Below are 56,951 nucleotides of genomic sequence, written 5' to 3'. Positions count from 1 at the left end.
AGGAAAATAATAGTCGGGTAAAACTTCCAGCCAACCTCTTTTATATGTTTTAGCAGCGCGGTAATATCTACCAGGACAGTCTGGTTAATTGTACATTGAGCAAATGACTGAAACACTTCGAAATGCTCCTTCCGTGCCCAACGAGATAAGTCAACAGGTGTATATTCTGGGGTTGTTTTTTTCATTTGTTAACCTTTGCTTAGCAAACATATATTTGATAATAGAAAATTGAAGAGTCTTCGACGCTCAGGCTACCGTCTTTCTTAATACTTCCGGTGATCAACAGCTTAACCATCACGTCTCCAGTATAAACACCTTACAGCCAGCCACACGTTGCTCAAAAAATGGTTTTGGGCCAGACACCATTTCAACCGCCTCGAATCTTTCTGTCAATCTCAGACTGTGGTTTTCCGAACAGGTATCCCTGTACGAGATCGCAGCCAAGCGCCTGAAGACGTTCAAGCTGTTCCTGGGTTTCAACACCTTCTGCAATAACCCTCATATTGAGGCTCTTTGCCATGCCGGTAATCAATTTAACGATATTAAGTGCATCATCTTTCGTGGATATAGGATTCACAAAGGATTTGTCTATTTTAATTTTATCAAAATTAAGTTCACTCAGCCTTGAGAGCGACGAATACCCCGTTCCGAAATCATCAATGGAAATTTTTACACCCAGCGATCTTAGCTTTTTGAGAATATTGATCGGTATGTTGCTATCACTGAAGAGAGAAGACTCTGTAACCTCTAACTCAAGACGGCTAGCCGGTAGTCCTGTCTCTTTCAGGATGGACTGCACCATCGTAGTAAACGATTTAGTGCCCAGCTGAACAGGTGAGACATTCACAGAGATCCTTGCCGGAACCGCCCAGGAAACCGCTTCCCTGCAGGCAAGTTCAAGCACTGTTTTGCCAATCCCATTGATCATCCCTGTTTTTTCAGCAACAGAAATAAAGTAATCCGGGGACAATATCCCCTTCACAGGGTGTACCCAGCGGATAAGCGCTTCGTAGCCGTAAACTTCATTGCTGAATGAATCGACAATAGGCTGGTAATAAACAACGAATTCATTGTTATCGATCGCCAGTGCCATATCATGTTCAAGGGTTCTGCTTTCCTGCAACCTTTGCAGCATCCACTGACGGAAGACTTTTATCTGTTGCGAACCTTCTTTTTTGGCTTCGTAGAGGGCCAGATCGGCAAATTTATAAAGATAATCAGAACGTCGTTCATTATCGGATAAAACAATACCCACACAGGTGGCAATTTTTATCAGTTGGTTATTAATCGTATAGGGTTGACTGATATAGTTACTGATTTCTTTGGCGTGTGAAACAGCCGCATTTTCGGTCAAGCCACTGGACAGAAGTGCAAACTCGTCGCCGCCCAAGCGGTAAAATGTATCTGAAACGCTGCTCATTGAGGTGAGTCGCCTGGATACCTGATTCAACAGTAAATCTCCGGTATCATGGCCATAGGTGTCGTTAACCTCTTTGAACCGGTCTAAATCAAATAACATCACGGTGACAGGAATGTGGTTTTTATCTGCCTGAAGAATAATTTCATTGAGGTCATCCCAGAAGTAAAGGCGGTTTTTCATGCCAGTGAGGGAATCATGATAAACATCATATTCCAGCTTCGAATTCTGAATCTGCAGTGTTTCTTTTGATAACTGAAGTTCGTCAGCAAGGCTTTTAACCTGCAGATGTGCTTTGAGAATATTTTTGTTCTGATAAATCATTAAAAAGCCCAGAATGAAGCTTAATATCACCAGGAGTAACGAAAGTGCAGAATAAATATAATAAAGAATTTGTGTTTTATTGTTGGCTTCATTAATCGTGTTAATGTTTTTCATTAACGCATTTGCAGAAAGTTGACTTAGCGGCGCATCGAGCATATGCATACTTTTAAGGTATGCTTGTAGCTCTGAATGGCTCATTTTTTCAAGATTACCATCCAGATAAGCAAGCATTTTCTCCAGACGTGCAGCGAGCACTTGATGCATTTTATCGTTTTCAATATAGCGACCTAAATCTCCCCCCTTCATTAAATCGCTCTGGCTTAGCATAATGTCGAGACGCATGCGGGCCTGGTCTATCGTAACGTTATCGGTATCGGTTGCGTATAGACCAAGCCATGATTCAAATCGGTAATACTCTGATACCAGTTGAGCCACGGACCAGGACTCAGTGTAGTGAGTCAGTTTTTGCAACTCTTGCTGTTGAGCATAAACAAGAAATGCAATATATCCTGTCGTGAGAAAAAGAGAAAAAATGATACCAACCAGTATCCTGTTCATTATGTTCTCCTGAACTGCTATTCAATTTTCATTTTGCTAACCTGCCATGCTGAACGCGAGTAATAAATCTGATTATTCAACTCAGGAAGACTGTCATAGGGGTATACAATGAATGATGGACCTTTATCGCGGATGCTCATATATTCGCCATTGATCTTTAAGGCAAGTATGGCGTTGTATTTTCTGAAATCACTGAAAGGTATGACGGTAGAGTAATCATTGAGCGCAATAACATTAACGACAGAACCCTTTGCACCAACATAATCCATGAGTTTGCTCATTGGAACACCCTCAAACTTAGTAAGTCCATTATACCAGGGGGACGTCGTCTGGAAACTCACCAGGCCTAGTTTTTCAAGGCTGGCGAGATCAAACACTGCTTTTCCATCTTCATTCGTGTTTTGTATATTACCGTAAATCGTTAAAATGGGTTTACCGACGGGTTTCGGCAGTTCGCCAGCCCAGGCTAAACTCTGTACCAGACAGCATAACAGCATTAGGGTTAATCTCATTTTAGCCTCCACTTTTTACCAGAAGTATAAGAATTATAATTTAGATATCACACTAGTTTATGTATTTTGTTGGATAGTATGAGTTTTATAGCTTTCTTTTCATTAAATAATAGTATAATCAAGCAATTAGGTGTTAGTGATGATAGGGTGTTTGATAGTCGAATGATGCTTCATTTTTTGAGACAAGCTAAAGTTGCCTGAATAATCTCTGTTACGTTTAAAAAATGATCGCCTTGATTGATATTGCCTCATGTAGGCATACCCGTTTTAGTTCCACGCACCTTTTGAGATTTCCGGGGCATTGTCGATAACATTACTACTCCAGATGAGGATGAAGCTGATATCCATCACAACCTCAAAATGGGTGCCGTCTGGCAACGACATGGTCAATAAAGATGCCTTGTTACTGCGCCTAACGTTTAACAACCGCAGTATGCGTAGCGTGTCGGCTACATACTGTTGTCAGGCGCAATACCTGGCCTTATACCGGTTTGATGTTCTGATTCATCCGGAAGAGGTTCGTTGGGTCGTACTGAGTCTTGAGCTCCACGAGTCGATGGTAGGTCGCACCGTAAGCGAAGGCAATACGATCAGCCTCCTCCTGAGTGAGGAAGTTGATGTATGCACCGCTGCTGGCAAATGGTTGTGATTTAGCGAAGAATTCACGCGCCCAGGCAATACAGTGTTCATCCTCGGCGGCCGACTCCCAGCGACCATGCACATTCATCACGTAATTAGCATCCCGGCTTGAGTAGGCCATTGCCTCAGGCGCGACCCTGGCCGTCTGGCCTCCAATTGTCCCGATGAATATCTCACACTGAGGTGACGGCAATCTGGCGGCGTACTCAATGATGGTATCAATAACGCCGTCACTGAGTTGCGAGAAGTTGTGCGACTTCCAGTAGTTACGTGCCCCTTTTGACAACAGGGGATCGAATGCCTGCTGCCAGGCGGTGTAGGGCTGAACGCCGATATGCTCGCCGAGCACCGTGCCAAACCCACGCAGTGGCTCGATAAGCTTCTCGCCCTCTTTAGGGTCACCCACATAACACAAAGCGAGCGCGACCATCTCTTTCCCGTGAGCATCCTCTGGCAGGAAAGGTAGCGGAGGTGCTTTGCGCGTGACCATCCAGACATTCAGCTCTTCCGGCATCGTCTCGGTAAATCGGGCAAACTGCGTGATCACGAGCTTTGCCTGATCAAACGGAAAAACAATGAGCCCACTCAGTACGTTCGGCCCGACGGGATGGAGTTGGAATTCGAAACGAGTAACAACACCGAAGTTGCCACCCCCTCCCCGCAGCCCCCAAAACAGATCCGAATTTTCTGATTCGCTGGTGTGCAGCTGCCTGCCATCTGCCGTGACGACCTCCGCGGAGAGCAGGTTATCTATCGTCATACCGTACTTGCGACTCAGCCAGCCGAACCCGCCGCCGAGTGTCAGACCGGCCACACCGGTGGTCGAGTTGATGCCCAAGGGCGTGGCAAGGCCGTATGCCTGCACCACTTCATCAAAATCGCCAAGGGTGCAGCCAGGTTCAACGCTGGCCCTACCGGTTGCCAGGTCCACTTCCACTCTCTTCATCAGTGAGAGGTCGATCATCAAACCGCCGTCGCACACGGCATTGCCCGCGATATTGTGTCCACCCCCGCGGATCGAAATGAGGAGATTTTGCGTTCGCCCGAATTCGATGGCCTGAACGACATCATCAGGTGACGTGCAGCGGGCGATCAGCGCGGGCTTGCGGTCGATCATTGCGTTCCAGATCTGGCGTACCTCGTCGTAGCCTGCCTCGTCTGGAAGAATCACTTCCCCCTGGAAGTGCGTTTTGAACTCGTCGATATGTACCTTGAGTAACTCCTTCATGATTATCCCCTACCATTGAATACCCCTATTAATTATGATGGATTTCACAAATTTTGATGGTTTGAAGGGTATTTAATGGAAAGTTTGTTGGCTGTGGCCACAAGCAGGTTCAACGGTTCAGTAATATCAATGGTATTACAGTGGCTGATGATCCGAACTCATCGTTAATCTTGAGATTAACGATGTCTGTTTAGGGCGAGGAGTAGCGCTGGCACTGTAGCGTGGGGGAATGATGAGAAGGTCACAATCCCCGGGTTCTTAAATTTCTTTTTCATCGCTTAAAGGAAACCACCCTGTTCCTTTAGATGCCAGAATAACATTCCAGAGTTTGTCGGGTATGGTCAGTTCTTTCACGGCTCTGGGATTAAGCGATGTCTGGATTTCATTTATACGACCAGCTTTCGCTAAAGCAACCCATTCAGGGTTAATGACCAGCCCTTTACCTATTGCTACAAGTGGAAGTCCACGTGAAAGTGCTTCCTGTGCCTGTTCAGGTGTGCGTAGTTTTCCCGCAGCAATCACCGGTATTCTTTCAGCAATATGATTTAAAATTAAATCAATAGTTTCTGGCCCATTTGGGGACTCGACAGGGTAGCTGTTGTTAACACTTACCAGAGAAGTATGTATATACGAAATACCCGATGATATCAGTCGGTCCAACAGCTTATAGGTATCCTCAATCCTCAACCCCCCTTCTGCAGACTCTTCTGGCGAGATCCTGTAGCCGATAACAAAGGGTTTCGTTGCACATTCATACACTGCATTTTTAACTTCCTGCAATACGGCGAGGGGAAAACGCATACGGTTTTCGAGATCCCCACCCCACCGATCAACACGTTTATTAAACAGCGGAGAAAAGAAATTCTGTAGCAGGAAACCATGCGCACCATGAAGTTCCACACCATCAAAACCCGCTTTAATTGCTCTTCTTGTGACAGCACCAAATGCCCGAATTGTTGTCTGTATTTCGCTCTCAGTCATTGCCCTGCTTTGTATCGCTTCACTATTAATATCACCGGCCTTAGCATATGACATACTGGCGCTGACGACATCACCATTGGGTATACGCTCAGGAAGGGCCTTATTACCCGCATGGAAAATCTGAAGTATGGCGGTAGCACCGCCACTCTTTGCCGCAGATGCCAGTTTTTCAAGACTGTTTATAAAGCGATCGTCATAAGCAGCGAACTCATCTGTGAATCCAATGCCTTCAGGCGTTACGAAGGTGCACCCCGTAATTACCAGACCGACATCCCGAGCCCGGCGTTGATAAAATGCCAGTTCTTGATCTGATATAGTGCCATCCGGGTTAGCTGACCAGGTCGTCATTGGAGCCATGACAATACGATTACGTAACGCTATATCTCTGGTAAGCATATAGGGTGAAAAGAGTGAAGAAAATTTATTTTGCATAATATGGTTCCGGCAAATTTTATAACGCAATGTATTTACGACTTCAGCGAATTAATGTCATCGTCATTTCAAAAAAACATTACATAAAGGCAGGTTTAGGACCGTCGGTGTCTGGTTTATTTAAACCAATATTTTTATTAACCATCTCTGATGGATTATTTATGATTTTGACTACCTGTGCCGCTACACTTTTTCTTGAAACTTCAGTGCCTTTAAATGGTTCATCCTTTTGAGTGACTTCATAATCCACTTCATCATAATCCGTCAACCAGGCTGCTCTGATGATAGTGTATCAAGCCCAGAACATTCAAGGATATCTGCACATTTTCTGTAAGGTGGGAAATACTCACCAATGGTTTGGTTATTCCACTCGCCGAATTCACCCGGTACTTCATTGTATATACCCAGGGTATTAATACTGACAATTCGTTGAACGTTATTCTTTTTCATTGCCGAAATGATGACTTTCATCTGCTCATCAACCTCTCCGGCAAGATTTGCATAAACAATATCTTTTCCTGCCATAAGTTGATCCATGAATGCCTGATCCGATGCATCACCAATAACAATCTCTGAATTTACGGGCTCTTCACCATTAAGTTTGCTGGGGTTACGAACCAGAAGCGTCATTTTTACATCAGTCTGACAGGCAAGCATATGTATAGCCCAGGAAGCAATTTGCCCACTGGCACCTAATATCAGTACATTTTTCACTTTTTTTCCCGAGAAATTAAGAAAAGGACAGTGGGGAAACCTTTTGTTCTCCCCACGGTAATTTAATTACAGATGCGTTTTGTAGAAAGGGATAAGTTTATCAAGAGCTTGTTTTACAGGCTCGGGCTTATCGTATAGATCGTAATGTGACCAGCCTTCAACGACGACCAGTTCTTTGTCTTTGGACGCCGCCCGGCCAATAATTTCACATCCATCGCGGTATGCACCAAATGCCCCGACTTTATCACCCACCACGACCATTAACGGCTGTGTTAAGAGCACCTCTGCAAGATGAAATGCATCCCAACCCACGGCAACACTCTGGTGAGAAAACAGTGCCCGGTTAACCCCATTTGGAGCATATCCGCGTGGTGAACGATAATATTCCGTCGCCCCAAACAGGTCGGTTTCCGTCAGCCCTGCCGCGATAGCCGCTTCTGGAGACGGTGGCAATAAATCATCAACACGAAGCCCGGTACCGCGGGCTTCAGCCGTTCTCTGTTGTGCCATTGCTTCAAGTGCGCCAACAGGATCGAAAGCTGTAAATCCTTCACGCATCAGGCGACCATAGTTTGCACCAGTGATTGTGCCAATCGCTTTAATTCGACGCTCTGTCATTGCCGCATTAATTGAGTAGCCACCACCGCCACAAATACCCAGCACACCAATGCGCGCTTCATCGACATATGGCAGGGTTACAAGGTAATCCACGACCACACTGAAGTCTTTAACGCGCATGGTTGGATCCTCCAGGTAGCGAGGCTCTCCACCACTCGCCCCCTGAAAACTTGCGTCAAAAGCGATCACGACGAAACCCGCTTTTGCCAGTGCGGCACCATAAACACTCCCGGAGGTTTGCTCTTTACAGCTTCCAATCGGATGGGCACTGATAATTGCCGGATATTTTTTTGTCTCATCAAAATCGTCCGGGAAATACAGGTCAGCAGCTATGTTCCAGTAGGTATGTTTTATCGCAACAGTCTTCATATGGGCCTCCGGGGAATGTAACCCTGGTCAGTAAAAAGTTTATGCCGTTTTTCCGCGCTTCACTCGTGGCTGCACTGCGGATTGCGTTAATAGTAGAACTTGCATTGGTTATCATCAATAACCTAATATCTATCACAGTGTTAAGCATGAGTTTACAATAAATGAAACTAGAACCTTCTGTTCTGCCTTCGCTTGCCTGGTTTGCGTTGATTGCACGCTCCGGCAGCTTTGCCAAAGCCGCTTCTGAAATGGGGATCACACGTGCGGCACTCTCCCAAAACCTGAAGACACTTGAAGAGCGTTTGAATACGAAGCTTATCTATCGAACCACACGTAATATGTCCTTAACCGAGGAGGGTTTGCGCCTGTATGAGGTTCTGGAGGTGGCTTTAGGTCAGATAGATGATGCGCTAAAAGATGTGGGTGATACCCAGCTTGAACCCACCGGATTACTGAGGATAAATTCATCGCGGGTGGCAGCCAGAATGCTCATTGAACCTGTCATCAGTGAATTCCTGAACCGGTATCCAAAAATTCAGATAGAGCTCATTATGGATGATGGTTTGTCTAACATCATTGCCGAAGGTTGCGATGCAGGTATTCGCCTTGGACAGAGCCTGGCAGAGCATATGACGGCTGTTCCTGTCTCACCCCGTATCAAACTGATTACCGTTGCCTCACCAGACTATTTAAGCAGGCACGGAATTCCGGAGTCACCTGAGGAATTACGCAATCATAATTGTGTGCGGCTGCGACACAGAAGTAGCGGTGCTCTCCCGCCGTGGGAGTTTTATCGTGTCGGGAGTAAGAATGAAGAGTTCGAACTTGAAGTCTCGGGTGGGTATATTACAAATGATGATGAGAGCATGATTCGTGTGGCAGTTAATGGTACAGGGATCATTCAGCACCTGGACTTTGCGATATCCGATTTCATCAATAAAGGGCTTTTACAACCTATTCTCCAGGACTGGAGTATTTCATTTCCCGGGTTTTATCTCTATGTATCATCAAGAGTAAGAATGCCATCTAAAGTTCGTGCTTTCATAGACTTTATGGTAGAGAAGCGCCTGAACACGACGGGATAACCGGGACAACAAACTGAAGATTTATTGTCCTCTACTGGCTGTGAGTTCAACGGGTCTGCTGCGATCGAGGAGTAATGCCGGCGCTATTTCAAACCAGTCCGGCCGACTGGCTTGAAATTACCCCAGGTTAGATCCAGATATCGTTTTCTGCTGTGCGTTCCCCACCTTCATGACCAGTGTTCAGGACACCACAGGGTTCTATCATCATCATTTTTACCACCGTCTCAGCGGACGTTTTATGCTCAATGCCTTTTGGTACAACATACATTTCCCCCGGATTGACGAGAACATGCCCGTCGCGAAAATCAACACGTAATACGCCCTCGACCACGATAAAGGCTTCGTCGGTTTCAGGATGAGAGTGCCAGATAAAATCACCCGCTATTTTCACGATTTTAAACTGGTAGTCGTTCATCTGCGCGATGACTTTGGGCTGCCAGTGAGCGTCGAAGAGAGAGAATTTTTGTTCCAGATTTACAGGGAAATACATGGTGACATTCCTTTAATGGCTAAGAAACGTCGAGGATAAATAATGTCGCTACATCAGTCTTGAACGATCGTGCAACTCAGGCACGGTGACGTTGAATAAATTTTTGCCAACGGCCCGGTGAAATGCCGAATGTTTTTATAAACTGGCGCGCCATATGACTCTGATCTGAAAACCCCGCCTCTACAGCAGACTCTGCAAGCGACAGGCCCGTCTGAATCAGATGGCGACAGTAGGCGAGACGACGCATCGTTACATAGCGATAAGGACTCGTTCCGTAAAGTGCACGAAAATCCCGGCTCAGGCTCCAGCGATCTTTACCACTTACGGCGGATAACGTATCCAGCGTAATATTCTGGCTGAATTCTGTTTGTATATATTCCCGCGCTCTCTCTGCAGACTGATAATCCACCAGGCATCGGCGAAAACGTTGCCCGCCGACGACGGCCAGAGTCCTGGCCAGATCGTAGATCGCATCCTCCTCTTCCAGCATATCGATAGCATCTTCTGGCGCTTTCAACAACGACCCGGCGGCGGCAAAAAGTCGGGGATCAGATGAGATCCCGCCAGGAATAAATGGCAACGGCTTTCCGCCCAATATTTTCTGGATTAACGCAGGTTCGATATAGACCATTCGATACTGAAATCCCTCAGTCGTTCCCGCCTCTCCATCATGAATTTCATCCGGGTGTAAGACCATCGTCCCACCGGGTAAGCTGTGTTGTTTACTGTCACGATAACGAAAAGATTGCACACCTGATAATGTCCTGCCGATCGCATAGGTATCATGACGATGAGGTTCATAACCATGCCCGCTGAAATACGCCTCCAGGCGTTCTATTTTCCCCGGCGTGTGTGCAAGTTTGACCCAGTCTTTGTTCTCTTGTGCACTCGACATGTGTAACACCTGTTTCCCGTTGTAGGAGGATCCTCACTCTGCCTGGAGCGCAGAATGGATGGTTATCATCTCCCGGAGATGAATTTTTCGTAAGCGCTCTAAAGTGAATAGTTCCAACTACCGAAACACTTAGATTTCCAGTGCAGCAAGAATTGCTGCTTCTATTTTCTCGGGGGTGGTCATCGGTGCAAAACGCTTAAGTGGTTTACCGTTGCGTCCGATCAGGAACTTAGTAAAGTTCCACTTAATCCGCCCCCCCAGCACGCCGGGCAATTCTTTTTTCAGATAACGGAATACCGGGTGCGCTGCGGCTCCATTTACCTCTACTTTCTCGAACATCGGGAAACTTACACCGTAGTTAATGTAACAGGTTCTGGAAATTTCGTCGGCTCCGCCGGGTTCCTGTTTACCAAACTGGTTACAGGGGAAGCCAAGCACCACTAATCCCCGAGCGGCATATTTCTTGTAAAGCGCTTCAAGGCCACCGTATTGTGGTGTGAAGCCACATTGGCTGGCAGTATTAACGACCAAAACCACCTTACCAGCGTAGTCGACCATAGAGATAAGCTGCCCATCCAGGCTGGTGGCAGTCAGTTGGTAAAAGCGAGTCATACTGGTGCGCTCACGTAAAATCTGTCCGACGTAGCACCTGTTCTGCTAAGTTCGATGAGTGGATACTCTAATGATAGTATTGCCAAATGGCTTTTTCATTAGCGAAAAACATCATATGATCAGTTTTAGTTATTTGTCACGCATACAACTGACACGTATTGCATCGCGGAAAAACAATGATGTTATTATTAATAATAAATAGCCCTGGTGATAAATTCAGCGCATACGTAGATAGTATTTAAAATCAATCTTAGATTACTTTTAAATACGGGAACGTCTGCATCGTCCGCTAATACAAAAAACATTCGCAATCCAGTTCCAATTCATCCGACAATCTATGATCTCAAAATCAGTAAAATGCATTTCCGACCACAGGAGATCTGCACGGAGCCAGGGATAGTGGTGAAAGGTATCCATCGCAATGCTAAATCTGTCTCCTTCGATAACATCGAAATCGCTGCGTTACCGCTTTGTTTTCCCAAACCCAAACTTTCTGCGCGTGCCAGGGTTCAGTCGTAGTGATATTCACCGCCGGTATTCCTGGCAAGAAGTATGCCGGATAAATCACGGTGACACCAACATGGCGACCAAAACGTATAAATATTGCGTTTAAGCAGGCTAAGTGTGATACATTCCTGGCGCGCCAATGACCACCACACATGACGGATATGCAGAACATCACTCAACAATTTCGCTGGCTTCTGCTTGTTATCCCGTCACTCAGCGGTTGCGGCACGCTCTCGCAAATGTCCTCCCCGGCAGGTACTCAGGAACTCCTCACCCATGAATCGCTGGATGGCGACGTTGATAGCGTGGTGCGTCACTATATGGCACAAAAATCCGTCCCCGGGATGACGGTCGCGGTGATCCATAATCGCAGCTCACCGCAGTTTTACACCTGGGGTGTAACCGATGCAGTCCATCGCTACCCGGTGAGACCCGATACCCTGTTTGCCCTCGGTTCGCTCAGCAAAGGGATTACGGCGGAAGTAGTGGCTTGTCTGGTGAAGGAAGGGCGACTGAGCTGGGACGATAACCTGGCGACATTGCTACCACCGGGTACGCCGCTTAGCGCGGATGCACAAAAAATTACCCTACTGGAACTGGTGACCCACAGCTCCGGCCTGCCACGGCAGAATATGGATGTTCCAATGCTGGGGAAATTCATCAGCTATTTAAGCAGTGGTGATAATTTTTATGGCGAGCTGGACAGCGATAACGTGCTGCGTTATCTCGCCAACTGGCGCGCGCCGAAGCATAAAATACCGCAATATTCCAATACCGGCTACGCCCTGATCGGCTATATCCTGAAACATAAAACCGGCGAAGATATTCAGAGTTTAGCCTCGCGCTATATTTTTCGACCGCTGCAAATGTCAAACAGTAGCTTTACTCCCCAGAAGTTAAATGGTTACCCACAGCGTGCGCTTGGCCACGCTGGCGATCAGCCTAAATTTATCCCGCGCGGGCAGTTAACTCCGGACTGGCATTTTTCCAACAACATGGTGGCGGCAGCGAGTTTATACAGTAACGCCGAAGATCTGGCCGCCTATGCCCGTTATCACGTGTCGACGACCAACAATAGCTTACTGGATAGCGTCTTTGCCGAAGTCCGTAATACCAATATTCAACGCCCCGACGGTGTACAGGGTATTGCCTGGACCACCGACTTTATCGGTCTGGAAAAAATTACTTATCAGGTAGGTTATATTGGCGGTTACTCCAGCTTTATCGGTTTTGATAAAGAAAGAGGCAATGCCGTGGTGGTGCTACAAAATACGTTTAACTGGAGCAATTATATTGGCATCGCGCTATTGATGGATATGGCGAAAAACGACAGCCTTATCCCTGGCAACCGTTTCGCGAAAAATTAGACGTCTTTAACTCTTTTAGCGGCAATATCTCACACTGGCGGCCCCTCTGCGCGCTGATGTTCCGTCTTTCCTGCACCGTTCATTCCAGATTTTCTGCAAATCACATGCATTTTTGAATCAGAATGAATATATTATTCCTGTTGTATCCTTCTCTTTCAGGAGCCTTTATGCCGGATTACTGTTTTTTCCAAAAAGATAAGCAAATCATTGTGCTAGAGAGAACAGACGTCAACAATGCCTCTCAGTTGCTGGAGCAGGGTTTTGAAAAGCAATTTGAGGAGGTTAGCGCCATGAATGAAGAAAGTGCGCTTACCCGTTTTGCAGATATTCGTAAAAATAATCAAATAGATCGCAGCAACTTTCTGGCAGGTGCCGGAACGATGCCACTAATAGGCGTGCTGAGGGCTGCAGCAACCGCTCTGTTTCAGAAAAAATAGCACACGATAATCTCTGCCATGCCACCGGCAAATACGCCGGTGGCAACATCTCACTCAGGTTAATCCACCAGCACATTCAGTTCATCAATCGCCTCTGGCGGTAATTCCAGATCTGCCGCTGCCAGATTTTGCCGCAGATGCGCCACGGAAGATGTCCCTGGGATCAGCAGGATATTGGGCGAACGTTGCAGTAACCACGCCAGCGCGACCTGCATCGCCGTTGCGCCCAGCGAATCGGCGACCACCTGTAACCCGGAAGATTGCAATGGCGTAAAACCGCCCAGCGGGAAGAACGGTACATACGCAATACCCTGCCGTGCCAGCGTATCCACCAGCGCATCGTCACCACGGTTCACAATGTTGTACATGTTTTGCACGCACACCACGGGCACCATCTTTTGCGCTTCCTCAACCTGGGTGGCCGTGACGTTACTCAACCCAATATGGCGAATCAGCCCCTGTTGCTGTAGCTCCGCAAGCGTGGTCAGGGGTTCGGTAATCGATCCCTCCGCTGGCCCGTGAGCACTAAACATAATGCGCAGGTTAACCACGTCCAGCACATCCAGCTTCAGGTTACGCAGGTTGTCATGCACCGCCTGCGTCAGCTCCTGCGCGGAAAATGCAGGCAGCCATGAGGCATCCTCACCACGGCGGGCACCAATTTTAGTCACGATAGTCAGATCGTCCCGGTATGGATGGAGCGCCTCACGGATAAGCTGGTTGGTAACATGAGGGCCGTAAAAATCGCTGGTATCAATGTGATTCACCCCGGCAGCCACCACCTCGCGGAGCACCTCCAGTGCGGTATGTTTGTCCTTTGGCGGGCCAAACACTCCCGGTCCGGCGAGCTGCATCGCACCATAGCCTACTCGTTTAACCGTTCGCGTCCCAAGCGTATACGCGCCGCTTTTATCAATGCTGCTCATGTTGACCTTCCTCATAAAAATGATCCGGATTTACAACAGGTTCCGCTATGGAACCATTAGTTAAGCAATAGTTAAATTAAAGTTTAATTTCTCTACGACGATAGTAGTTATGTAACCCTGCATCTCTAACGGACGACTGCTATGCTGAAAAATCTGCACGTGATTACCGGTATTATCTTTGCCCTCACCATATTCTGTCTGCTGCAAGTTGTCACGGGAGGGTTGTTCTACTCCGCCGTCAGCAACGATCGTCATAACTTCCAGAACTCCGGGATACTTAATGCCCAGCAGGAAAGCCTGAGCGACAGCGTGAACACGCTGGTGAAAACACGCGTCACCGTCACGCGCGTGGCGATCCGCTACCTGAAAAACCAGCGTGACCCGGCTTCCCTTGCGGCGATCAACAAACTGCTGGGTACCGCGAGTGATTCACTGGGCAAAGCTGAAGCGTATTACAACACCTGGCAAAAAATGCCGCAGGTTAACGGTCAAAACGCAGCGTTAACGGAAGAGATGCAAAAATCCTGGAGCCAGATGCACGAAGTGATGCGCCTGTCGATTGAGTATCTGCGTGCCGACAACTATCAGGCCTATGGCGATCTGGATGCCCAACAGGCACAGGACGATATGGAAGCGGTCTACAACCGCTGGCGCGCGGAGAACAACACGTTGCTCAAGGCTGCGACAGAAGAGAACCAGAGTAGCTTTACCCATATGCAATGGACACTGGCAGGCATTTTCCTGGCCGTGATTGTCGTGCTGGTGGTGATCTGGCAGGGCCTGCAACACCTGCTGTTAAAACCGCTGAAAGTCATTATGAACCATATTCGTACCATTGCAGGCGGTGATCTGACACATGACATTGCCCTGGGGAGCCGTAACGAAATGGGCCAGTTGGCTGTCGGCCTGCATGAAATGCAGCAATCGCTGGTGAGCACGGTCAGCGCCGTACGTGGCAGCACCGATTCCATCTACACTGGTGCAGGTGAAATTGCCGCCGGGAGCAATGACCTCTCCGCCCGCACCGAACAGCAGGCCGCTTCGCTGGAAGAGACTGCCGCCAGCATGGAAGAGTTAACCGCCACGGTCAAACAGAACTCCGACAACGCCCGTCAGGCCACGTTGCTGGCGAAAAATGCATCGGAAACCGCTGCCCGCGGTGGTCACGTGGTGGATAACGTTGTCCGTACCATGACCGAGATTGCCGACAGCTCGCAGCAAATCGCGCACATTACCGGCGTGATTGACAGTATTGCCTTCCAGACCAACATTCTGGCCCTCAACGCTGCGGTAGAAGCGGCCCGCGCAGGGGAACAGGGGCGTGGGTTTGCGGTGGTTGCAGGTGAAGTACGCACGCTGGCCAGCCGCAGCGCGCAGGCGGCAAAAGAGATCAAAGGGCTTATTGATAACTCCGTCAGCCGGGTCAATACCGGTTCTGACCAGGTCAGTGAAGCGGGCGCAACCATGAAAGAGATTGTCGCAGCCGTTACCCGTGTGACCGATATTATGGGTGAGATTTCATCCGCATCCGATGAGCAGAGTCGCGGTATTGAACAGGTGAGTCTTGCGGTTTCGCAGATGGACAGCGTCACACAGCAAAACGCCGCGCTGGTACAAGAGTCCGCTACGGCGGCAGCGGCGCTGGAAGATCAGTCCGAGCAGCTTCGCCTGGCTGTGGCAGCATTTCGTCTGAACGGAAAAGAAAAAGCTGCCGCACCTCGCCCGACAAATGTAAAAACGCCACAGCTATTGCGCCCGGCAACGGCAAGTACACATTCCACCGACAGCAACTGGGAAACCTTCTGAGTCTGACGCGGGCGATCGCATCGCCCGCAATCATCATTCATTAGCGGCTGCGCTTGGCGTGACGTTCCCAGTTATCTTGTTTTGCTTCATCAGATTTTCGTAGTGAGACATAACATGCCCCGCTACCACCGTGGTGGGGCTGCGCCACACAAAAAGCGAGAACATCGTCGAACTCGGGTAACCAGCGTGCCAGATAGCTGCGTACCACATTGGGGTGTGAGTTCTGCTCGCGCCCCTTTCCATGAATGATAACCAGATTGCGTAATCCGTCACGTCCGGCCTGGCGGATAAAAGCAAACAGCATCTGACGGCAGCGCTCTGCAGGCTGATGTAACAGGTTTAAGCTGGCCTGGCGGGAGTATTTACCTGAGCGTAGTTTATCAATAACGCCCTGCTGAACCCCTTCCCGCTGAAACGCCAGCGGCTCCTCAAGCGGCAGAAGTTCCAGAAACCCCAGCGTTAAGAAGTTATCGAGTTGCTCGGTATCCACCTCCTGACGCACCCGCGTGTTACGGCTCTGTTGCCAGTGAATATCCGTGCAGCGCTTCAGAGGCTGGACATCCTCTACGGCATCAAGAAAAAGTGATTTGTCGTCAGGGCTCATGGAAATCCTCCGGCTACATCTGAGCCTGTACTATACCTGTGCCGGACGTGGGCCTCAATAACAGGTACCTCTGCAGAGGGGTTGCACAAATATTAACCTGATGAATATATAAAATAATCAGGATTAATATTTAAACCAAACTTAACTAAAATTTCAGCAGGCATTAAATGGGAGAATTTAAGTTAAAATTTCGTGAAATCAATCACTCTGCGCCCTTTCATTTTGAAGAAAAGCTGTTATAACTTATTAAACCTACCTCAGGAATAAAACATGTGGGACCCGTAAAGGACGTACTGCTGTGTGTACTATAGAGTCTGCCTGATGTCGGGCAGACTCCGTTTTTTTATTATTTAAATCTTACGCTAATATTATTTTTCTGCCCTCTCTTCTGAACCGTGTTATTAACAATTCAGTGAGCGATGGCTAAACATCTCTTCTGGCTGCTTATAATAACTGCCCCGCGGAGCAGAGTGAGATCACGCGTGCTTTTTAACCAAAAGAACGCTTCGTAACACGTTAGAAAACGCATAAGAAGGTTATGAAACAGAGGGAGATACATGGCCTGGCTGTCGACAGGCCGAATGACTTAACGGTAGTATATTTCAAACGTCGCCACCGCGTTGACATCACCACCTTTCACGGTGCCTGTCTGTATATAGCGTGCTTTTAGCGGAATAGAAACCGACTGATTTTTTGTCGTTTGCGCCGCCGCCTCATATTCAGTGTCAAATTGCACCACCGTGTTGTTACTATCCAGAATCTGAATCCCTACGCCTTCTGCCGCGCCGGATCCGCTCGCAATGCTCAGGATATTGTTATTGCTGACGCCGGTAGAGCCTGAAGTGGTAAATTTATAATCCACTTTAATCCCGGCTTCGCATTTATCTAACTGAATACGAAAACTATCATCCGAAACCACCGCCGAAAGCTTATTGTCAAAATCATCCGTCGAAATGGGCATTAATGGTACGGTGATATTCTTTTCGGCCAATGTACACGTATTCGCCTGCACATTAACACTGGACGCGCTAAAACGTAATTTGCCAACAACCAGATTGTCGTATTTCCAGTCGGCTACCAGTCGGGAAGTATCTAATGTGCCAGAAGATACTGGGCCAGTCACCACAACCTGTATCGCCGCATTGAGTGTAAAGTTATACCCCATAGCACCCACCGTCGAAGTGCCTTTATGCCAGGGCGTCAGCAGGTTGCCGGGATCGAGAGCACCTCCGTCATTTGCCCACCCCGAACGGATACCTATTCCGGGGACATTCGTCGCATAAGTATTTGCCGCTGGCGCATTCGTCACATGATCGGCATCAGTTAACACCGTATACCCTTGATAAATATCACCAATTGCATTGCAGCGCAAATAAACGTTAGGCATCGTTATATCTTGCGAATACAGGATTGTGCCAATCGCTGCATCGCTATTCACGACTAACGGGGGAATAGAAAAATCAGCGTCAGAAATTACCCCTGTGTAGACTTCACAGATAGCCCACGCCGATTGACTAAACCAGGCACCTATTACCCACACTATATGATAAAGATAAAATGCCGATTTTCTCTTTTTCATGATTCATCCCTGAATGATTGACACGTCGTCGCAATAAGCAGGATTCGAGCGCTAGCCTCTTCAGGTACCTGCACCTGTCCTTCACATTGCGTATCTGGTGAGTTTCCCCACAGCACGGAAAACGACTGTGCCCCTTTCAAACCGGTAACATACACTTCGCCATCGTCCCCGACGATGGACGTCGTCCCCGCCATGCTTAATATCGCGCCAAACGGCACAAAACCCTGACCACGTTTAAGCGTCAGCAACACCCGTTTGCCGCTCCGTGCGGTGAAATTGGCCGCCACTGCCGCGCCTTTGGTCGGCACGACATCCAGAGAAGGCTCCTGAATATCCAGATCGCTACGCTCCTGCGTGTTGACCACCACCGAATTATGGCGATAGTTGGTTAATGTCGGCACTATTGCATTGCCCCAGCGGTCGGTATAAATCCCTTGCCCACCCTGAATTTTGACATTCGCGCCATCGTTAATATGCACCACAGCAAAGGCATCCTGCAGTGAGCGCCCCAGCGTGATCCCGTTAGGATGAGCGACAATTGACCCTTGCGCGCTGTAGTTCCACTGACGGTTATCCCCCTGATAGCTATAACCAGAACTGAACTCCCCGACAGAGGCACGGTAACGACCTGAAAGATAGCCGCCATAGCCAATATTATTATCGGTATAGCTCTGCTGCAGGTTATAGCTCAGATTATTGTCCGCCAGCGCCGTCCCGTTGATCCCTACCTGATGCGATGTATTGCTATTCTTCGAGCTGTTCAGGTTATAGGTTGCCCAGGCATCGGGTAGCCAACGAGAAAGAGGAATATTCAACGTTAAAGAGAGCTGATGGTCGTCATCCGTTGAGGGCGTTTTCGTCAGGCTATAGTTGATTGACCAGTTGGTGCCTGCCCAGGTCGTGCTATATCCCATGCTTACACTCCGCTCATGCCCCTCCATATACCAGTAATCTTGTTGGTAGGCATTCATATACACGGACCCCCACTCCCCAACCGACTGTGATAAATTCACCTGCAAACGACTGCGACGGTTATTGGTGTTCCGATAGCTGTAAATGCTGTCATCATCGTCATACTGTTTGTTGTCGCGTCGGTCGATCGCCTCCTGGAAGGTGTAGAACCCGGAAGTTGAATAGCGGTAGCTCGCCAGTGTCACCGTGGTGTTGGTAATGGGGAAATCCTTTGCATACTGCGCACGCCATGATAGCCCTTGCGAGTCGCCCTCATCGCCTAATGACGCTTTCGCCGCAGTCACATCCATTGAGACAGAGCCTAAGTTGTGTAAATCCGCACCGATCCCCACAAGGCCCGAGCGATACATTGATGCGCCGAGTAAACCACTGTAGACGGTAATGCCGTAAGGCAGGCCGTAAATCACCGTCACCTGTGCAAAGTCCGGCTCCTCGCCACCATCGACATCGCGGTAACGTCCCGCCGCGATGCTGTATTTCAGCGCCCCTTCACGCTGCAGTACCGGTACGGACGAACTGGCCTGAATAAAACTATGCTCTGAACCATCGGCTTCCTGAACGGTAACCTCCAGATCCGCGCCAGCGGTTACCTGACTTAAATCACGGATCTCAAAAGGCCCGGAGGAAACATAGGTCTGGTAAATAGTGTAACCATTTTGCTTGATCGTCACCTTCGCGTCGCTGTTCGCAATACCGCGCACCACAGGCGCAAAACCCTGCTGACTACTGGGCAACATACTGATGTCGGTTTCTATCTTCGCGCCTGTCATCTGCACGCTGTCGAACAACTCGCCGTCGGTATAAGTCTGGCCCAACTCAAACTGGCTTTTCAGCGCTTTAATATCGCGCTGTAACACGGTGCTGATTGACTCCCAGCCATTGCTATTTTCCCAGGTACTGTTGTTACGCAGCCGCCACGGCCCTATATTCAGACCAGAGTTCGCACTCATCCATTGCGAATTATCCGTATTACTGCCGTTTTTTTGGCGAGAACCGGAAATATAGTAACTCGACCATAGCACCGGCATACCCTCATCCCACTCTTGCGGGTCCACTTCACCCACTGCGGCGACATTACGATAAATTTGCGGAATGCGTAAATGCAGGGTTTGCGTATCAGGACTAAAATCATAGCTGGCTTCGGGAAGATAATCGGCGATATCCCCGATGACGTCATTATCCGCGAACGAAGCGAATGTTTTGACCGTATCGACTTTCACACCAAACTGGCGCAATTCACCTTTGGTGAGTTGTGGAATTAATTTCTTTTTATCCGGCGATAAAACATACGTCAGATTTTTTTTGGCAATCTTATCTTGATCCCAGATAATACTTGTCAGATAACGCCCTGGCGTCAGACCATTATTTTTCAAATAGGATTCAATGGCACCAGTATTTTCAAGCGGAGAATCGGTTTCCAGAACGCTAAGATTGAAATAGTCCTCAGCGAATACTGAGCTACAGACTGAATATAAACTGAATACAATAGCATTCAGGACCCATGTTCGAACTGGTCGCGATGCAGGCATGATAAAATTCTCTTATTAAATTCCATTTATTTCATCCAATTACAATGACTGCTTATGAGATACTGTTTCTGTGCCAAAATCGTTGATGGCAGTCCACTCAGCATTGCCGGTACTACCCGCTAATAAAGTAAAATGCTGTTCACTTAATGGTGCCACCATCATACTGATAGCCGATGGTGTGTTTTTTTCATCCGACGGAACAACGGCTTTGCCACCTACAGTCAACTGACCAAACGTGATATAATAAGGTGTTGGGTTTTTCGCTATCAGTTGATTACCCTGGCGGTGAAACTGGATTTTTTCCCAGGCGGTTTTCGCATCGTAACCATTTAATTTTCCTGGACGCCAAAACAGCTTAACGCGTGTTTTTATGGCAAACTGTAATGTGTTTTTATTTTTCAGTGATTCTGGAATAGCCGATACTGATTTCACATTTACCAGGAAGATCGATTCGCGATCCTGTGGTAACGCGCTGCCGTTACCGGTATAGACCACATGTAATAATGTTTGACGCCCCTCTTCTAGCTTATAAATCGGAGGTGTAATAACGAAGGGGGCTTTGCTGTCATCAACATTGCTCACCCAACTTTGAACTAAATAGCGTTCATCGTTATCTTTATTTTTTAAAGATATCTGGACTTCTGCCTGATCGGCAGGATAGATAACCCGGGTGCCACCGAGCACAACACCAGCCTGGGCCGAACTGGCGAATAAAATAACACCAGCAATGGCTGCAATATTCCACTTCATAAATGGTTCCCGGTCATCAGGAATATCTGACTGGATATCAGCCAGATACTTACAATACTTTAACGATAAAGCAGCGTATAAGTTGCCTGCGCGGTATAATCACCGGCAGTCGGTTTAACCGACCCTACCTGTACGACCTTCGCCGTATAAGTGAAGGTCGCCGCTCCGGTGCCTTTCACGGTTTTATCCGATGTTGATGCAGGCTCTGAATTGTCAAACAGAACATCGGCCCCCGCCCAGTTAACCAGACGGACCCCCACATTAGTGGCGACTCCTGTTGTTTTCAGCACGCTCGTCTTACTGGTGACGGTTGTACCATTAAACTTCAGATTGATTTTGTCGATATTGGTATCACAACCCGTCAACGCAATATCGAATGTTTGGGAATCGCCAACAGAATCATCAGCAGTAAATGCCGAAGGATAGACGTCTTTAAACGTAACGGTACCGTTAGCGTCCGTACTGTTTACGGTGACATCACAAGTATCGTCAATAATCTTCCCGTTAAAAGTGACTGTCCCCGTATCTGTTGCGAAAGCGGATGACATGCCCCCCGCGAGCAGACCGCCAATAAACAACGCGCAAAGCGACTTTTTACACATAATGCATTCCTTATTTATGTTTATTCATCACCAGATAAATGTTTTTATTAACGAAAGGGAAGTAAAGAAAAACAGCAAGCAACCACGCAGATAAAATTTTCCGAGCCCTATACTCACCATAGAAAATCAGACTGTTTTCTCATGCCTCATTCGATTTATTAATATTAAATTAATATGCCACCACTCATGATGCGGCACAATTTAAATATAATTAAACGTCAATTAAATTATATTAAATTTAAAAAAATTAATATAAAAATAAAATACGCAAAGTATCTGAACAGAGCAAGATTGATCAGGGACATGGCCGCATTGAAGTCCATCAATCGTACGTGCTTGACAGTTCAGAACTGGAAGGTGATTTTCCACGCTGGAAAAGCCTGAAAGGTGTTGTCCTGATTGAAGATTTTCGTCCTGAAAAAGGTCAGATTGCGTTCCTGTTGCCGGGTACCCTTCCCGATAATTTTTAGTTTAGGTTTCCTGCAACACGATAAACCCGAAGCAAAACGGGGTACCTACTATTCGCTGCTCTTGCCCTATCCGCTTATCTTTTTAGGGGTATGGCTGATAATGCAGGTGACATGGTATCTTGTCGGCCTGCCGACTGGACCGGGGATATACCCGGGGCTGCACTAAAGGAACATTGATGCTGAGATTACTCGAAGACAAAATTGCGACGCCGCTTGGGCCGCTGTGGGTTATCGCGGACGAGCAGTTCAGCCTGCGCGCTGTCGAATGGGAAGAGCACAGCAACCGCATGGAAGAGCTGCTCGATATTCATTATCGTACTCAGGGCTATGAGCGCATCAGCGCCACCAATCCGGGTGGACTGAGCGATAAGCTCACGGCGTATTTTGAGGGCGACCTCAGCATCATCGACACCCTGCCAACCGCCACGGCGGGAACCCCCTTCCAGCGTGAGGTATGGCAGGCACTGCGCAGCATTCCCTGCGGGCATGTCATGCACTATGGCCAGCTCGCCGAGCAGTTAGGTCGCGCAGGTGCGGCGCGCGCGGTGGGTGCCGCGAATGGTTCCAACCCCGTCAGTATCGTCGTGCCCTGCCATCGCGTTATTGGCCGTAACGGCACCATGACGGGCTATGCCGGTGGCGTGCAGCGGAAAGAGTGGTTGCTGCGCCACGAAGGGTATCTTCTGCTGTAGACTCCAGGCTTTTTGTGCTTAATTTTCTTCCAGTTAGGCTAAAAATCCATAATCAAGCTGTGGAATTTCAAGAAGATGGCAACACGTTGTCGTCTCTTGTTCTTATTGGTGGTTTGTCAGGCTTACGTACTTACCAAAAAGATGTTAAAATTGACTAATATCAATTAAGGCTTGAGCAAACCTATGATCCCAGAAAAGCGAATTATACGACGCATTCAGTCTGGCGGTTGTGCTATCCATTGTCAGGATTGCAGCATCAGCCAGCTCTGTATCCCGTTTACCCTGAATGAGCATGAACTCGATCAGCTTGATAATATCATCGAGCGCAAAAAGCCTATTCAGAAAGGGCAGACGCTGTTTAAAGCGGGAGACGAACTGAAATCGCTCTATGCTATCCGTTCTGGCACCATTAAAAGCTACACCATCACTGAACAAGGTGATGAGCAAATCACCGGCTTCCATCTGGCGGGCGACCTGGTCGGCTTTGACGCCATCGGTACTGGCCATCACCCGAGCTTTGCTCAGGCGCTGGAAACCTCAATGGTTTGCGAGATCCCGTTTGAAACGCTGGATGACCTGTCCGGAAAAATGCCTAACCTGCGCCAGCAGATGATGCGTTTGATGAGCGGTGAGATCAAAGGCGATCAGGACATGATCCTGCTGCTTTCCAAAAAGAATGCAGAAGAGCGACTGGCTGCGTTTATCTATAACCTCTCCCGCCGTTTCGCCGAGCGTGGTTTCTCCCCGCGTGAGTTCCGCCTGACCATGACGCGTGGCGATATTGGTAACTACCTGGGCCTGACCGTTGAAACCATCAGCCGTCTGCTGGGTCGTTTCCAGAAAAGCGGCATGCTGGCCGTTAAAGGTAAATACATCACCATCGAAAACGGTGAAGCGCTGGCGGTACTCGCCGGAAACTCCCGCAACGTGGCATAAAACCACCGCATGACTGATGCCAGATTGATAAATTTCAGTAATTTATTGATCTGGCTTTTTTATCCATCAATATTCAATAAATTATTGTAATATCAACGACATGATAAATCCATTACCAGACAATAGCGGAGTATATCAGTTCATTTAACACCCCTAAAACCACGCCCATTTTTCGTAGCTCCCCCGCCTCTCTCCAGTTTCACAATTCCCGGATTCGTCGCAGCAATTAAGCACGACATAATCGTAAAACTCACCTGCCAGCGCATCGTTGAAGACATTGTTCAGGTGTTTCTTAGCCTGGCTGATGCCCTTCACTTTAATGCCCATGGTTATCTCCAGGCAATAAAAAAACCCCGCTGGAGCGAGGTTGGGTATCATTTAAAAGCTGAATCAAAAAGGGAGCATTGCGCGGATTTCAGTGTGCCAATGATGAAAGGCAGGTAGGTCATCTAAAAACCAGAAGCCTAATCCAGACACTGCAGCGCTCATCATCATTTGAGCAATAACGTTGAACCAGTATTCACCAGGTTTAGTGTCTTTGCGGATATATTCCTTTCGCATCGTCCCCTTGAAGGTTTTGGTGTAGACACCTCGTCGCAAAAAGATAATCGATTGAACAAACATAAAGGGGCAGGTCAGAAAAATTGCACATACCGTGAACCAATATTGAAATCCCATCACCTGTCATTCCCGTTAATTTTTGGGTCATTATTACACAGGTTTGTCAGATTCCCGTCAGAATGGCGTAATGATCAGCCGCCGAGCACCATGAACAGGCCGACACTATTACCGGCGCTGATCGGCAGGATCATCTTCGCGATGCACTCGTCATACCCAACACCATCGGGGCATGGGATAGCGTTCCACTGCTCGGGGCTGTAGGCAGCACCAGTGGTTATTTTTTCCATGCGATGTATGCTCTCACCTCGCTGAGCACGGGTGCTGTGTTGAGAAATAAAAAAGGTCGCCAATTGGCAACCCTAAGAAAAAACCTGCAGAGCGAGTCCATAAAAAAATTTGATTAAATCTCCTGCTAAACAGGCCGATAAGATCGCTATCTAAACTATCACGAGGAAATTTTATGGCTATTAAACATGCAGGCATTTGCGGTCATTGCCGTGAGACTGTTAGCCCATTCATCATCGAAGAAAACACTTTCCAGCGTGATAAATGTGAGTGCCCGGAATGTCATGGGATTCTTTATGCTTGCCGGACACCTGGCTGCGATGATTATGCTAAAGGCGGAAAAGCATACGATGAAGAATTATGTCCTGGATGCACAAAGGCAATAGCTGAAAACGCTGGAACAATTGTAAAATCTATTGCTGGTGTGGCTCTTACGATCGGCACAACAGTTGCTACAAACCACTTCACTGACAAGAAGAAATAATAATATCAAGCGATCGTAAAACTAATCCATAAATGAAAAGCCCAAGGCGTTGACCTCGGGCTTGAATTCTTTGTGTCGACAATCAAAGCTATGGACGACGATATTATATTTACATGAAATGTATGCTGTTTAATTGACCTTTGCAATGCCCTGCTGCAAAAAGGTCGCCTTTTGTTGTGATCGTGTTCTCATAGTGCAGGAAAGTGGGTTACTTTTCCAAAAACGCTATATCCTATGGATGGAAGCAGGGTTTACGCCGAGCGGGAATTCGCGAACGTCACCCATACCAGTCCAGGCATACTTATGCATGCTGGTCTCTTTCGGCAGGGGCCAACCCTTCCTTTATTGCTACTCAAATGGGTCATGAGGATTTCAGGAGGGTTTACGTAGTTTATGCCAAATGGATCGGCGATATGGACAAGGACCAGGTGACTATCATAACCAACAGAATTACGACCGGTTTGCCCCCATCACGCCCCCAGAGCGTTACGAACACGAAGAAATGCCTTTGAAATCAGTGCAACTCAAGAATTACCAATAAATTTTAGTGATTTATTGATCTGGCAAAAACTTCCCCCCTGTTTGATTCAAGATATATAGGTTACTCTTTTACTTACAGACTGTGGTGACAGTTGTAAGGAGACCTGTATGGCAAAGTATCAAAATATGCTGGTGGCCATCGATCCTAACCAGGACGATCAACCCGCGTTACGGCGTGCTGTGTATTTACATCAACGGATTGGTGGCAAAATCAAAGCGTTTTTGCCGATCTATGACTTCTCATACGAGATGACCACCCTTCTGTCGCCTGACGAGCGTACGGCTATGCGTCAGGGAGTGATCAGTCAACGTACTGCGTGGATCCGCGAGCAGGCGAAATACTACCTCGAAGCGGGTGTCCCTATCGATATTAAAGTGGTCTGGCACAACCGACCTTTCGAAGCCATTATTCAGGAAATTATTGCCGATGGGCACGACCTGCTGCTGAAAATGGCGCACCAGCACGACAAACTGGAATCCGTAATTTTCACGCCTACCGACTGGCACCTGTTGCGTAAATGCCCATGCCCGGTCTGGATGGTGAAAGACCAGCCGTGGCCTGAAGGGGGTAAAGCCGTCGTGGCTGTAAACCTGGCGAGCGAAGAGGATTATCATAATTCACTGAACGAAAAGCTGGTGAAAGAGACACTGCAGCTTGCCGAACAGGTTAACCACACTGAAGTGCATCTGGTGGGGGCTTATCCGGTCACCCCGATCAATATTGCGATTGAACTGCCTGAATTTGATCCGAGCGTCTATAACGATGCGATCCGTGGTCAGCACCTGCTGGCGATGAAAGCGTTGCGCCAGAAATTCGGTATTGATGAAAAAATGACGCACGTGGAAAAAGGGTTGCCTGAAGAAGTGATCCCGGATTTAGCAGAACACCTGCAGGCCGGGATTGTGGTACTGGGTACCATTGGCCGCACCGGTATTTCCGCCGCCTTCCTGGGGAATACTGCCGAACAGGTAATCGACCATCTGCGCTGCGACCTGCTTGTCATCAAGCCGGATCAGTACCAGACTCCGGTTGAACTGGACGATCCAGAGGACGATTGAGCCATAACGTCCGGCAGCCGCCAGTAAAAAAAGCCGCCAAATCTGGCGGCTTTTTCACATCGACACAACTTACAGCGCTTTCAGAATCGCATCCACGCTGGCTTTGGCATCGCCAAACAGCATGTGAGTGTTCTCTTTGAAGAACAGCGGGTTCTGAACCCCTGCATAACCGGTGTTCATGGAGCGTTTGAAGACAATCACGTTCTGCGCCTTCCACACTTCCAGAACCGGCATACCAGCGATTGGGCTGCGCGGATCGTCCTGTGCCGCCGGGTTAACGGTGTCGTTGGCACCAATAACCAGTACGGTGTCGGTCTCGGTGAAATCATCGTTGATTTCATCCATCTCCAGCACGATGTCGTAAGGCACTTTCGCTTCAGCCAGCAGTACGTTCATGTGGCCAGGCAGACGACCTGCTACCGGGTGAATACCAAAGCGAACCTTGATACCCCGCGCACGCAGTTTCTCGGTGATTTCCGCTACCGGGTACTGAGCCTGCGCCACCGCCATGCCGTAGCCTGGGGTGATGATGACGGTGTGTGAGTTTTTCAGCATATCCGCAGTATCTTCGGCGTTGATCTCACGGTGTTCGCCCACTTCGTCATCAGAACCAGTAGAAGAACCATCAGAACCGAAACCGCCGGCAATAACGCTGATAAACGAACGGTTCATCGCTTTACACATGATGTAAGACAGGATCGCACCGGAAGAACCCACCAGCGCACCGGTGACGATCAGCAGGTCGTTGCTCAGCATAAAACCTGCCGCTGCTGCCGCCCAACCGGAGTAGGAGTTCAGCATTGAGACCACCACTGGCATATCTGCACCACCAATGGAAGCCACCAGGTGCCAGCCAAACGCCAGCGCAATAATGGTCATCACCAGCAATGCCAGCACCTGAGTACCTACGCTTTCGGTACGCACGAAGATCACCAGCAGTACAAATGATACGACCAGCGCCGCCAGGTTCAGCTTATGACGGTTTGGCAGCATCAGCGGTTTAGACGAGATTTTCCCGCGCAGTTTGCCGAATGCAACAATCGAACCGGTGAAGGTCACGGCACCGATAAAGATGCCGAGGAACACTTCGGTCAGATGAATGTTGACCAGAATCTGCTCCATGCCCGCTTCGTGATACAGATAGCTGTTGAAGCCCACCAGTACCGCCGCCAGACCCACGAAGCTGTGCAGGATCGCCACCAGCTCCGGCATCTCGGTCATCTCAACACGTTTCGCCAGACGAATACCAATTGCGCCACCGATGATCATCGCCACCAGGATCCACGCAACGTTGCCGGTGTCCGGCCCGAAGATAGTGGCAATCAGCGCAATCGCCATCCCGGCGATACCAAAGTTATTACCCTGCTGAGACGTTTCGTGTTTGGAAAGTCCCGCCAGACTGAAAATAAACAGGATTGCAGCAACAATGTATGCGGCTGTGACTAATCCTCCAGACATATGCTACCCCTTAGCCTTTACGAAACATTTTCAGCATGCGCTGAGTCACGGTGAAACCACCGAAAATATTGATACTGGCGATCAGCACCGCGACAAAACTCAGGAAGCTAATCCAGCCGCCGTGCCCAATTTGCAGCAACGCACCCACCACGATAATCCCCGAGATGGCGTTGGTGACCGACATCAGCGGCGTATGCAGCGCATGGGACACGTTCCACACGACGTAGTAACCCACCACGCAGGAGAGCGCGAAGACGGTAAAGTGACCGAGGAACTCTTTCGGCGCGACATTGGCCAGCCAGCCAAACAGAATAATCACCAGCGCCATGATTGCGTATTTACGCCACGGAGAAGCTGGCTTGGCGGGCTCTTTTGGCTCTGGAGCCGCTTTTGGTGCAGCCTGAGGCTGAGCTGAAACCTGAATAGGTGGTGCAGGCCAGGTAATTTCACCTTCGCGCACAACCGTGACGCCACGCACCACGACATCGTCAAAATCAACAACGACATTACCGTCTTTCTCTTTGCAGAGCAGTTTCAGCAGGTTAACGAGGTTGGTACCGTACAGCTGAGAAGACTGCGTTGGCAGACGGCCAGGCAGGTCGGTATAACCGATCACCTTGACACCGTTGGCGGTGGTGGTCACCTGGTTCGGTACGGTGTATTCACAGTTACCACCGTTTTGCGCCGCCAGATCAACAATCACGCTTCCCGGGTTCATGGAGCCAACCATTTCACGAGTGATCAGCTTCGGTGCCGGTTTACCTGGGATAAGCGCCGTGGTGACAATAATGTCGACCTCTTTTGCCTGTGCGGCAAAGAGTTCCATTTCCGCTTTGATAAAGGCTTCGGACATCACCTTCGCGTAGCCATCACCGCTACCCGCTTCTTCCTTGAAGTCCAGTTCAAGGAACTCAGCACCCATACTTTGCACTTGTTCCTTCACTTCCGGACGGGTATCAAATGCACGAACAATAGCGCCCAGGCTGTTTGCCGCGCCAATCGCTGCAAGACCTGCCACGCCCGCACCAATCACCATCACTTTCGCCGGAGGTACTTTACCCGCAGCGGTGATTTGGCCGGTAAAGAAGCGGCCAAACTCATGTGCCGCCTCAACAATAGCGCGGTAACCCGCGATGTTTGCCATTGAGCTCAGGGCATCCAGAGACTGTGCGCGCGAAATACGCGGTACAGAGTCCATCGCCATCACGGTCACACCGCGTGCCGCCAGCTTCTCCATCAGCTCAGGATTTTGCGCAGGCCAGATGAAACTCACAAGCGTCGTGCCTGGATTCAGCAGTTCAATCTCACTCTCTTCCGGTGCATTCACCTTCAGAATGACGGGAGACAGCCAGACTTCAGCACCGTCCACCACTTCCGCACCCGCCTGAATAAAGGCCTCGTCGTCAAAACTCGCCAGTTTGCCCGCGCCGCTTTCAACTGCGACGGTAAAACCCAGTTTAAGCAGTTGCTCCACCGTTTTCGGTGTTGCCGCTACGCGGGTTTCATTGGCAAACCGTTCTTTTGGTACCCCAATACGCATAGTTTTCCCTTCCATCGGTTTTTGATGATGGTTTGTCGATAAACGCCCGTGGTTTGTATCAATTTTCGCCAGCATGAGAGCGACGACACATGATTAACCCCGGAAAATAAAACAGTAACAAACTTTCTATAACCTACTGAAAATAGCGCCCGTGATCTACCGCCAGAAAACACTATTTCTTACTTTATCTGTGAAAAATAAGTGATCGGCGTCGCTGACAGAGATATTTACCTTAAATTCAGCGCTGGAACCGATAAAACGTGCAAGCGAAGCGGTAAAAACATGATATAGCGCCATAAGAGATCAACTTATTAACATTAAATTAACTTGTAAAAGTCATAAGCTTTATCAGTTTTACTTGTCAAACGTCTGTTTTTTCAACATATCACCAAATGTTATCGAATCTTGTCATCCGGTAAGCACTGGCTGTGAAAAATGGCGCAGACAGCGACGGGTTTTAAATGCCATAATCGGGACCGTCTCAAATAAACAACAATACCAGTACATGGTTTGCGCAAGGCGAAGGATTATTTTTATGAAGCTTAAGAACACACTCCTGGCGTCCGCACTTCTTTCTGCGACCGCCCTGTCTGCGAATGCCGCGACAGAGTTAACGCCGGAGCAAGCGGCAGCGTTAAAACCTTTTGACCATACGGTCATTGTGGGTCGTTATAACTCCATTGGCGATGCCGTCGCCGCCGCATCAAAAGCCGCCGATAAAAATGGTGCGGCCTCGTTTTACGTCGTTGACCAGTCTGATTATGGCAACAGCGGTAACCAGCGTGTCACCATCGCGCTGTTTAAAGACAATGCGCCAAAAGCTGATGCGCCGAAAAATCGTGTGATTAACGGCATCGTTGAGCTGCCAAAAGATCAGGCGATTGAACTGGAACCATACGATACCGTTACCGTTCAGGGTTTCTATCGCAGCCAGCCTGAAGTGAACGATGCCATCACCAAAGCCGCGAAAGAGAAAGGGGCTTACTCTTTCTACATCGTGCGCCAGGTCGATGCTAACCAGGGCGGCAACCAGCGTATTACCGCGTTCGTCTATAAAGAAGATGCGAAAAAACGCGTTCTGCAAAGCCCGGATGCCATCCCGGCTGACTCTGATGCAGGCCGCGCGGCAATAGCGAAAGGCGGCGAAGAAGCGAAGAAAGTTGAAATTCCTGGCGTAGCAACCTCTGCAGCACCAAGTGCTGAAGTGGGCCGTTTCTTTGAAACACAATCCACTAAAGGTGGTCGCTACTCTGTTACCCTGCCAGACGGTACCAAAATTGAAGAGCTGAACAAAACCACAGCGGCTCAGATGGTACCATTCGACAGCATCAAGTTTACCGGCAACTACGGTAACATGACGGAAGTCTCTTACCAGGTGGCGAAGCGTGCTGCGAAGAAAGGGGCTAAATATTACCACATCACCCGCCAATGGCAGGAACGTGGTAACAACGTCACCATCAGTGCCGATCTGTACAAGTAATAAAACCATTTAACGAAGGCGGCGCAATGCCGCCTTTTTTTGTAACTTTTCTTTGAATTTCTGCCGCACGTCATTGCATGCTTTCGTGACACTCCGTAAAATCCCGCGCCTTAGTGTGATCCACCATTTTTATGCGCCTGTGCGAAATAATTATTCTGGATTTGGACTTTTCATAACAGGAAGCCAATGGAAAAGAAACTTGGCCTGAGTGCTTTAACTGCACTCGTTTTAAGCTCAATGCTGGGTGCTGGTGTATTCAGTTTGCCGCAGAATATGGCGGCAGTCGCAAGCCCTGCTGCGTTACTCATTGGCTGGGGCATCACGGGGGCCGGAATATTGCTGCTGGCATTCGCCATGCTGCTGCTCACCCGCATTCGCCCGGATCTGGATGGCGGTATTTTCACCTATGCCCGTGAAGGCTTCGGGGAACTGATTGGCTTCTGTTCCGCATGGGGTTACTGGCTATGCGCGGTGATCGCTAACGTCTCCTACCTGGTGATCGTTTTCTCGGCGCTCAGTTTCTTTACCGATACCCCTGAACTGCGTTTCTTCGGTGATGGTAATACCTGGCAGTCCATTGTGGGTGCCTCGGTACTCCTGTGGGTCGTTCACTGGCTGGTTTTACGCGGTGTCCAGACGGCCGCCAGCATCAACCTGGTGGCAACACTGGCTAAGCTGGTTCCGCTCGGTCTGTTTATCGTGCTGGCGTTTATTGCGTTCCGTCTTGACGTGTTTAAGCTTGATTTCACCGGTATCGCGCTGGGTGTACCCGTCTGGGAGCAGGTGAAAAACACGATGCTGATTACCCTGTGGGTGTTCATCGGCGTTGAAGGTGCGGTCGTGGTTTCCGCGCGCGCACGCAACAAGCGCGATGTGGGTCGTGCCACCCTGCTGGCCGTACTGGCGGCACTGGGCGTTTATCTGCTGGTGACGCTGCTGTCGCTGGGTGTGGTTGCACGTCCTGAGCTGGCAGAAATGCGTAACCCGTCGATGGCTGGATTGATGGTGAAAATGCTCGGCTCCTGGGGCGATGTGGTGATTGCTGCCGGGCTGATTGTTTCCGTCAGCGGAGCATATCTGAGCTGGACAATTATGGCCGCAGAAGTGCCATACCTTGCCGCCACGCATAAAGCGTTTCCGCGCTTATTTGCGCGTCAGAATAAAAACAGTGCGCCATCTGCGTCACTCTGGCTGACCAACATCAGCGTTCAGGTCTGTCTGGTGCTGATCTGGCTCACAGGTTCAGACTATAACACCCTGCTGACCATCGCCTCTGAGATGATTCTGGTACCCTATTTCCTGGTGGGTGCGTATTTGTTAAAAATCGCCACGCGCCCTGAGCACTATGCCGTTGGTGTCGGAGCCTGTATTTACGGGCTATGGTTGTTGTATGCTTCCGGCCCTATGCACCTGCTGCTGTCGGTGGTGCTGTACGCGCCGGGTCTGCTGGTGTTTATCTATGCACGCCGCACACATCAGTTGGAGAACGCGCTCAAGCGCCGTGAAATGGCTTTTATCGGACTGTTGCTGGCTGCTGCCGTACCGGCCACGTGGATGTTAATGGGATAGCACTGTCTTTCCCATTGTTGAACTGAAAAAGGAGAATACGATGGGAAACGATAAGCAACGCCCAGTACTGATTACGGGTGCAGGCCGTCGCATCGGCCTCGCCCTCGCCCATCACTTTCTTAACCTTCGCCATCCGGTAATCATCAGTTACCGCCGGGAATATCCTTCTATTAAAGGGCTACGAAAAGCCGGCGCTGTCTGCATTCAGGCTGATTTTTCAACCGATGAAGGCATTCTGGCCTTCGCCGAAAAGGTGAAATCCACGACCGATGGTCTGCGGGCAATCATCCATAACGCCAGCGCATGGCAGGCGGAACAGCCCGGTATACCGCTCAGCGAAACGCTCTCCAGCATGCTGCAGATCCACGTTAACGCCCCGTATCTGCTGAACCATGCCCTGCAGGATCTGCTGCGCGGCCACGGCCATGCCGCTGGTGATATTATCCATTTCACCGATTATGTCGTAGAGCGAGGAAGCGACAAGCACATCGCCTATGCAGCCAGTAAAGCCGCGCTGGATAATATGACGCGCTCATTTGCCCGCAAGCTGGCACCCGAGGTCAAAGTGAACGCCATCGCCCCGGCGATGATTTTATTCAACGAGAATGATGACGCTGAGTATCGCCAGCAGGCGCTGAACAAATCGCTGATGAAAATCGCTCCCGGCGAAAAAGAGGTGATCGATCTTGTCGATTACCTGCTCACCAGCTGCTACGTCACCGGCAGAACATTCGCGGTGGACGGTGGACGCCCACTGCGCTAGTGGAAACGGCTCCAGAAAAAGATCAACACCCAGGCGCTGAGGCTCCAGCACACGACCGCCCCGCCCAGCGCCAGAGGGAGACGCAGAAACCCGGTGAAATACCACAGCGACAGCAGATAGAGAAAGTAAGGGATGATTGACCACATGCCGAATACAATGGTGGCACGCAGCGCTTCCGTTCCCCGTTCAGAAGCCACAATATAGTGCGCAATCAGCGCAAAGGTCGGGAACAGGGGGATCAGCCCGGCAATATAGTAGTTTTTCGTTTTTGCCAGAACACCAATCAGTAACACCACCAGCGCCCCCAGCGCGGCTTTAATCACCAGTCCCATGCTTTTTCCCATAACAATCAAATAACAATATGAACCCAGAATAGCGGAATTGACGTTAATTTTGAAAGATTAATGGAAGGTTAAGGTTGTGCGGTGTATGTTGGATTTTTTCGCGATAACAGATGCTGTATGAATAAGATTGTTTATGTTGAAGATGAACCCGAAGTCGGGCAATTGATCGCCGCCTATCTGGGTAAGCATGATATGGACGTTATCGTTGAGCCTCGCGGCGATCGCGCTGAAGAGGTGGTGGTACGAGAAAACCCGGATCTGGTGCTGCTGGATATCATGCTGCCCGGTAAAGATGGTATGACGCTTTGCCGCGACCTGCGCAGCCAGTGGGATGGCCCGATTGTGTTGCTGACCTCTCTGGACAGCGATATGAACCATATCCTGTCTCTGGAAATGGGTGCCAGCGACTACATTTTGAAAACCACGCCTCCTGCCGTGCTGCTTGCTCGTTTGCGTCTTCATTTGCGTCAACGTGCCAGCATTGAGCGTGAAGCGCCTGCTCCGTCTCTGACACCGCATAAAGCCATGCGTTTTGGTACGTTGTCCATCGATCCAATCAACCGTCAGGTACTGCTTTCCGGAGAACTTATTGCCCTCTCCACGGCTGATTTTGACCTGCTATGGGAGCTGGCGACCCATGCCGGGCAAATTATGGACAGGGATGCTCTGCTGAAGAACCTGCGTGGAGTCAGTTACGACGGGATGGATCGCAGCGTTGACGTCGCTATTTCGCGCCTGCGCAAGAAGCTGCTGGATAACGCCACGGAGCCGTACCGCATTAAAACCGTGCGTAACAAGGGTTATCTGTTCGCCCCCCACGCCTGGGAAACCTGATTACGTTGTTATCCGAAACCGTTTAAGCGTACGGCGTCTTCCTGACGCCATCAAAACTGGGGGTTCCCCTGGTTTCAAAGGGTTAGCATTGGATGATCACCGGACACAGAAGCGCGGGTACGCACTTTTTCGTGCCCCTGATCCAATGATATTTAGCGCACTTTTCATGCTGACGTTTTTCCCGGTTATGTGTTTTGCCGCTTCTTTCAGGGCCATGTTCATGGCTGTTGCGGTCACGGGTTTTACATTCCCCTTAACTCGATTTGATTTGCTTTGAAACACATAAATATCATCAGGATAGCGTTCTTTTCTACGCTGAATTAAATTGCAAACAACATCATTCAGTTTAACGATCCTTTTCGCAAATTTTGGGGTTGCGGACAAATGTAAAAGGTTATTCTCAATATCACTGTACTTTATACATATGACTCTTTTACATTCTGCCTTCAACATAAAGAGTGCAATCCATAAATCAGCCCACGTTGTTGAGCTTTCGTTTAGTTTATTGTGTATCCACATGAATTCTAAAAGAGTAACGTGATCAGCTTTAGCCATTAGTACAATACCAATCCACTAATTGACAGTGTTTATTATTACATCAGATCATTTCGTTTTCATCAACACCACTTGCGACAAAAGCTAAATCGTTTATTTTTTAACTCAAACTCAGGGAACTTTTTCAATGAAATACAGTCTGGCAACGAACGAATATATAGCATGCTAAGTTTTTGTTTGCATCGACTCTTAAACACATTATAAACAACCCTCATTTGTTGATTTACTTGTCACACCATTTATCAGAGTATAAATACATCTTTCTCAGGGTAACATTTGGATAAGACAGTGAGACGCTACATTTTTGGATGGGAAGAGTGTGACCTTAATACTTACAGCCATGCTTACTCTATATATGGAGGGAGTGTATGCACACATCCAGACGTACTGACTTATCTGGCCGCTAAACAAGAAAAAAAGATTAAGTTTTTCTGCAAAAGAAAAAATGGCGCAGTGGTTTCGTCAACTTACTCTGTTAACGATTCCCTGAGTCTCTACTCAAAATCACATCCGTTTGTTTTTGAAGACATTATATTGCCAAGCGCACCAGGTTGTAAATTAGCCTTGCCATTTAAAACAAAAAAGCTATCCCCATTGCAGAAAAATTCGTTCATTAACTCCTTTGGCAACAAAATATTAAATGATGAAATATGTCATATGAAGCCAGAGTTCTCCAAAAAAACCATCAGGAAAAGAAATAGTGAACGAAACCGTTTTCTGAAACTTGGCGGAGAAATAATAGACATACAAAGTCTTTCATCAGAGATGATCAGCGACGCATATATAAAGTTATTTAATGCACGCTGGAGTGGAAAAATCCGACCATTCCCCAGGAAAAATTTGCTTGATGCCATTGAAAAATTCAGACCTATGATTTTTGGCTCCGCCCTTTCCATCAATAAAGAAATTATAGCAATTGACTTAATTCTTAAGTCTGAATGCCCCGAGTGGATTTATTTCGATGACATAAACGGAGGGTATGACCCTCAATACAATGAAATAGGGGCAGGAAGTATTTTGCTCTGGGAGAACTACACCCGAGCCAAAGAGATCTGTCAGAGCGAAAATAAAAAAATCATATTCTCCCTTGGGAAGTTATTTAAGGGCATGGAGTATAAAAGACAATGGTGCGACGTTCTGCCATTAAGACGCGTATTTTAAACATATAAATACCCGCTCGAAGAGTTAGCTGAAGTGATGTCATGCTGCACGGCATCACTAAAACGTTCATTGATTGCAAATCACCGTGCTATGCCCCCGGAATACTCAACTGCGTCACTCCTCATGGTCATATCTTCGTGATCACTCATTTACCTCTCCAGATAACGTGTAAAATATTCATTCGCTTCTTTCTTCCTGCGCGATTTATGTCATACGCCCGCGTGCTGAATGTTGTCACCCGGAGTAAACCCTGTTTTCATAGCGACATGGAAACGCCGGGGTAGTTTTCACGTATACTCAGCCTGGATAATGCCCTGGATGGCGATCAGGTCTCGTTCCTGAGCCTGCGCGCTGGTGGAGATGTCAATCCACCATCGTGCCCCTTAAGGTAAGAGCCATGTAGTTAACAAATTGATTGTTCGGTGGTTTTTAATGAAAAAGCTGTTTATCCAGTTTTATCTTTTGCTGTTTGTCTGCTTCCTGGTGATGACGATGCTGGTTGGGCTGGTCTATAAATTCACCGCCGAACGAGCGGGCAGACAGTCGCTGGATGATTTGATGAAAAGCTCGCTTTACCTGATGCGAAGCGAACTACGTGAAATTCCGCCGCACGAATGGGCCAAAACCTTAAAAGAACTGGATCTCAATCTGTCCTTTGATTTGCGCATTGAGCCGATGAAGGATTTCGATTTAGCGCCGCGAGCCATGCAGCGTCTGAGTGACGGCGACATTGTGGCGCTGGACGAGAAATATACCTTCATCCAGCGCATTCCGCGCAGCCACTACGTGCTGGCCGTGGGGCCGGTGCCCTATCTTTATTATCTGCACCAGATGCGCCTGCTGGACATGGCGTTGATGGCATTTATTGCCATTTCGCTGGCTTTCCCGGTCTTTATCTGGATGAGACCGCACTGGCAGGACATGCTGAAACTGGAATCGGCTGCACAGCGTTTCGGTGAGGGGCATCTTACCGAACGCATTCACTTCGACAGCGGTTCCAGCTTTGACCGGCTTGGGGTGGCCTTTAACCAGATGGCCGATAACATTAATGCGTTGATTGCCAGTAAGAAGCAACTGATCGACGGCATTGCCCACGAGCTACGCACCCCGCTGGTACGCCTGCGCTACCGCCTGGAAATGAGCGAGAACCTGACTGAGGCAGAGTCTCAGGCGCTGAACCGCGATATCGGCCAGCTTGAAGCACTGATTGAAGAACTGCTGACCTATGCCCGCCTCGATCGGCCGCAAAACGAGCTGAATCTCAGCACACCGGATTTGCCCGTCTGGCTGCAAACCCATATTGATGATGTACAAAGCGTGAACCCGCAACGCGCGCTGATGACGACGATCACGCCTGGCGATTATGGCGCGCTGGATATGCGTCTGATGGAGCGCGTGCTGGATAACCTGATGAACAACGCCATGCGCTATAGCGAAAGCACGCTGCATATTGGTCTGGATTTGCAGGGGAATCAGGCCAGCCTGACGGTTGATGATGACGGCCCTGGTATCGCTCCGGAAGAACGTGAAACTATTTTCGAGCCGTTTGTACGCCTTGATCCCAGCCGCGATCGCGCGACGGGAGGATGTGGCCTGGGGCTGGCAATCGTCTACTCAATCGCTCAGGCGATGGGCGGCACGGTTCACTGTGAAGCAAGCGAACTCGGCGGTGCGCGCTTCTGTTTTAGCTGGCCGGTGTACCATAACATTACGCTTCCCGTTCCTGCCTGACCTTAACCGCACGCTGGTCGGACCCGGCGTGCTGTGTTATACCGTAAGTATGTTGTAACTAATGAGAGGCTAACATGGCAACGTACGATCTCATCGAAAGGCTGAACACCACTTTCCGGGAAACAGAACACAACCTGCTTACCCTGACAGAGCGTTTGCAGACCTGTCGTCTGTTAGCCGCACGCGTCTTTACCCTGCCCGATGTGGTAAAAGGCGCTGAGCACGATCCGCTGGAAACCATTGCGGTGAAGCAGCATATCGGCAACGCGGCGATGGAACTGGTGATGCAACACTATCGTCACCTGTTTATCCAGCAGCAGTCAGAAAACCGCAGCAGCAAGGCAGCCGTGCGCTTGCCTGGTGTTATCTGCCTGCAAACCGACGTTGCAACGCGCGAAGCGCTGGAAGCCCACATTGCGCATATCAACACGCTAAAAGCGACGTTTGAAAAGATTGTCACCGAAGAGTCAGGCCTCGCCCCAGCCGCCCGTTTTGAATGGGTACACCGCCAGCTTCCGGGCTTAATCACCCTCAATGCCTATCGCACCCTGACGGTACTGCACCACCCTGCCACGCTTCGTTTTGGCTGGGCGAACAAGCACATCATTAAAAACTTCACCCGCGATGAGATCCTGGCACAACTGGAAAAAAGCCTGAAAGCCCCACGAACGGTGGCTCCGTGGTCGCGTGAGCAGTGGATTGAGCGTCTGGAGCAGGAGTATCACAGCATCGCCTCGTTACCGGCGAAAACGCGTCTCAAGATAAAGCGTCCGGTGAAGGTGCAGCCTATCGCCCGCGTCTGGTATTCCGGGCAGCAAAAGCAGGTGCAGTATGCCTGCCCGACGCCGTTAATTGCGCTTTATGATGACGACCGGGGGGCGGTGGTACCGGACATTGGTGAACTGTTGAATTACGATGCTGAAAACGTCCAGCATCGCTATAAACCTCAGGCGCAGCCGCTGCAGCTGATTATTCCCCGGCTGCACCTGTATGTTGCAGAGTGATTACGTCAGGCTTCCGACCATTGCTTCCGGGCGTACCCAGGCATCAAATTCGGCGTCTGTCAGGTAGCCCAGCGCCAGCGCAGACGCTTTTAGCGTAAGCCCCTCTTTGTGCGCTTTTTTGGCAATCTCGGCGGCTTTGTCGTAACCGATATGGGTATTGAGCGCCGTCACCAGCATCAGGGATTCGTTGAGCAACTGACTGATGCGCTCGCGATTCGGCCCAATACCCACCGCACAGTGCTCATTGAAGCTCTCCATTCCGTCCGCCAGCAAGCGTACTGACTGCAGCACGTTGTGGATCACCATTGGGCGGTAGACATTCAACTCAAAGTTACCGGATGCCCCGCCCATATTGACGGCCACATCGTTGCCCATCACCTGACAGCAGAGCATGGTCATGGCTTCACACTGGGTCGGGTTCACTTTCCCGGGCATGATGGAGCTACCCGGTTCATTTTCCGGAATGCTAATTTCGCCAATGCCGCAGCGCGGGCCAGAGGCCAGCCAGCGCACGTCGTTAGCAATTTTCATCAGCGAGGCTGCCAACCCTTTTAACGCACCGTGGGTATGAACCAGCGCATCACAGGTCGCCAGCGCTTCGAATTTATTCGACGCGGTGACAAACGGCTGCCCGGTGATTTTTGCCAGCTCTGCGGCAACGCGCACGGCGTACTCCGGATGGGTGTTTAACCCGGTACCCACCGCCGTACCGCCCAGAGCCAGTTCCGCCAGATGTGGCAGGCTGTAATCAATGTGCTTCAGGTTGTGTTCGAGCATGGCAACCCAGCCGGAAATCTCCTGGCCGAGCGTCAGAGGGGTGGCATCCTGCAGGTGCGTGCGGCCGATTTTAACGATATCGCGAAAGGCCAGCGCTTTCTCGTTAAGCGTGGTCTTAAGCACGTTCAGTTGCGGGATCAGCTGTTCACGGATAGCAATCACCGCTGCCACGTGCATCGCCGTCGGGAACACATCGTTAGAACTTTGGCTCTTGTTGACGTCATCGTTCGGGTGAACCTTGCGCTCCATACCGCGCACACCGCCCAGCAGTTCGCTTGCCCGGTTCGCCAGCACTTCGTTCATGTTCATGTTGCTCTGAGTACCAGAGCCGGTCTGCCAGATGGCAAGGGGGAATTCGTCGCCGTGTTTGCCTGCCAGCACTTCGTCGGCGGCATTGATGATGGCGGTGGCTTTGTCTGCCGACAGCAGGCCTAAATCCTGATTCACTTTGGCTGCAGCGCGTTTGGTCAGCGCCAGCGCCTGAATCAACGAGACAGGCATTTTCTCAGTCGAAATACGGAAATGCTCCAGCGAACGCTGGGTTTGCGCGCCCCATAGCTTGTCAGCCGGGACGTCGATTGCGCCCATTGAGTCTTTCTCACGGCGTATCGTTGTCATTACTTTCTCCTTGATAACAATGAAGTTGGGAACATTGCTCACATGCTTAAGAGATAAGTATTGATGGCTTTTGAATTACTGTATGGCGCTTTGTGCGCTCTTTAATGTACCGGGTGGCGTTAGCACCACCCGGTATTTGTCAAACTACTTCACGCACGCCGAACACTGCGAAGACTGGATCTGTTTGAAGAAGTCATTGCCTTTGTCATCCACCAGGATAAACGCCGGGAAGTCTTCCACTTCAATTTTCCAGATAGCTTCCATACCCAGTTCCGGGTATTCCACGCACTCCAGGCTCTTGATACTGCCCTGTGCCAGCACCGCTGCCGGGCCGCCGATGCTGCCCAGATAGAAGCCGCCATGCTTATGGCACGCATCCGTGACCTGCTGGCTACGGTTACCTTTCGCGAGCATGATCATGCTGCCGCCGTTGGCCTGAAGCTGGTCAACGTAAGAGTCCATACGACCTGCAGTGGTTGGGCCTAACGAACCAGAGGCATAACCTTCCGGGGTTTTCGCCGGGCCTGCATAATAGATTGGGTGATCTTTAATGTACTGCGGCAGACCTTCACCGTTATCCAGACGCTCTTTCAGCTTCGCATGCGCAATGTCGCGCCCCACGATAATCGTCCCGTTCAGGGAGAGTCGTGTCGAAACCGGATACTGAGAAAGCTGCGCCAGAATGTCACTCATCGGACGGTTCAGGTCGACGCGCACTGCTTCGCCCTCACCCGCTTTACGCAGTGCTTCAGGAATATACTTGCCCGGGTTGTTCTCCAGTTTTTCGATCCAGACGCCTTCGCGGTTGATCTTCGCCTTGATGTTACGATCCGCTGAGCACGAGACGCCCATCCCTACCGGACAGGATGCGCCGTGGCGCGGCAGACGAACAACGCGGATATCGTGGGCGAAGTATTTACCGCCAAACTGCGCGCCAAGCCCCAGATTCTGCGCTTCCTGTAACAGTTCCTGTTCGAGCTGAACATCGCGGAACGCCTGACCGTGCTCGTTCCCTTCCGTTGGCAGGCCGTCGTAATATTTGGTCGAGGCCAGCTTCACCGTTTTCAGGGTGCTTTCTGCTGACGTACCGCCAATCACAAACGCGATATGGTACGGCGGGCACGCCGCAGTGCCGAGGGTGCGCATTTTCTCAACCAGATAGCTCTTCAGCTTGCCCGGCGTGAGCAGCGCTTTGGTTTCCTGGTAGAGGTAAGTTTTGTTAGCTGAACCGCCACCTTTGGCGATGCAGAGGAATTTGTATTCGTCACCGTCAACGCTGTAGAGATCAATCTGCGCTGGCAGGTTGGTGCCGGTGTTGACCTCTTTGTACATGTCCAGCGCCGCGTTCTGAGAGTAGCGCAGGTTGTCTTCGGTGTAGGTGTTGTAAACACCGTGCGCCAGCGCCGCTTCATCGCCGCCGCCCGTCCAGACGCGCTGGCCTTTTTTACCGACGATGATCGCCGTGCCGGTGTCTTGGCAGGTTGGCAGAATGCCTTTTGCCGCGATATCGGAGTTACGCAGGAACTGCAGGGCCACGTACTTGTCGTTTTCGCTGGCCTGCGGGTCACTCAGGATATCAGCAACCTGCTGCTGGTGTGCGGGGCGGAGCATAAACGAGGCATCGTGGAAAGCGTGCTGCGCCAGTAACGTCAGCGCTTGCGGATCCACTTTGAGGATCTCCTGTCCTTCGAACTCAGAAACAGAAACGTGATCGCGGGTTAACAGGTAATACTCGGTATGATCCTTACTGAGGGGAAAAGGATCCTGATAATAAAAGGGTTTGGTCGACATTGTTCTCTCACTTACTGCTTCAGTCTGATTATTTGGGCAGATGTTCCGCTGCCCGCTTAAAAGCGAGTTAGCTTATCCTACACAATTTTTTAACAAAAACTGAGACTAGTACGACTTTTTACATGCGCAGGTTACTTCCGTGCGGTTTATTGCTTTAATACCCGAAGTTTATTTCACATTTGAATCAGGGCTTGATAATGCAAAAACTCATCAACTCAGTGCAAAACTACGCCTGGGGAAGTAAAACTGCGTTAACGGATCTCTACGGGATCGCGAATCCAGGCAATCTGCCGATGGCAGAGCTGTGGATGGGCGCACACCCGAAGAGCAGCTCAAAAATTGAGGACGCAAACGGCCAGGTACAAAGTCTGCGCGACGTGATTGATGCTGACAAAGCTACACTCCTGGGCAGCAAGGTTGCCAGCCGTTTTGGCGAACTGCCGTTCCTGTTTAAAGTGCTGTGCGCCGACCAGCCGCTCTCCATCCAGGTACATCCAAACAAAAAAGCGTCTGAAATGGGTTTTGCGAAAGAGAACGCAGCGGGTATCCCGTTAGACGCCGCCGAGCGAAACTACAAAGATCCGAACCATAAACCGGAACTGGTCTTCGCCCTCACCCCCTTCCTGGCGATGAACGCGTTCCGCGAATTCTCAGATATTATCACTCTGCTGCAGCCGGTTTCAGGTGCCAACAGCGCTATTTCGCACTTCCTCGAAAACCCGAATGCAGAAAGTCTGGGCCAACTGTTCGCCAGCCTGCTTAACATGCAGGGTGAGGAAAAAACTCACGCGCTGGCAGTGCTGAAAGCAGCCCTCAACAGCCAACAGGGTGAGCCGTGGGATACCATTCGCGTCATTTCTGAGTTCTACCCGGACGACAGCGGCCTGTTCTCCCCGCTGCTGCTGAACGTGGTGAAGCTGAACCCGGGCGAAGCAATGTTCCTGTTTGCCGAGACTCCGCACGCCTACCTGCAGGGTGTGGCGCTGGAGGTGATGGCTAACTCTGATAACGTCCTGCGCGCGGGTCTGACGCCAAAATACATCGACATCCCTGAACTGGTGGCTAACGTCAAGTTCGTGGCAAAACCTGCTGCTGAGCTGCTGACCCAGCCGGTCAAAAATGGTACAGAGCTGGACTTCCCGATCCCGGTGGATGATTTTGCCTTCTCGCTGCACGATCTGAGCGCAACAGAAACGCCGGTTGCTCAGGAGAGCGCTGCTATTCTGTTCTGCGTGGAGGGCGAAGCGGTATTGCATAAGGGAGAACAACGCCTGGTGCTGAAACCGGGCGAGTCGGCATTTGTTGCGGCAAATGAATCTCCGATCGGCATTAGTGGCACTGGCCGTCTGGCGCGTGTTTTCAATAAGCTATAAGCACTTACTGAATTTCTTAACAACTCTTGCTAAGCTAGTTGCAGACTTTATATCACCAGGCGGTCTCTACCGCCTGGTTTCATTTTAGGGATAGTCGCAATGAAAAAATCGGTCGTAGCGGTTGGAGTGATTGTTGCTTTAGGTGTGGTCTGGTCGGGAGCCTCCTGGTTTACCGGTAAACAACTGGAAACCCGCCTGGCAGAGATGGTGGCACAGGCTAACGGAGAACTTAAACGTAGCGCGCCGGAGGCGGGTGTCGAGCTAAGCTATCAGAATTATCAGCGTGGCGTGTTTAGCAGCCATATGCAGGTCGTTGTGAAGCCCGTTGCTGGTAACGCAAATTCCTGGCTGAAGCCTGGCCAAAGCGTAGTGCTGGATGAAACGGTAAGCCACGGCCCGCTCCCGCTGGCGCAGTTAAAATCCTTGAACCTGATCCCGTCGATGGCGTCGGTGCATACCGTGCTGGTAAATAACGATTTAACCAAACCGTTGTTCGACCTGGCAAAAAATGAATCTCCTTTCGATATTAATACCCGCATCAGCTATTCCGGTGACACCAGTTCTGATATTGCCCTGAAAGCGCTGAACTATGAAAACGGTAACGAGAAGGTCACCTTCAGCGGCGGCAACTTCAATGTGAGTGCTGACCGCGATGGAAATGTGTTCTTACTGACTGGTGAGGCGCAAAGTGGTCAGGTTAATGCTGTCAACGAATACGATCAAAAAGTTCAACTCACCTTCAATAGCCTGAAAGCCGACGGCAACAGCCGGATGACTGATTTTAAAGAGCGTATTGGCGACCAGAAAATCTCTGTCGATAAGATCGCTATCGCGGTTGAAGGTAAAGAGCTGGCTGTTCTGGAAGGTATGGATCTGGATGGTAAATCCGACGTTTCTAAAGACGGCAAGAGTATCAATACTCAGCTCGACTACACCCTGAAAAGCCTGAAAGTACAGAACCAGGATCTGGGTACCGGCAAGTTGTCGCTGAAAATCGGCAATATCGACGGCCAGGCGTGGCATGAGTTTAGTCAGAAATACAGCAAAGAGAGCCAGGCGTTGCTGACTGATACCGCCCTGCAGCAAAACCCGGAGGTTTATCAGCAACAGGTGATCGCGGTGTTGTTCAACAATCTGCCAATCCTGCTGAAAGGTGAACCGACGATCACCGTCGCTCCTCTGAGCTGGAAAAACAGCAAAGGCGAAACCAACTTTAACCTGTCTCTGCTCCTGAAAGACCCGGCAACCGTAACCGGTGAGCCGCAAACTCTGGCAGAGGAAGTGGATCGCACCGTGAAGTCTCTCGACAGCAAGCTGACCATCCCGATGGACATGGCGACCGAGTTGATGACTCAGGTCGCGAAGCTTGAAGGTTACGGTGATGAAGATGCCGGTAAGCTGGCAAACCAACAGGTGAAAGGCCTGGCGGCAATGGGCCAGATGTTCCGCATCACGAAGCTGGAAAACAACACCATTTCAGCCAGCCTGCAGTATGCCAACGGCCAGGTGACGCTCAACGGCGATAAAATGCCGCTGGATGAGTTTGTCGGGATGTTTGGTATGCCAGCTCTGGATGTCCCGGATCAGGCTGCACCGGATGCACCTGCAGAACCGGTTGCACCACAGCAGTAATCTGAAAAACCCCTCTTTGAGGGGTTTTTTATTGCCGGGTGGTAATTAATACGAATCCAACCCCCTGCGTTCACACCAGTGCACGCAGTTCTTCCTTCATATAGGACGAAAAGTACTCAGGGTTTTTAATAATGACACGCTCACCGGACTCAATTCGTTCTGCCCATCCCGCTAATGTTTTCGTAAACCCGGGGTTCCAGCCTTCCTGAGCGCCCCGGGCAAAAACATCAGCTGCACTGGCCGGAGCCCCTAACTCATTAAGATACTTGAAAATGCCCTTAGCCGTACTTTCATCCATCGGGTGAGGCGCTGAAGATGATGTATTCATTCCATTAATAAAATCCAGTGCTTTATCAATTACCGCTGGCATATTCTTATCCTTAAATTATCCATGATATGTACAAGGCTATAATATGGACTGAATTTTGCTTAGCAATCAAAAGGTTTTTCCATTCAGTGCATATTTAGTTGGTCAAATGTGAGCTATGTACGAATGACAGATTTTTTCTACCGCCCTGCGGAATGGGGCAATTGGCCGGACGCTATTTCACCGTCACCAGCCGTGCCGCTACAATCTGGTGTCCGGCCAGGACATCTGTTTTCTCGATACGCTGCATGATCCTGTCGGCCAGCGTGTAACCCATCTCGCGTGCAGGCGTGATAGCCCAGACGATTGGCAGATCGTCCAGCGCATTTTCACCAACATCGGCAAATGCGCCCAGCGCAACCTGATGGCCGAAGAACGTTTCAACACCGCCCTCACCGCTCTGACGCCCGGCGCGGATCAAGCCAAACCAGGCCCCCATCGCAATCACGTCGTTATAGCAAATCACGGCACTTATCGTCGGGCTGCTACGTAATAATGTGCTCATCGCTTCTGCCGCTTTTTTCTGGCTGGATTCGCATTCCACCACCCATTCGCTGTGGAACGGTAGCCCGTATTTGATTAACGTTGCGCAGTAACCGCCCACCCGTTCGGCGCGCGTAAGGGACGAGCTTTTACCCCCAAGCCAGGCAATGCGTTGATGACCGCGTCGAATAAGATGCTCGGTCAACATTTGTGCGGCCTGCATATTGTCCGGACGCAGCGTATCGGCCTCGTCCAGATAACTGGCGCGCGAAGCAAACACCAGCGGAACCCCTTTCTGGGCGGCGCGCTCACACAACTCGCTCCCCACACCCGACGCCCCGGCGATGATCACTCCGTCAACGCCCTGTGTCAGCAGCATATCCAGACGCTGAAGCAGTTGATCGGGCTCACGCCCACCGTGCAGTAAAAAGACCATTCGCCCCTGCGCTTCAAGCGCTTCCGTCAACCCGGCGGTCAGTTCTGCGTAAAACGGAGAAGTCAGGTCACGGACGATCAAACCAATCACGCCACTTTGCCCGCCGCGCAGTGCCGATGCCTGACGGTTACGCACAAAGCCCAGTTGCTCAACGGCCTCGTTAACCCGCTGACCGGTCGCGGGAGAGATGCGCCCTTTCCCGCTCAGCACCAGTGAAACGGTGCTAACAGAAACGCCCGCCGCCAGCGCGACATCGTTGATGGTTATCTTTTTCGCTACAGCCATGTGGTGGCGTGACTCCCTGATAATGAGATCGGTAAAACGTTTTATCAAAACGTTATCTTTATACTACCAGTCAAAGCCTGAGAATGTGATTTATCGCGCACTAAACTTTGATAAAACGTTTTATCTTCTCGCAGCATTGAAGCAGATAAACCGATTTTAACAATAAAGGAGTCGTTTTATGACGGCAAAAGCGGCACAAAAAATATCGCTGTGGGAGTTTTTCCAGCAACTGGGTAAAACCTTTATGCTGCCCGTGGCACTACTCTCTTTCTGCGGGATCATGCTCGGGATCGGCAGTTCGCTGAGCAGTAATGATGTCATCACGCTGATCCCATTCCTTGGCAACCCTGTGCTGCAGGCGATTTTTATCTGGATGAGTAAAGTCGGCTCCTTTGCGTTTAGCTTCCTGCCGGTCATGTTCTGTATCGCTATCCCATTGGGTCTGGCACGTGAAAACAAAGGCGTGGCCGCATTTGCCGGCTTCGTCGGTTACGCGGTCATGAACCTTGCGGTCAACTTCTGGCTGACCGCGAAAGGCATTCTGCCAACGACCGATGCTGCCATCCTGAAAGCCAACAACATCCAGAGCGTGATTGGTATTCAGTCCATTGATACCGGGATCCTCGGTGCCGTGATCGCAGGTGTGATCATCTGGATGCTGCACGAGCGTTTCCACAACATCCGTCTGCCTGATGCGCTGGCATTCTTTGGCGGCACCCGCTTTGTTCCGATCATCACACTCGTCGTAATGGGGCTGTTTGGTCTGATCATCCCCCTGATTTGGCCGGTCTTCGCGCTGGGTATCAACGGTATTGGTCGCATCATTAACGGTGCCGGTGATTTTGGCCCGATGATCTTCGGTACCGGCGAGCGCCTGCTGTTGCCATTCGGTCTGCAACATATTCTGGTGGCCCTGATTCGCTTTACCGAAGCAGGCGGAACGATGGATGTGTGTGGACACGATGTGAGCGGTGCGCTGACCATCTTCCAGGCTCAGCTCAGCTGTCCGACAACGCACGGCTTCTCCGAGAGTGCGACCCGCTTCCTGTCTCAGGGTAAAATGCCAGCCTTCCTGGGCGGTCTGCCGGGTGCCGCGCTGGCAATGTACCACTGTGCCCGCCCGGAAAACCGTCATAAAATTAAAGGGCTGCTGATTTCCGGTGTGATCGCCTGCGTCGTGGGCGGCACCACGGAGCCAATCGAATTCCTGTTCGTCGCGCCAGTGCTGTACCTCATCCACGCCGTGTTGACCGGTCTGGGCTTTACCACGATGGCCATCCTGGGCGTGACTATCGGTAATACTGACGGCAACGTGATTGACTTCGTGGTGTTCGGGATCCTGCACGGCCTCTCCACCAAATGGTACCTGGTACCGGTGGTGGCCGCTATCTGGTTCGCGGTGTACTACGCTATCTTCCGCTTCTCCATCACCCGCTTTAACCTGAAAACGCCGGGCCGTGATACCGACTCCGCCACCAGCGTTGAACAGGCGGTTGCCGGTACGGTGGGCAAATCGGGCTATAACACCCCTGCTATCCTCGCGGCGCTGGGCGGTGCGGATAACATTACCTCGCTGGACAACTGCATCACCCGTCTGCGTTTGTCGGTGGCAGATATGTCCAAAGTTGATACCAATGCCCTGAAAGCCAACCGGGCCATCGGCGTGGTACAGTTAAATCAGCATAATTTGCAGGTGGTCATCGGCCCGCAGGTACAGTCAGTGAAAGACGAACTGACCACCCTGATGCGTACAGTAGAAGCCTGATATCTTCCCCCCTCAGCACGAGGGGGTTTTACTTTAAGGATTAAAGTCATGTTTGATTTTTCATCCGTAGTGGATCGTCACGGCACCTGGTGTACCCAGTGGGATTATGTCGCTGACCGCTTTGGTGCCGCAGACCTGCTGCCTTTCACCATCTCCGATATGGATTTCGCCACCGCCCCCTGCATTACCGACGCGCTGCACCAGCGAATCAATCACGGCGTGTTTGGCTATAGCCGCTGGAAAAACGATGAGTTTCTGGCCGCCGTCGCGCACTGGTTCCATCAACGTTTTAACAGCTGTATCAATACCGATACTGTCGTTTACGGACCTTCCGTTATCTATATGGTGTCCGAACTGATTCGTTTCTGGTCAAAACCCGGCGACGGTGTCGTCGTTCATACCCCGGCGTATGATGCTTTTTATAAAGCCATCGAGGGTAATGCACGTAATGTGGTTGCAGTTGCGATGGAGAAACAGGCTACCGGCTGGCAGGGTAATATGGCCGCGCTTGAGGCCGCACTGGCAAAACCGGAAAACAAAATCCTGCTGCTGTGCAGCCCACAAAACCCGACGGGCAAGGTATGGACGCGCGATGAACTGACCCTCATGGCAGATCTTTGCGCACGTTATGATGTGGCGGTGATCAGCGATGAAATTCATATGGACATGGTGTGGGGAGAGCATCGTCATACCCCGTGGAACGAGGTTGCCCGTGGCAAATGGGCACTGCTGACTTCTGGCTCCAAGAGCTTTAATATTCCGGCGTTGACGGGCGCATACGGCCTTATTGGCGATGACGACAGCCGTCATGGCTACCTGAGTGCGCTAAAAGGCCGTGACGGGCTCTCTTCCCCTTCCGTGCTGGCGCTGACCGCGCATATTGCCGCCTATCAACAGGGTGAGCCGTGGCTGGATGCATTGCGGGCTTACCTGGAAGAGAATTTGCGTTATATCGCTCATGAATTGAACAGTACTTTTCCGAAATTAAACTGGCAGCCACCTGAGGCCACCTATCTTGCGTGGATTGATTTACGCCCGTTAAACATTGATGAGCAGGCGCTGCAAAAAGTGCTGATTGAGCAGGAAAAAGTCGCCATCATGCCGGGATATACCTATGGAAAAGAGGGTAACGGTTTTATTCGCCTCAATGCGGGTTGCCCGCGCAGTAAGCTGGAACAAGGGGTGAAGCGGCTTATTTCCGGGGTGAACACCCTTCTGTAACGCATTTGCGCAACGGAATATTCCATTGCGCAAATGGATTTTTACCCCGTTTTGTTTTTATAATATGACGCACTTTAACCAGAAAAGAGTGCGACCATGATTGATACAAGCCTTCCTTTAACTGATATTCATCGTCACCTTGACGGTAACATTCGTGCCCAAACCATTCTCGATCTTGGCCGCCAGTTCAATTTAACTCTTCCTGCTCAAACGCTTGAAACCTTGATCCCTCACGTTCAGGTCACCTCAAATGAACCGGATCTGGTCAGTTTTCTGAGCAAGCTCGACTGGGGCGTGAAAATGCTGGCCTCGCTGGACGCCTGCCGCCGTGTCGCCTTTGAGAACATTGAAGATGCTGCCCGTAACGGCCTGCATTATGTCGAACTGCGCTTCTCGCCAGGTTATATGGCAATGAACCACAACCTGCCGGTTGCAGGTGTGGTGGAAGCCGTGATTGAAGGCGTGCGCGAAGGGTGCAAAGCCTTCGATGTACAGGCGCGTCTGATTGGCATTATGAGCCGTACGTTCGGTGAAGCGGCCTGCCTGCAGGAACTGGAAGCGCTGCTGGCACATCGTGACCAGATCACCGCCGTCGATCTGGCCGGTGACGAGCTGGGCTTCCCGGGTCATCTGTTCCTCTCTCATTTCAACCGCGCACGCGATGCAGGCTGGCATATCACCGTTCATGCAGGCGAAGCGGCAGGCCCGGAAAGTATCTGGCAGGCGATCCGTGAACTGGGTGCCGAGCGTATTGGCCACGGCGTGAAGGCAGTAGAAGATCGCGCGCTGATGGATTTCCTTGCAGAACAGCGCATTGGCATTGAATCTTGCCTGACCTCCAACATCCAGACCAGCACGGTGCCAACGCTGGCGCAGCATCCGCTGAAAACGTTCCTGGAGCATGGCGTTCTGGCCTCGCTGAACACCGACGATCCGGCCGTTCAGGGGGTGGATATTATCCACGAATACAACATCGCTGCACCGCAGGCGGGGCTGAGCCGCGAGCAGATCCGTCAGGCACAAATTAACGGGCTGGAAAGTGCCTTCTTAACACCAGCGGAGAAACAGGCGCTACGCGAGAAGGTCGCTCAGAAGTAACATTATTGCCGGGTCGCACTGCGCGTACCCGGCCTGCAAGGATCTACGCCAGACAAAGCGTCGCGCGATGTTTGGCGGATTCAATCCCCAGTTCGATCAGCTCCATAATCTGGATAGCCTGACTGGCCGGAATCGGGTTTTCCCCGACACCGTTCAGCGCATCACGGACAGAGGCATAAAACGCGGGATAGTTACCCGGCAGAGTCAGCAGCGTTTCCTCAACCATCTCCTCACCTTCAACACGAGTCACTACGCCATCCCGCATGTCGTAACCCCAGTCTTCCTGCGGTAAACGCTCCCCGTTTTTCAGACGGTCTTCCTGCGGATCCAGACCAAACTTCACGTAGCTCCCCCGCGTACCGTGGAGGATATACCGCGCAGATTCTGCGGCGGCCAGCATCGTTCCGTGAAGCACGACACGGCGCTGCGGGTAACTTAAGATTGCGTGAAAGTAATCCGTCGTTTGTGCGCCAGGCCTGAGCTGAGCCAGATCAACCGTCATGCTTACCGGCAGGCCAAACAGATTCACGGTCTGGTCGAGCAGATGCGGGGCTAAATCGTACCAGATACCGCTACCCGGCCCCGCCAGTTCCCGCCAGCGGTTACGCACCTGGGGACGGAAACGGTCAAAATGCGATTCAAAATAAACAATTTCCCCCAGTGTCCCCTCGCTGAGGAGCGCTTTTACCGTCAGAAAATCGCTGTCCCAGCGTCGGTTGTGGAATACCGACAGCAGTCTGCCAGAACTTCTTGCCAGCGCATCCAGTTCACGCGCCTGTGACAACGTCACGGTAAAGGGTTTATCGACAACCACATGCTTAGCGGCTTCCAGTGCGGCCTTCGCCAGCGGAAAGTGCGTGTCGTTCGGGGTGGGGATAACAATTAAATCAATATCTGGATCGTTGAAAAGATGTTTGGGCTCAGAGACCACCGGAACGGTGGGCCAGTCTGCATGCACTTTGGTTGCATCGCTGCTTGAAACCGCCGCCAGCGTCATTCCCGGCGTTCCGGCAATCAGAGGCGCGTGAAATGTTTTACTTGCATACCCGTAACCAATAAGCCCGACACGGATGCTATCACTCATAGTGTTGCCCTCTCATGTGATGTTCTTATTTCACACTGGCTATCCTGGTGTCACTACAGATTAATAATGTGCCATATGACTTAGAATAGCATCCTGTGCCGGTTGTTTTTGTTACATTAATGTAACCTTCTGATTTTGCTTAGGGGAAACGTTCCCAAAGCGCTTGCCGTGACAGAAACAGCACTGTAACATTTGCAATCTGTATTTATGGATAAATTACAAACACGAATCATGACGTCAATTATTAATAGAATCATTGAATTAGCGGGATGGATTGTTCTTGGGGTTTCGGTCATTTTGCTCGGCGTTGCCAGTCATATCGATAACTACCAGCCGCCGGAGCCTGTCACTGTCGCGCAACCGAAGTAGCCCGGGCTGCAATAAAGAGTGACATAATATGTCAGTTACTTATTGCCAGTCGTGTTGAACACGGTTAACCTTCTCTTCCAGGCATCAGTCGATGCCTGAATCTTTCAGCAAAGAAAACTCCTAATTTCGTCGCGTTACCTGAGTGGGCTGTTTACGTCTTTATTAATCCGTTTATTATTCGAACGAATTACCTTTAATGGTATTACTCACTTTTATATGGAAACTTATTAACATGACAGTTCAGGACTATTTATTAAAATTTCGCAAGATCAATTCCCTTGAGAGCCTGGAAAAACTGTTTGACCATCTGAACTACACGCTGTCGGATAATCAGGACATCATTAATATGTATCGCGCCGCTGACCATCGCCGTGCGGAGCTTGTCTCTGGTGGCCGTTTGTTCAACGTCGGTGAAGTGCCTAAATCTGTATGGCGTTACGTTTTATAAGAAAGTAGCCATCCGCGCGAAATGTTATATACTCTCCGCCCTGCAAACTGGCTGTACAACATTTCGCGCAGACTTATGGGAGAGTTCATGACCGCAACGCCTGGAGAAAGAATTGGAGGCTGGTTAATCGCCCCACTGGCATGGCTGCTGGTTGCCTTATTAAGCGCCTCACTTGCGCTGTTGCTTTACACTACAGCACTGATTACACCTCATGCAATCCAGACCCTGATGTCGCAAAGCGTGCTTAATATTGCGATGTGGTTTGTGTCTTTCGTTTTCGCGATCGCCATGTGGTACTACACGCTGTGGCTCACCATTGCGTTCTTTAAACGCCGCAAGAGTGTACCGAAACACTACATTATCTGGCTGCTCATTTCGGTGCTGCTGGCGGTAAAGGCGTTTGCTTTTTCACCGGTTTCCGACGCTCTGGCCGTTCGTCAGCTGCTCTTCCCGCTGCTGGCGGCTGCGCTGCTGGTGCCTTACTTCAAGCGTTCGACGCGGGTGAAAAAAACCTTCGTCAACCCGTAATAACCTTACAGTTAACCTGTTGTCGCCTGTTGTGGTTTATCCGATAATGGGTGGCTTTTTTATTTCAGGCTGAATAATGACCGATTACTTACTGCTCTTTGTCGGGACTGTGCTGGTTAACAACTTCGTTCTGGTGAAGTTTCTTGGCCTGTGCCCGTTTATGGGGGTTTCCAAAAAGCTGGAAACTGCAATGGGCATGGGGCTGGCGACAACCTTCGTCATGACGCTGGCCTCTGTCTGCGCGTGGTGGATTGATACCTGGATCCTCATCCCGCTGGGGTTAACCTATCTCCGCACGCTGGCTTTTATCCTGGTTATCGCGGTTGTTGTGCAATTTACCGAAATGGTGGTGCGCAAAACCAGCCCTGCGCTGTATCGCCTGCTGGGCATCTTTTTGCCGCTGATCACCACCAACTGCGCCGTACTTGGCGTGGCACTGCTGAACATCAACCTCGGGCATAACTTCATGCAATCGGCGCTGTATGGCTTCTCTGCCGCCGTCGGTTTCTCGCTGGTGATGGTGCTGTTTGCCTCTATTCGTGAACGCCTGGCGGCTGCGGACATCCCTGCGCCCTTTCGCGGGAATGCGATTGCACTGGTGACCGCAGGTTTAATGTCTTTGGCCTTTATGGGCTTTAGTGGGCTGGTGAAGTTGTAATGAATGCTATCTGGATTGCCATCGCCTCCATCAGCGTCCTGGGGTTGATGTTTGGCCTGATTCTGGGTTACGCCTCCCGTCGGTTTGCGGTCGAGGACGATCCGGTTGTAGAAAAAATTGATGAGCTCCTGCCGCAAAGCCAGTGTGGGCAATGTGGTTACCCTGGCTGTCGCCCCTATGCAGAAGCCGTCGGTATTCAGGGTGAGAAAATCAACCGCTGTGCGCCAGGTGGCGAAGCGGTGATGCTGAAAATAGCGGCCCTGCTTAACGTTGATCCGCAGCCTGTTGATGGTGATGCGGAGGTACAGGAGCCGGTTCGGGCCCTTGCCGTGATCGACGAAGCAAACTGTATTGGCTGTACCAAATGTATTCAGGCCTGCCCTGTCGACGCCATTGTTGGCGCAACCCGCGCCATGCATACCGTAGTGGCAGATCTGTGCACCGGCTGTAATCTCTGCGTGGCCCCCTGCCCGACACAGTGCATAGAATTGCGTCCGGTCGAAACGACTACCGAAAGCTGGAAGTGGGATCTTCAAACCATTCCGGTTCGCATCATTCCTGTGGAACAACATGCTTAAGTTATTTTCTGCGTTCAGAAAAGAGAAGATTTGGGACTTTGACGGCGGTATTCATCCGCCAGAGATGAAAACCCAGTCCAACGGTACGCCGCTGCGTCAAATTCCGCTGGCCACCCGTTACGTCATGCCGCTGAAACAACATATCGGCGCGGAAGGTGAACTGTGCGTAAAAGAAGGTGACATTGTCCTTCGCGGCCAGCCGCTGACCTTTGGTCGCGGACGTATGCTGCCGATACACGCCCCAACGTCCGGCAAAGTGGTGTCGATTGCGCCCCATACCGTTGCCCACCCTTCTGCACTGTCTGAACTGAGCGTCGTTATTGAAGCCGACGGTGAAGATCGCTGGATAGACCGTGACGGCTGGAGCGACTACCGCACCCAGAGTCGTGAAGCACTTATCGAACGCATTCATCAGTTCGGCGTTGCCGGTCTGGGTGGTGCAGGGTTCCCGACGGGCACCAAACTGCGCGGCGGCGGCGATAAAATTCAGACGCTGATCATCAATGCCGCCGAGTGCGAGCCATATATCACCGCCGATGACCGTCTGATGCAGGACTGTGCTGCACAGGTGGTGGAAGGTATCCGTATCCTCGCGCACATCCTGCAGCCGCGCGACGTGCTGATTGGTATTGAAGATAACAAACCGCAGGCCATTTCCATGCTGCGCGCAGTACTGGCAGGCTGTCATGATATCAGCCTGCGCGTTATCCCGACTAAATACCCGTCAGGTGGCGCGAAACAGCTGACACAAATTTTGACCGGTAAACAGGTTCCGCACGGCGGACGCTCCTCCGATATTGGCGTGCTGATGCAAAACGTCGGTACCGCCTATGCCGTGAAGCGTGCAGTGATTGACGGTGAACCGCTGACCGAGCGCGTGGTGACGCTGACCGGGGAGTCAGTTTCCCGGCCTGGCAACGTCTGGGCGCGTCTGGGTACGCCAGTGCGTCATCTTCTGGATCAGGCCGGGTTCTGCCCTGGCAGTGACCAGATGGTGATTATGGGGGGCCCTCTGATGGGCTTTACCCTGCCGTGGCTGGATGTCCCGGTCGTGAAGATCACCAACTGCCTGCTCGCCCCTTCCCCGACGGAAATGGGCGAAGAGCAGGAAGAGAAAGGCTGTATTCGTTGTAGCGCCTGCGCCGACGCCTGCCCGGCGGATCTGCTCCCGCAGCAGTTGTACTGGTACAGCAAAGGTCAGCTGCACGATAAAGCCAAAGCACATAACCTTGCCGACTGTATAGAATGCGGTGCCTGCGCCTGGGTGTGTCCAAGCAACATCCCGCTGGTGCAATATTTCCGTCAGGAGAAGGCTGAAATTTATGCCATCTCCCAGGAAGAGAAACGCGCTGCCGACGCAAAAGCCCGTTTTGAAGCCCGTCAGGCACGACTCGAACGCGAGAAAATGGCCCGTCAGGAGCGCCATAAGCAGGCAGCCGTCCAGCCTGGAGAGAAAGATCAGGATGCGATAAACGCCGCGCTGGCTCGCGTGCGGGAGAAAAAAGCTACCGCCGCACAAACCGTGGTGATCCCGGCAGGCGAGAAACCGGATAACAGCGAAGCCATTGCCGCCCGTGAAGCGCGTAAGGCCGCAGCACGCGCACGTCAGGCAGAGAAAGCACAAGACGTACAGCCGGAAGTGAACGCCGATCCGCGTAAAGCTGCCGTTGAAGCGGCTATTGCTCGCGCCAAAGCGCGTAAAGCCGGACAGCAGGACGTGGTTGTTGAGCCTGAACAGGTTGACCCACGTAAGGCTGCAGTGGAAGCGGCTATCGCCCGCGCCAAAGCGCGTAAAGCCGCGCAGCTGGAGCAAACCACGGAGTCAGACGCGCCGGTTGATCCGCGCAAAGCTGCCGTTGAAGCAGCGATTGCCCGGGCCAAAGCACGCAAAGCGGCACAGCAGGAAGAACAGCCCCTGACCGCAAATGACGATCCACGCAAAGCCGCCGTCGCTGCCGCGA

At 50.6% G+C, this 56,951-nt stretch carries 55 protein-coding genes and 3 pseudogenes (2 of these 58 cut by a window edge); 29 read left to right on the top strand and 29 right to left on the bottom strand.

The features are described from left to right. The 8 genes and pseudogenes from catA to HV318_RS01780 form a co-directional block, all read right to left on the bottom strand. Positions 1–185: the 5' portion of a type A chloramphenicol O-acetyltransferase gene (catA, locus tag HV318_RS01810; protein WP_182271283.1), read on the bottom strand. Its footprint begins 493 nt before the window's first position; the window shows 185 of its 678 coding nt (coding positions 1–185); its start codon is at positions 183–185; its stop codon lies beyond the left edge, outside the window. Positions 186–367: 182 nt separating this feature from the next. Next, positions 368–2,299 (bottom strand): putative bifunctional diguanylate cyclase/phosphodiesterase, encoded by a 1,932-nt coding sequence (locus HV318_RS01805; protein ID WP_182271282.1) that lies wholly within the window; start codon positions 2,297–2,299, stop codon positions 368–370. 17 nt (positions 2,300–2,316) lie between these two features. After that, positions 2,317–2,811 carry a putative pterin-binding protein gene (locus HV318_RS01800; protein WP_182271281.1) on the bottom strand — a complete coding sequence of 165 codons (495 nt, stop codon included), beginning with the start codon at positions 2,809–2,811 and terminating at the stop codon, positions 2,317–2,319. 267 nt (positions 2,812–3,078) lie between these two features. Continuing rightward, entirely contained in the window at positions 3,079–3,201 is a 123-nt protein-coding gene (locus tag HV318_RS24320) for a hypothetical protein (protein ID WP_269062564.1), read from the bottom strand. A gap of 91 nt (positions 3,202–3,292) precedes the next feature. Further along, positions 3,293–4,678 (bottom strand): FAD-binding oxidoreductase, encoded by a 1,386-nt coding sequence (locus HV318_RS01795; RefSeq protein ID WP_182271280.1) that lies wholly within the window; start codon positions 4,676–4,678, stop codon positions 3,293–3,295. 258 nt (positions 4,679–4,936) lie between these two features. Then, positions 4,937–6,091, bottom strand: coding sequence for an NADH-dependent flavin oxidoreductase (locus HV318_RS01790; RefSeq protein ID WP_182271279.1), 1,155 nt, complete (start codon positions 6,089–6,091; stop codon positions 4,937–4,939). A 79-nt stretch (positions 6,092–6,170) separates the two neighbouring features. Continuing rightward, positions 6,171–6,805: pseudogene (locus tag HV318_RS01785) on the bottom strand (SDR family oxidoreductase). Between the two features lie 66 nt (positions 6,806–6,871). Next, positions 6,872–7,792, bottom strand: coding sequence for an alpha/beta hydrolase (locus HV318_RS01780; RefSeq protein WP_182271278.1), 921 nt, complete (start codon positions 7,790–7,792; stop codon positions 6,872–6,874). Positions 7,793–7,953: 161 nt separating this feature from the next. Between HV318_RS01780 and HV318_RS01775 the strand changes: the two genes are divergently transcribed. Continuing rightward, positions 7,954–8,877, top strand: coding sequence for a LysR family transcriptional regulator (locus HV318_RS01775; RefSeq protein WP_182271277.1), 924 nt, complete (start codon positions 7,954–7,956; stop codon positions 8,875–8,877). Positions 8,878–9,004: 127 nt separating this feature from the next. Here the strand turns inward: HV318_RS01775 and HV318_RS01770 are convergent, their stop codons facing one another. From HV318_RS01770 to HV318_RS01760, 3 genes are all read right to left on the bottom strand, one after another. Beyond that, entirely contained in the window at positions 9,005–9,367 is a 363-nt protein-coding gene (locus HV318_RS01770) for a cupin domain-containing protein (protein ID WP_182271276.1), read from the bottom strand. Positions 9,368–9,443: 76 nt separating this feature from the next. Further along, positions 9,444–10,262, bottom strand: coding sequence for an AraC family transcriptional regulator (locus tag HV318_RS01765; protein ID WP_182271275.1), 819 nt, complete (start codon positions 10,260–10,262; stop codon positions 9,444–9,446). A 129-nt stretch (positions 10,263–10,391) separates the two neighbouring features. Next, the gene (locus tag HV318_RS01760; RefSeq protein ID WP_182271274.1) at positions 10,392–10,874 is read right to left on the bottom strand and encodes a glutathione peroxidase; all 483 of its coding nucleotides are present in this window, start codon (positions 10,872–10,874) and stop codon (positions 10,392–10,394) included. A gap of 668 nt (positions 10,875–11,542) precedes the next feature. Between HV318_RS01760 and HV318_RS01755 the strand changes: the two genes are divergently transcribed. Both HV318_RS01755 and HV318_RS01750 read left to right on the top strand, forming a co-directional pair. Further along, positions 11,543–12,748 (top strand): serine hydrolase domain-containing protein, encoded by a 1,206-nt coding sequence (locus HV318_RS01755; protein WP_182274504.1) that lies wholly within the window; start codon positions 11,543–11,545, stop codon positions 12,746–12,748. A gap of 167 nt (positions 12,749–12,915) precedes the next feature. Further along, complete coding sequence (locus HV318_RS01750) at positions 12,916–13,185, top strand: hypothetical protein (protein WP_182271273.1); 270 nt, start codon at positions 12,916–12,918, stop codon at positions 13,183–13,185. A gap of 59 nt (positions 13,186–13,244) precedes the next feature. Here HV318_RS01750 and HV318_RS01745 read toward each other — a convergent pair whose 3' ends face one another. Further along, positions 13,245–14,111 (bottom strand): aldo/keto reductase family oxidoreductase, encoded by an 867-nt coding sequence (locus HV318_RS01745; protein WP_182271272.1) that lies wholly within the window; start codon positions 14,109–14,111, stop codon positions 13,245–13,247. Between the two features lie 141 nt (positions 14,112–14,252). On the opposite strand from HV318_RS01745, the gene tcp reads away from it, so the two are divergent. Further along, entirely contained in the window at positions 14,253–15,917 is a 1,665-nt protein-coding gene (gene tcp / locus HV318_RS01740; protein ID WP_182271271.1) for a methyl-accepting chemotaxis citrate transducer, read from the top strand. Positions 15,918–15,957: 40 nt separating this feature from the next. Here the strand turns inward: tcp and smrA are convergent, their stop codons facing one another. The 5 genes from smrA to HV318_RS01715 all read right to left on the bottom strand — a co-directional run bounded on the left by smrA (position 15,958) and on the right by HV318_RS01715 (position 21,953). Then, on the bottom strand, positions 15,958–16,521 hold the full coding sequence (gene smrA / locus HV318_RS01735; RefSeq protein WP_182271270.1) for a DNA endonuclease SmrA: 564 nt from the start codon (positions 16,519–16,521) through the stop codon (positions 15,958–15,960). 586 nt (positions 16,522–17,107) lie between these two features. After that, positions 17,108–18,100 carry a fimbrial protein gene (locus tag HV318_RS01730; protein ID WP_182271269.1) on the bottom strand — a complete coding sequence of 331 codons (993 nt, stop codon included), beginning with the start codon at positions 18,098–18,100 and terminating at the stop codon, positions 17,108–17,110. Beyond that, positions 18,097–20,601 (bottom strand): fimbria/pilus outer membrane usher protein, encoded by a 2,505-nt coding sequence (locus HV318_RS01725; RefSeq protein ID WP_182271268.1) that lies wholly within the window; start codon positions 20,599–20,601, stop codon positions 18,097–18,099. The genes HV318_RS01730 and HV318_RS01725 overlap by 4 nt, the downstream gene beginning before the upstream one ends. Positions 20,602–20,640: 39 nt before the next feature. Further along, a complete protein-coding gene (locus HV318_RS01720; RefSeq protein WP_182271267.1) occupies positions 20,641–21,351 on the bottom strand; it encodes a fimbrial biogenesis chaperone in 711 nt (236 codons plus the stop codon). Between the two features lie 59 nt (positions 21,352–21,410). After that, on the bottom strand, positions 21,411–21,953 hold the full coding sequence (locus tag HV318_RS01715) for a fimbrial protein (RefSeq protein ID WP_182271266.1): 543 nt from the start codon (positions 21,951–21,953) through the stop codon (positions 21,411–21,413). A 332-nt stretch (positions 21,954–22,285) separates the two neighbouring features. Between HV318_RS01715 and HV318_RS24135 the strand changes: the two genes are divergently transcribed. The 4 genes and pseudogenes from HV318_RS24135 (at position 22,286) to fnr (ending at position 24,051) form a co-directional block, all read left to right on the top strand. After that, positions 22,286–22,423, top strand: coding sequence for a hypothetical protein (locus HV318_RS24135; protein WP_524537217.1), 138 nt, complete (start codon positions 22,286–22,288; stop codon positions 22,421–22,423). After that, positions 22,404–22,589 (top strand): annotated as a pseudogene (locus tag HV318_RS01710) (AbgT family transporter); the annotation flags it as partial. The gene HV318_RS24135 and the pseudogene HV318_RS01710, both read left to right, overlap by 20 nt. 10 nt (positions 22,590–22,599) lie before the next feature. Further along, positions 22,600–23,115: a methylated-DNA--[protein]-cysteine S-methyltransferase gene (gene ogt / locus HV318_RS01705; RefSeq protein ID WP_182271264.1), complete on the top strand. Its 516-nt coding sequence runs from the start codon at positions 22,600–22,602 to the stop codon at positions 23,113–23,115. A gap of 183 nt (positions 23,116–23,298) precedes the next feature. Further along, positions 23,299–24,051, top strand: a complete 753-nt coding sequence (gene fnr / locus HV318_RS01700) for a fumarate/nitrate reduction transcriptional regulator Fnr (RefSeq protein ID WP_182271263.1) — start codon at positions 23,299–23,301, stop codon at positions 24,049–24,051. A gap of 153 nt (positions 24,052–24,204) precedes the next feature. On the opposite strand, the gene HV318_RS01695 is transcribed toward fnr, so the two are convergent. From HV318_RS01695 to HV318_RS01685, 3 genes are all read right to left on the bottom strand, one after another. Continuing rightward, positions 24,205–24,378, bottom strand: a complete 174-nt coding sequence (locus HV318_RS01695; RefSeq protein WP_182271262.1) for a hypothetical protein — start codon at positions 24,376–24,378, stop codon at positions 24,205–24,207. Positions 24,379–24,441: 63 nt separating this feature from the next. After that, positions 24,442–24,729, bottom strand: coding sequence for a hypothetical protein (locus tag HV318_RS01690; protein WP_182274503.1), 288 nt, complete (start codon positions 24,727–24,729; stop codon positions 24,442–24,444). A 74-nt stretch (positions 24,730–24,803) separates the two neighbouring features. Further along, entirely contained in the window at positions 24,804–24,959 is a 156-nt protein-coding gene (locus HV318_RS01685; RefSeq protein ID WP_182271261.1) for a hypothetical protein, read from the bottom strand. A 173-nt stretch (positions 24,960–25,132) separates the two neighbouring features. Here HV318_RS01685 and HV318_RS01680 point away from each other — a divergent pair, with 173 nt between their 5' ends. The 3 genes and pseudogenes from HV318_RS01680 (at position 25,133) to uspE (ending at position 27,040) form a co-directional block, all read left to right on the top strand. Beyond that, on the top strand, positions 25,133–25,441 hold the full coding sequence (locus HV318_RS01680; RefSeq protein WP_182271260.1) for a hypothetical protein: 309 nt from the start codon (positions 25,133–25,135) through the stop codon (positions 25,439–25,441). Between the two features lie 239 nt (positions 25,442–25,680). Further along, positions 25,681–25,953, top strand: a pseudogene (locus tag HV318_RS01675) (site-specific integrase); the annotation flags it as partial. 136 nt (positions 25,954–26,089) lie between these two features. Continuing rightward, positions 26,090–27,040: a universal stress protein UspE gene (gene uspE, locus HV318_RS01670; protein ID WP_182271258.1), complete on the top strand. Its 951-nt coding sequence runs from the start codon at positions 26,090–26,092 to the stop codon at positions 27,038–27,040. Positions 27,041–27,109: 69 nt separating this feature from the next. On the opposite strand, the gene pntB is transcribed toward uspE, so the two are convergent. Next, positions 27,110–28,498, bottom strand: a complete 1,389-nt coding sequence (pntB, locus tag HV318_RS01665; RefSeq protein WP_182271257.1) for a Re/Si-specific NAD(P)(+) transhydrogenase subunit beta — start codon at positions 28,496–28,498, stop codon at positions 27,110–27,112. 10 nt (positions 28,499–28,508) lie between these two features. After that, positions 28,509–30,038, bottom strand: a complete 1,530-nt coding sequence (gene pntA, locus HV318_RS01660) for a Re/Si-specific NAD(P)(+) transhydrogenase subunit alpha (protein ID WP_182271256.1) — start codon at positions 30,036–30,038, stop codon at positions 28,509–28,511. Between the two features lie 535 nt (positions 30,039–30,573). Between pntA and ydgH the strand changes: the two genes are divergently transcribed. From ydgH to folM, 3 genes are all read left to right on the top strand, one after another. Then, positions 30,574–31,518, top strand: a complete 945-nt coding sequence (ydgH, locus tag HV318_RS01655; protein ID WP_182271255.1) for a DUF1471 family protein YdgH — start codon at positions 30,574–30,576, stop codon at positions 31,516–31,518. A 186-nt stretch (positions 31,519–31,704) separates the two neighbouring features. Continuing rightward, a complete protein-coding gene (locus tag HV318_RS01650) occupies positions 31,705–33,087 on the top strand; it encodes an amino acid permease (protein WP_182271254.1) in 1,383 nt (460 codons plus the stop codon). A gap of 40 nt (positions 33,088–33,127) precedes the next feature. Next, positions 33,128–33,850 carry a dihydromonapterin reductase gene (gene folM / locus HV318_RS01645; protein WP_182271253.1) on the top strand — a complete coding sequence of 241 codons (723 nt, stop codon included), beginning with the start codon at positions 33,128–33,130 and terminating at the stop codon, positions 33,848–33,850. On the opposite strand, the gene HV318_RS01640 is transcribed toward folM, so the two are convergent. Then, complete coding sequence (locus HV318_RS01640) at positions 33,847–34,182, bottom strand: GlpM family protein (RefSeq protein WP_182271252.1); 336 nt, start codon at positions 34,180–34,182, stop codon at positions 33,847–33,849. The two genes, folM and HV318_RS01640, sit on opposite strands and share 4 nt — an antisense overlap. A gap of 129 nt (positions 34,183–34,311) precedes the next feature. On the opposite strand from HV318_RS01640, the gene rstA reads away from it, so the two are divergent. Further along, positions 34,312–35,028, top strand: coding sequence for a two-component system response regulator RstA (gene rstA, locus HV318_RS01635; RefSeq protein WP_182271251.1), 717 nt, complete (start codon positions 34,312–34,314; stop codon positions 35,026–35,028). A gap of 96 nt (positions 35,029–35,124) precedes the next feature. Here rstA and HV318_RS01630 read toward each other — a convergent pair whose 3' ends face one another. Further along, positions 35,125–35,583, bottom strand: coding sequence for a hypothetical protein (locus HV318_RS01630; RefSeq protein WP_182271250.1), 459 nt, complete (start codon positions 35,581–35,583; stop codon positions 35,125–35,127). 276 nt (positions 35,584–35,859) lie between these two features. Between HV318_RS01630 and HV318_RS01625 the strand changes: the two genes are divergently transcribed. From HV318_RS01625 to tus, 3 genes are all read left to right on the top strand, one after another. Next, complete coding sequence (locus HV318_RS01625; protein WP_182271249.1) at positions 35,860–36,744, top strand: GNAT family protein; 885 nt, start codon at positions 35,860–35,862, stop codon at positions 36,742–36,744. A gap of 432 nt (positions 36,745–37,176) precedes the next feature. Further along, entirely contained in the window at positions 37,177–38,475 is a 1,299-nt protein-coding gene (gene rstB, locus HV318_RS01620; RefSeq protein ID WP_182271248.1) for a two-component system sensor histidine kinase RstB, read from the top strand. A gap of 74 nt (positions 38,476–38,549) precedes the next feature. After that, a complete protein-coding gene (gene tus / locus HV318_RS01615; RefSeq protein WP_182271247.1) occupies positions 38,550–39,479 on the top strand; it encodes a DNA replication terminus site-binding protein in 930 nt (309 codons plus the stop codon). Here the strand turns inward: tus and fumC are convergent, their stop codons facing one another. Both fumC and fumA read right to left on the bottom strand, forming a co-directional pair. Beyond that, positions 39,480–40,874, bottom strand: coding sequence for a class II fumarate hydratase (gene fumC, locus HV318_RS01610; protein ID WP_182271246.1), 1,395 nt, complete (start codon positions 40,872–40,874; stop codon positions 39,480–39,482). Positions 40,875–41,018: 144 nt separating this feature from the next. Further along, entirely contained in the window at positions 41,019–42,665 is a 1,647-nt protein-coding gene (gene fumA, locus HV318_RS01605) for a class I fumarate hydratase FumA (protein WP_182271245.1), read from the bottom strand. A gap of 197 nt (positions 42,666–42,862) precedes the next feature. Between fumA and manA the strand changes: the two genes are divergently transcribed. Further along, the gene (manA, locus tag HV318_RS01600) at positions 42,863–44,038 is read left to right on the top strand and encodes a mannose-6-phosphate isomerase (RefSeq protein WP_182271244.1); all 1,176 of its coding nucleotides are present in this window, start codon (positions 42,863–42,865) and stop codon (positions 44,036–44,038) included. Between the two features lie 99 nt (positions 44,039–44,137). Next, positions 44,138–45,670, top strand: coding sequence for a YdgA family protein (locus HV318_RS01595; RefSeq protein ID WP_182271243.1), 1,533 nt, complete (start codon positions 44,138–44,140; stop codon positions 45,668–45,670). 70 nt (positions 45,671–45,740) lie between these two features. On the opposite strand, the gene HV318_RS01590 is transcribed toward HV318_RS01595, so the two are convergent. After that, positions 45,741–46,040 (bottom strand): DUF1889 family protein, encoded by a 300-nt coding sequence (locus HV318_RS01590; RefSeq protein ID WP_182271242.1) that lies wholly within the window; start codon positions 46,038–46,040, stop codon positions 45,741–45,743. 172 nt (positions 46,041–46,212) lie between these two features. Next, positions 46,213–47,241, bottom strand: a complete 1,029-nt coding sequence (locus HV318_RS01585; protein ID WP_182271241.1) for a Mal regulon transcriptional regulator MalI — start codon at positions 47,239–47,241, stop codon at positions 46,213–46,215. A gap of 178 nt (positions 47,242–47,419) precedes the next feature. On the opposite strand from HV318_RS01585, the gene malX reads away from it, so the two are divergent. From malX to add, 3 genes are all read left to right on the top strand, one after another. After that, the gene (gene malX, locus HV318_RS01580; RefSeq protein WP_182271240.1) at positions 47,420–49,006 is read left to right on the top strand and encodes a maltose/glucose-specific PTS transporter subunit IIBC; all 1,587 of its coding nucleotides are present in this window, start codon (positions 47,420–47,422) and stop codon (positions 49,004–49,006) included. 48 nt (positions 49,007–49,054) lie between these two features. Then, entirely contained in the window at positions 49,055–50,227 is a 1,173-nt protein-coding gene (locus tag HV318_RS01575) for a MalY/PatB family protein (protein ID WP_182271239.1), read from the top strand. Positions 50,228–50,323: 96 nt separating this feature from the next. Further along, entirely contained in the window at positions 50,324–51,325 is a 1,002-nt protein-coding gene (add, locus tag HV318_RS01570; RefSeq protein ID WP_182271238.1) for an adenosine deaminase, read from the top strand. 43 nt (positions 51,326–51,368) lie between these two features. Here the strand turns inward: add and HV318_RS01565 are convergent, their stop codons facing one another. After that, positions 51,369–52,409 carry an oxidoreductase gene (locus HV318_RS01565; RefSeq protein ID WP_182271237.1) on the bottom strand — a complete coding sequence of 347 codons (1,041 nt, stop codon included), beginning with the start codon at positions 52,407–52,409 and terminating at the stop codon, positions 51,369–51,371. Between the two features lie 243 nt (positions 52,410–52,652). Between HV318_RS01565 and blr the strand changes: the two genes are divergently transcribed. From blr to rsxC, 6 genes are all read left to right on the top strand, one after another. Beyond that, entirely contained in the window at positions 52,653–52,778 is a 126-nt protein-coding gene (gene blr / locus HV318_RS01560; protein WP_168112406.1) for a division septum protein Blr, read from the top strand. 232 nt (positions 52,779–53,010) lie between these two features. Further along, positions 53,011–53,226: a transcription modulator YdgT gene (ydgT, locus tag HV318_RS01555; RefSeq protein WP_013096896.1), complete on the top strand. Its 216-nt coding sequence runs from the start codon at positions 53,011–53,013 to the stop codon at positions 53,224–53,226. Positions 53,227–53,313: 87 nt separating this feature from the next. Beyond that, positions 53,314–53,754: a DUF2569 domain-containing protein gene (locus HV318_RS01550; protein WP_182271236.1), complete on the top strand. Its 441-nt coding sequence runs from the start codon at positions 53,314–53,316 to the stop codon at positions 53,752–53,754. A 76-nt stretch (positions 53,755–53,830) separates the two neighbouring features. Next, on the top strand, positions 53,831–54,412 hold the full coding sequence (gene rsxA, locus HV318_RS01545; RefSeq protein ID WP_182271235.1) for an electron transport complex subunit RsxA: 582 nt from the start codon (positions 53,831–53,833) through the stop codon (positions 54,410–54,412). Continuing rightward, positions 54,412–54,990, top strand: coding sequence for an electron transport complex subunit RsxB (gene rsxB / locus HV318_RS01540; protein ID WP_182271234.1), 579 nt, complete (start codon positions 54,412–54,414; stop codon positions 54,988–54,990). Before rsxA ends, rsxB begins: the two co-directional genes overlap by 1 nt. After that, a protein-coding gene (rsxC, locus tag HV318_RS01535) for an electron transport complex subunit RsxC (RefSeq protein WP_182271233.1) crosses the window boundary here: on the top strand, positions 54,983–56,951 show its 5' portion. The gene runs 53 nt beyond the window's last position; only the first 1,969 of its 2,022 coding nucleotides appear in the window; its start codon is at positions 54,983–54,985; its stop codon lies beyond the right edge, outside the window. Before rsxB ends, rsxC begins: the two co-directional genes overlap by 8 nt.

Source organism: Enterobacter sp. RHBSTW-00901 (assembly GCF_014103115.1).
GTDB lineage: Bacteria > Pseudomonadota > Gammaproteobacteria > Enterobacterales > Enterobacteriaceae > Enterobacter > Enterobacter cloacae_P.
Note: the sequence above shows the minus strand (reverse complement) of the source record. Positions and strands in the feature narration are given on the sequence as shown.

What these genes read in the sequence shown, in the direction of transcription:
- HV318_RS01630 (WP_182271250.1), bottom strand. Translation starts at nt 35,583, where the DNA reads ATGGCTAAAGCTGATCACGTTACTCTTTTAGAATTCATGTGGATACAC.
- HV318_RS01730 (WP_182271269.1), bottom strand. Translation starts at nt 18,100, where the DNA reads ATGAAAAAGAGAAAATCGGCATTTTATCTTTATCATATAGTGTGGGTA.
- HV318_RS01770 (WP_182271276.1), bottom strand. Translation starts at nt 9,367, where the DNA reads ATGTATTTCCCTGTAAATCTGGAACAAAAATTCTCTCTCTTCGACGCT.
- HV318_RS01720 (WP_182271267.1), bottom strand. Translation starts at nt 21,351, where the DNA reads ATGAAGTGGAATATTGCAGCCATTGCTGGTGTTATTTTATTCGCCAGT.
- fumC (WP_182271246.1), bottom strand. Translation starts at nt 40,874, where the DNA reads ATGACAACGATACGCCGTGAGAAAGACTCAATGGGCGCAATCGACGTC.
- rstB (WP_182271248.1), top strand. Translation starts at nt 37,177, where the DNA reads ATGAAAAAGCTGTTTATCCAGTTTTATCTTTTGCTGTTTGTCTGCTTC.
- HV318_RS01550 (WP_182271236.1), top strand. Translation starts at nt 53,314, where the DNA reads ATGACCGCAACGCCTGGAGAAAGAATTGGAGGCTGGTTAATCGCCCCA.
- rsxA (WP_182271235.1), top strand. Translation starts at nt 53,831, where the DNA reads ATGACCGATTACTTACTGCTCTTTGTCGGGACTGTGCTGGTTAACAAC.
- HV318_RS01695 (WP_182271262.1), bottom strand. Translation starts at nt 24,378, where the DNA reads ATGGGCATTAAAGTGAAGGGCATCAGCCAGGCTAAGAAACACCTGAAC.
- HV318_RS01585 (WP_182271241.1), bottom strand. Translation starts at nt 47,241, where the DNA reads ATGGCTGTAGCGAAAAAGATAACCATCAACGATGTCGCGCTGGCGGCG.
- fumA (WP_182271245.1), bottom strand. Translation starts at nt 42,665, where the DNA reads ATGTCGACCAAACCCTTTTATTATCAGGATCCTTTTCCCCTCAGTAAG.
- HV318_RS01650 (WP_182271254.1), top strand. Translation starts at nt 31,705, where the DNA reads ATGGAAAAGAAACTTGGCCTGAGTGCTTTAACTGCACTCGTTTTAAGC.
- tus (WP_182271247.1), top strand. Translation starts at nt 38,550, where the DNA reads ATGGCAACGTACGATCTCATCGAAAGGCTGAACACCACTTTCCGGGAA.
- tcp (WP_182271271.1), top strand. Translation starts at nt 14,253, where the DNA reads ATGCTGAAAAATCTGCACGTGATTACCGGTATTATCTTTGCCCTCACC.
- HV318_RS01765 (WP_182271275.1), bottom strand. Translation starts at nt 10,262, where the DNA reads ATGTCGAGTGCACAAGAGAACAAAGACTGGGTCAAACTTGCACACACG.
- HV318_RS01680 (WP_182271260.1), top strand. Translation starts at nt 25,133, where the DNA reads ATGGCTATTAAACATGCAGGCATTTGCGGTCATTGCCGTGAGACTGTT.
- HV318_RS01595 (WP_182271243.1), top strand. Translation starts at nt 44,138, where the DNA reads ATGAAAAAATCGGTCGTAGCGGTTGGAGTGATTGTTGCTTTAGGTGTG.
- smrA (WP_182271270.1), bottom strand. Translation starts at nt 16,521, where the DNA reads ATGAGCCCTGACGACAAATCACTTTTTCTTGATGCCGTAGAGGATGTC.
- HV318_RS01745 (WP_182271272.1), bottom strand. Translation starts at nt 14,111, where the DNA reads ATGAGCAGCATTGATAAAAGCGGCGCGTATACGCTTGGGACGCGAACG.
- folM (WP_182271253.1), top strand. Translation starts at nt 33,128, where the DNA reads ATGGGAAACGATAAGCAACGCCCAGTACTGATTACGGGTGCAGGCCGT.
- HV318_RS01750 (WP_182271273.1), top strand. Translation starts at nt 12,916, where the DNA reads ATGCCGGATTACTGTTTTTTCCAAAAAGATAAGCAAATCATTGTGCTA.
- fnr (WP_182271263.1), top strand. Translation starts at nt 23,299, where the DNA reads ATGATCCCAGAAAAGCGAATTATACGACGCATTCAGTCTGGCGGTTGT.
- HV318_RS01715 (WP_182271266.1), bottom strand. Translation starts at nt 21,953, where the DNA reads ATGTGTAAAAAGTCGCTTTGCGCGTTGTTTATTGGCGGTCTGCTCGCG.
- HV318_RS01780 (WP_182271278.1), bottom strand. Translation starts at nt 7,792, where the DNA reads ATGAAGACTGTTGCGATAAAACATACCTACTGGAACATAGCTGCTGAC.
- rsxB (WP_182271234.1), top strand. Translation starts at nt 54,412, where the DNA reads ATGAATGCTATCTGGATTGCCATCGCCTCCATCAGCGTCCTGGGGTTG.
- HV318_RS01565 (WP_182271237.1), bottom strand. Translation starts at nt 52,409, where the DNA reads ATGAGTGATAGCATCCGTGTCGGGCTTATTGGTTACGGGTATGCAAGT.
- pntB (WP_182271257.1), bottom strand. Translation starts at nt 28,498, where the DNA reads ATGTCTGGAGGATTAGTCACAGCCGCATACATTGTTGCTGCAATCCTG.
- malX (WP_182271240.1), top strand. Translation starts at nt 47,420, where the DNA reads ATGACGGCAAAAGCGGCACAAAAAATATCGCTGTGGGAGTTTTTCCAG.
- uspE (WP_182271258.1), top strand. Translation starts at nt 26,090, where the DNA reads ATGGCAAAGTATCAAAATATGCTGGTGGCCATCGATCCTAACCAGGAC.
- HV318_RS01775 (WP_182271277.1), top strand. Translation starts at nt 7,954, where the DNA reads ATGAAACTAGAACCTTCTGTTCTGCCTTCGCTTGCCTGGTTTGCGTTG.
- HV318_RS01805 (WP_182271282.1), bottom strand. Translation starts at nt 2,299, where the DNA reads ATGAACAGGATACTGGTTGGTATCATTTTTTCTCTTTTTCTCACGACA.
- add (WP_182271238.1), top strand. Translation starts at nt 50,324, where the DNA reads ATGATTGATACAAGCCTTCCTTTAACTGATATTCATCGTCACCTTGAC.
- HV318_RS01760 (WP_182271274.1), bottom strand. Translation starts at nt 10,874, where the DNA reads ATGACTCGCTTTTACCAACTGACTGCCACCAGCCTGGATGGGCAGCTT.
- ydgT (WP_013096896.1), top strand. Translation starts at nt 53,011, where the DNA reads ATGACAGTTCAGGACTATTTATTAAAATTTCGCAAGATCAATTCCCTT.
- rstA (WP_182271251.1), top strand. Translation starts at nt 34,312, where the DNA reads ATGAATAAGATTGTTTATGTTGAAGATGAACCCGAAGTCGGGCAATTG.
- HV318_RS01640 (WP_182271252.1), bottom strand. Translation starts at nt 34,182, where the DNA reads ATGGGACTGGTGATTAAAGCCGCGCTGGGGGCGCTGGTGGTGTTACTG.
- HV318_RS01690 (WP_182274503.1), bottom strand. Translation starts at nt 24,729, where the DNA reads ATGGGATTTCAATATTGGTTCACGGTATGTGCAATTTTTCTGACCTGC.
- HV318_RS01755 (WP_182274504.1), top strand. Translation starts at nt 11,543, where the DNA reads ATGCAGAACATCACTCAACAATTTCGCTGGCTTCTGCTTGTTATCCCG.
- HV318_RS01725 (WP_182271268.1), bottom strand. Translation starts at nt 20,601, where the DNA reads ATGCCTGCATCGCGACCAGTTCGAACATGGGTCCTGAATGCTATTGTA.
- HV318_RS01575 (WP_182271239.1), top strand. Translation starts at nt 49,055, where the DNA reads ATGTTTGATTTTTCATCCGTAGTGGATCGTCACGGCACCTGGTGTACC.
- HV318_RS01800 (WP_182271281.1), bottom strand. Translation starts at nt 2,811, where the DNA reads ATGAGATTAACCCTAATGCTGTTATGCTGTCTGGTACAGAGTTTAGCC.
- ydgH (WP_182271255.1), top strand. Translation starts at nt 30,574, where the DNA reads ATGAAGCTTAAGAACACACTCCTGGCGTCCGCACTTCTTTCTGCGACC.
- HV318_RS01795 (WP_182271280.1), bottom strand. Translation starts at nt 4,678, where the DNA reads ATGAAGGAGTTACTCAAGGTACATATCGACGAGTTCAAAACGCACTTC.
- ogt (WP_182271264.1), top strand. Translation starts at nt 22,600, where the DNA reads ATGCTGAGATTACTCGAAGACAAAATTGCGACGCCGCTTGGGCCGCTG.
- manA (WP_182271244.1), top strand. Translation starts at nt 42,863, where the DNA reads ATGCAAAAACTCATCAACTCAGTGCAAAACTACGCCTGGGGAAGTAAA.
- pntA (WP_182271256.1), bottom strand. Translation starts at nt 30,038, where the DNA reads ATGCGTATTGGGGTACCAAAAGAACGGTTTGCCAATGAAACCCGCGTA.
- HV318_RS01590 (WP_182271242.1), bottom strand. Translation starts at nt 46,040, where the DNA reads ATGCCAGCGGTAATTGATAAAGCACTGGATTTTATTAATGGAATGAAT.
- HV318_RS01790 (WP_182271279.1), bottom strand. Translation starts at nt 6,091, where the DNA reads ATGCAAAATAAATTTTCTTCACTCTTTTCACCCTATATGCTTACCAGA.
- HV318_RS01685 (WP_182271261.1), bottom strand. Translation starts at nt 24,959, where the DNA reads ATGGAAAAAATAACCACTGGTGCTGCCTACAGCCCCGAGCAGTGGAAC.